Origin of the sequence: Trinickia sp. LjRoot230, assembly GCF_964253315.1 — a bacterium.
In the GTDB taxonomy this organism is placed as follows: Bacteria; Pseudomonadota; Gammaproteobacteria; order Burkholderiales; family Burkholderiaceae; genus Trinickia.
The window spans coordinates 3,590,375-3,646,066 of record NZ_CAXUQX020000001.1 but is presented as its reverse complement, the minus strand read 5'-3'; the positions used below and the strand labels follow the sequence as shown (position 1 = coordinate 3,646,066).

Annotated in this window: 54 protein-coding genes and 1 tRNA gene (1 of these 55 running past the window's edge); 27 read left to right on the top strand and 28 right to left on the bottom strand. The window is 61.1% G+C overall.

The window, feature by feature from the left end; all coding sequences use genetic code 11:
* Positions 1–23: 23 nt before the first annotated feature.
* Positions 24–1,061 (top strand): ABC transporter permease, encoded by a 1,038-nt coding sequence (locus tag ACSQ20_RS16660; protein ID WP_436021840.1) that lies wholly within the window; start codon positions 24–26, stop codon positions 1,059–1,061.
* A 3-nt stretch (positions 1,062–1,064) separates the two neighbouring features.
* Here ACSQ20_RS16660 and ACSQ20_RS16655 read toward each other — a convergent pair whose 3' ends face one another.
* Together ACSQ20_RS16655 and ACSQ20_RS16650 are read right to left on the bottom strand one after the other, a co-directional pair.
* Positions 1,065–1,793, bottom strand: coding sequence for a DeoR/GlpR family DNA-binding transcription regulator (locus tag ACSQ20_RS16655; protein ID WP_436021838.1), 729 nt, complete (start codon positions 1,791–1,793; stop codon positions 1,065–1,067).
* A 210-nt stretch (positions 1,794–2,003) separates the two neighbouring features.
* Positions 2,004–3,440 carry a sialidase family protein gene (locus ACSQ20_RS16650; RefSeq protein ID WP_436021836.1) on the bottom strand — a complete coding sequence of 479 codons (1,437 nt, stop codon included), beginning with the start codon at positions 3,438–3,440 and terminating at the stop codon, positions 2,004–2,006.
* Between the two features lie 679 nt (positions 3,441–4,119).
* Here ACSQ20_RS16650 and ACSQ20_RS16645 point away from each other — a divergent pair.
* Complete coding sequence (locus ACSQ20_RS16645) at positions 4,120–5,520, top strand: hypothetical protein (RefSeq protein ID WP_436021834.1); 1,401 nt, start codon at positions 4,120–4,122, stop codon at positions 5,518–5,520.
* 42 nt (positions 5,521–5,562) lie between these two features.
* Here ACSQ20_RS16645 and ACSQ20_RS16640 read toward each other — a convergent pair whose 3' ends face one another.
* The 3 genes from ACSQ20_RS16640 to ACSQ20_RS16630 all read right to left on the bottom strand — a co-directional run bounded on the left by ACSQ20_RS16640 (position 5,563) and on the right by ACSQ20_RS16630 (position 9,960).
* On the bottom strand, positions 5,563–7,209 hold the full coding sequence (locus tag ACSQ20_RS16640; RefSeq protein WP_436021832.1) for an L-lactate permease: 1,647 nt from the start codon (positions 7,207–7,209) through the stop codon (positions 5,563–5,565).
* Positions 7,210–7,262: 53 nt separating this feature from the next.
* A complete protein-coding gene (locus tag ACSQ20_RS16635) occupies positions 7,263–9,482 on the bottom strand; it encodes a malate synthase G (RefSeq protein ID WP_436023184.1) in 2,220 nt (739 codons plus the stop codon).
* A 67-nt stretch (positions 9,483–9,549) separates the two neighbouring features.
* Positions 9,550–9,960, bottom strand: coding sequence for a GlcG/HbpS family heme-binding protein (locus ACSQ20_RS16630; RefSeq protein ID WP_436021830.1), 411 nt, complete (start codon positions 9,958–9,960; stop codon positions 9,550–9,552).
* An 885-nt stretch (positions 9,961–10,845) separates the two neighbouring features.
* Between ACSQ20_RS16630 and ACSQ20_RS16625 the strand changes: the two genes are divergently transcribed.
* The 5 genes from ACSQ20_RS16625 (at position 10,846) to ACSQ20_RS16605 (ending at position 15,304) form a co-directional block, all read left to right on the top strand.
* Positions 10,846–11,505 (top strand): hydroxypyruvate isomerase family protein, encoded by a 660-nt coding sequence (locus ACSQ20_RS16625; RefSeq protein ID WP_436021828.1) that lies wholly within the window; start codon positions 10,846–10,848, stop codon positions 11,503–11,505.
* Positions 11,506–11,717: 212 nt separating this feature from the next.
* The gene (locus ACSQ20_RS16620) at positions 11,718–12,086 is read left to right on the top strand and encodes a response regulator (RefSeq protein WP_436023182.1); all 369 of its coding nucleotides are present in this window, start codon (positions 11,718–11,720) and stop codon (positions 12,084–12,086) included.
* Entirely contained in the window at positions 12,079–12,720 is a 642-nt protein-coding gene (locus tag ACSQ20_RS16615) for a chemotaxis protein CheC (RefSeq protein ID WP_436021826.1), read from the top strand. The genes ACSQ20_RS16620 and ACSQ20_RS16615 overlap by 8 nt, the downstream gene beginning before the upstream one ends.
* 17 nt (positions 12,721–12,737) lie before the next feature.
* Positions 12,738–13,688: a diguanylate cyclase gene (locus ACSQ20_RS16610; RefSeq protein ID WP_436021824.1), complete on the top strand. Its 951-nt coding sequence runs from the start codon at positions 12,738–12,740 to the stop codon at positions 13,686–13,688.
* A 356-nt stretch (positions 13,689–14,044) separates the two neighbouring features.
* On the top strand, positions 14,045–15,304 hold the full coding sequence (locus ACSQ20_RS16605) for a hypothetical protein (protein ID WP_436021822.1): 1,260 nt from the start codon (positions 14,045–14,047) through the stop codon (positions 15,302–15,304).
* Here ACSQ20_RS16605 and ACSQ20_RS16600 read toward each other — a convergent pair.
* The 3 genes from ACSQ20_RS16600 to ACSQ20_RS16590 are packed head-to-tail and all read right to left on the bottom strand — an operon-like array spanning position 15,285 to position 17,293.
* Positions 15,285–15,860 (bottom strand): flavin reductase family protein, encoded by a 576-nt coding sequence (locus ACSQ20_RS16600; protein WP_436021820.1) that lies wholly within the window; start codon positions 15,858–15,860, stop codon positions 15,285–15,287. The two genes, ACSQ20_RS16605 and ACSQ20_RS16600, sit on opposite strands and share 20 nt — an antisense overlap.
* Before the next feature lie 30 nt (positions 15,861–15,890).
* A complete protein-coding gene (locus ACSQ20_RS16595) occupies positions 15,891–16,754 on the bottom strand; it encodes a Kiwa anti-phage protein KwaB-like domain-containing protein (RefSeq protein ID WP_436021818.1) in 864 nt (287 codons plus the stop codon).
* Positions 16,751–17,293 carry a hypothetical protein gene (locus tag ACSQ20_RS16590; protein ID WP_436021816.1) on the bottom strand — a complete coding sequence of 181 codons (543 nt, stop codon included), beginning with the start codon at positions 17,291–17,293 and terminating at the stop codon, positions 16,751–16,753. The genes ACSQ20_RS16595 and ACSQ20_RS16590 overlap by 4 nt, the downstream gene beginning before the upstream one ends.
* Positions 17,294–17,509: 216 nt before the next feature.
* Here ACSQ20_RS16590 and ACSQ20_RS16585 point away from each other — a divergent pair, with 216 nt between their 5' ends.
* Positions 17,510–18,025, top strand: coding sequence for a thioesterase family protein (locus tag ACSQ20_RS16585; protein WP_436021814.1), 516 nt, complete (start codon positions 17,510–17,512; stop codon positions 18,023–18,025).
* A gap of 45 nt (positions 18,026–18,070) precedes the next feature.
* On the opposite strand, the gene ACSQ20_RS16580 is transcribed toward ACSQ20_RS16585, so the two are convergent.
* The 3 genes from ACSQ20_RS16580 to ACSQ20_RS16570 all read right to left on the bottom strand — a co-directional run bounded on the left by ACSQ20_RS16580 (position 18,071) and on the right by ACSQ20_RS16570 (position 20,296).
* Complete coding sequence (locus ACSQ20_RS16580) at positions 18,071–18,907, bottom strand: FTR1 family iron permease (RefSeq protein ID WP_436021812.1); 837 nt, start codon at positions 18,905–18,907, stop codon at positions 18,071–18,073.
* A gap of 33 nt (positions 18,908–18,940) precedes the next feature.
* Entirely contained in the window at positions 18,941–19,279 is a 339-nt protein-coding gene (locus ACSQ20_RS16575) for a cupredoxin domain-containing protein (protein WP_436021810.1), read from the bottom strand.
* Positions 19,280–19,441: 162 nt separating this feature from the next.
* Positions 19,442–20,296 (bottom strand): c-type cytochrome, encoded by an 855-nt coding sequence (locus ACSQ20_RS16570; protein WP_436021808.1) that lies wholly within the window; start codon positions 20,294–20,296, stop codon positions 19,442–19,444.
* 38 nt (positions 20,297–20,334) lie between these two features.
* Here ACSQ20_RS16570 and ACSQ20_RS16565 point away from each other — a divergent pair, with 38 nt between their 5' ends.
* Both ACSQ20_RS16565 and ACSQ20_RS16560 read left to right on the top strand, forming a co-directional pair.
* Positions 20,335–20,478 (top strand): hypothetical protein, encoded by a 144-nt coding sequence (locus ACSQ20_RS16565; RefSeq protein ID WP_436021806.1) that lies wholly within the window; start codon positions 20,335–20,337, stop codon positions 20,476–20,478.
* A 33-nt stretch (positions 20,479–20,511) separates the two neighbouring features.
* On the top strand, positions 20,512–21,207 hold the full coding sequence (locus ACSQ20_RS16560; RefSeq protein WP_436021804.1) for a VIT1/CCC1 transporter family protein: 696 nt from the start codon (positions 20,512–20,514) through the stop codon (positions 21,205–21,207).
* A gap of 203 nt (positions 21,208–21,410) precedes the next feature.
* Here the strand turns inward: ACSQ20_RS16560 and ACSQ20_RS16555 are convergent, their stop codons facing one another.
* From ACSQ20_RS16555 to ACSQ20_RS16545, 3 genes are read right to left on the bottom strand one after another with little or no spacing between them, the layout of a single operon-like run.
* Positions 21,411–21,914: a TPM domain-containing protein gene (locus ACSQ20_RS16555; RefSeq protein WP_436021802.1), complete on the bottom strand. Its 504-nt coding sequence runs from the start codon at positions 21,912–21,914 to the stop codon at positions 21,411–21,413.
* A gap of 2 nt (positions 21,915–21,916) precedes the next feature.
* Positions 21,917–22,774, bottom strand: coding sequence for a TPM domain-containing protein (locus tag ACSQ20_RS16550; RefSeq protein ID WP_436021800.1), 858 nt, complete (start codon positions 22,772–22,774; stop codon positions 21,917–21,919).
* Complete coding sequence (locus ACSQ20_RS16545) at positions 22,771–23,391, bottom strand: LemA family protein (RefSeq protein WP_436023180.1); 621 nt, start codon at positions 23,389–23,391, stop codon at positions 22,771–22,773. Before ACSQ20_RS16545 ends, ACSQ20_RS16550 begins: the two co-directional genes overlap by 4 nt.
* A gap of 312 nt (positions 23,392–23,703) precedes the next feature.
* On the opposite strand from ACSQ20_RS16545, the gene ACSQ20_RS16540 reads away from it, so the two are divergent.
* Positions 23,704–26,118: a heavy metal translocating P-type ATPase gene (locus ACSQ20_RS16540; protein ID WP_436021798.1), complete on the top strand. Its 2,415-nt coding sequence runs from the start codon at positions 23,704–23,706 to the stop codon at positions 26,116–26,118.
* Positions 26,119–26,172: 54 nt separating this feature from the next.
* Here the strand turns inward: ACSQ20_RS16540 and ACSQ20_RS16535 are convergent, their stop codons facing one another.
* Positions 26,173–27,648 (bottom strand): hypothetical protein, encoded by a 1,476-nt coding sequence (locus ACSQ20_RS16535; protein ID WP_436021796.1) that lies wholly within the window; start codon positions 27,646–27,648, stop codon positions 26,173–26,175.
* Positions 27,649–28,102: 454 nt separating this feature from the next.
* Between ACSQ20_RS16535 and ACSQ20_RS16530 the strand changes: the two genes are divergently transcribed.
* Positions 28,103–28,414 carry a DUF3892 domain-containing protein gene (locus ACSQ20_RS16530; protein ID WP_436021794.1) on the top strand — a complete coding sequence of 104 codons (312 nt, stop codon included), beginning with the start codon at positions 28,103–28,105 and terminating at the stop codon, positions 28,412–28,414.
* 317 nt (positions 28,415–28,731) lie between these two features.
* Here ACSQ20_RS16530 and ACSQ20_RS16525 read toward each other — a convergent pair whose 3' ends face one another.
* From ACSQ20_RS16525 to ACSQ20_RS16500, 6 genes are all read right to left on the bottom strand, one after another.
* Positions 28,732–29,262 (bottom strand): DUF4411 family protein, encoded by a 531-nt coding sequence (locus ACSQ20_RS16525; RefSeq protein ID WP_436021792.1) that lies wholly within the window; start codon positions 29,260–29,262, stop codon positions 28,732–28,734.
* Positions 29,234–30,400 (bottom strand): XRE family transcriptional regulator, encoded by a 1,167-nt coding sequence (locus ACSQ20_RS16520; protein WP_436021790.1) that lies wholly within the window; start codon positions 30,398–30,400, stop codon positions 29,234–29,236. The genes ACSQ20_RS16525 and ACSQ20_RS16520 overlap by 29 nt, the downstream gene beginning before the upstream one ends.
* A 200-nt stretch (positions 30,401–30,600) precedes the next feature.
* Positions 30,601–30,677 (bottom strand) — tRNA-Met (locus ACSQ20_RS16515).
* A gap of 48 nt (positions 30,678–30,725) precedes the next feature.
* A complete protein-coding gene (locus tag ACSQ20_RS16510; RefSeq protein ID WP_436021788.1) occupies positions 30,726–32,384 on the bottom strand; it encodes an MFS transporter in 1,659 nt (552 codons plus the stop codon).
* A 248-nt stretch (positions 32,385–32,632) separates the two neighbouring features.
* The gene (locus tag ACSQ20_RS16505; RefSeq protein WP_436021786.1) at positions 32,633–34,225 is read right to left on the bottom strand and encodes a sensor histidine kinase N-terminal domain-containing protein; all 1,593 of its coding nucleotides are present in this window, start codon (positions 34,223–34,225) and stop codon (positions 32,633–32,635) included.
* A 7-nt stretch (positions 34,226–34,232) separates the two neighbouring features.
* Entirely contained in the window at positions 34,233–35,033 is an 801-nt protein-coding gene (locus tag ACSQ20_RS16500; protein ID WP_436021784.1) for a response regulator transcription factor, read from the bottom strand.
* A gap of 286 nt (positions 35,034–35,319) precedes the next feature.
* Here ACSQ20_RS16500 and recA point away from each other — a divergent pair, with 286 nt between their 5' ends.
* The 8 genes from recA (at position 35,320) to ACSQ20_RS16460 (ending at position 43,547) form a co-directional block, all read left to right on the top strand.
* Positions 35,320–36,390: a recombinase RecA gene (gene recA / locus ACSQ20_RS16495; RefSeq protein WP_436021782.1), complete on the top strand. Its 1,071-nt coding sequence runs from the start codon at positions 35,320–35,322 to the stop codon at positions 36,388–36,390.
* A gap of 7 nt (positions 36,391–36,397) precedes the next feature.
* Positions 36,398–37,045, top strand: a complete 648-nt coding sequence (recX, locus tag ACSQ20_RS16490) for a recombination regulator RecX (RefSeq protein ID WP_436021780.1) — start codon at positions 36,398–36,400, stop codon at positions 37,043–37,045.
* Positions 37,046–37,189: 144 nt separating this feature from the next.
* Positions 37,190–37,846, top strand: coding sequence for a DUF2889 domain-containing protein (locus ACSQ20_RS16485; protein ID WP_436021778.1), 657 nt, complete (start codon positions 37,190–37,192; stop codon positions 37,844–37,846).
* A gap of 17 nt (positions 37,847–37,863) precedes the next feature.
* Positions 37,864–39,033, top strand: a complete 1,170-nt coding sequence (sucC, locus tag ACSQ20_RS16480) for an ADP-forming succinate--CoA ligase subunit beta (RefSeq protein WP_436021776.1) — start codon at positions 37,864–37,866, stop codon at positions 39,031–39,033.
* A 41-nt stretch (positions 39,034–39,074) separates the two neighbouring features.
* Positions 39,075–39,956 carry a succinate--CoA ligase subunit alpha gene (sucD, locus tag ACSQ20_RS16475; protein WP_436021774.1) on the top strand — a complete coding sequence of 294 codons (882 nt, stop codon included), beginning with the start codon at positions 39,075–39,077 and terminating at the stop codon, positions 39,954–39,956.
* Positions 39,957–40,200: 244 nt separating this feature from the next.
* Complete coding sequence (locus ACSQ20_RS16470) at positions 40,201–40,941, top strand: TerC family protein (RefSeq protein ID WP_436023178.1); 741 nt, start codon at positions 40,201–40,203, stop codon at positions 40,939–40,941.
* A 133-nt stretch (positions 40,942–41,074) separates the two neighbouring features.
* A complete protein-coding gene (locus tag ACSQ20_RS16465; protein WP_436021772.1) occupies positions 41,075–41,680 on the top strand; it encodes a pilin in 606 nt (201 codons plus the stop codon).
* Between the two features lie 88 nt (positions 41,681–41,768).
* The gene (locus ACSQ20_RS16460) at positions 41,769–43,547 is read left to right on the top strand and encodes a PglL family O-oligosaccharyltransferase (RefSeq protein WP_436021770.1); all 1,779 of its coding nucleotides are present in this window, start codon (positions 41,769–41,771) and stop codon (positions 43,545–43,547) included.
* A gap of 81 nt (positions 43,548–43,628) precedes the next feature.
* On the opposite strand, the gene moaC is transcribed toward ACSQ20_RS16460, so the two are convergent.
* From moaC to ACSQ20_RS16425, 7 genes are all read right to left on the bottom strand, one after another.
* Positions 43,629–44,108, bottom strand: coding sequence for a cyclic pyranopterin monophosphate synthase MoaC (gene moaC / locus ACSQ20_RS16455; protein ID WP_436021768.1), 480 nt, complete (start codon positions 44,106–44,108; stop codon positions 43,629–43,631).
* 39 nt (positions 44,109–44,147) lie between these two features.
* Entirely contained in the window at positions 44,148–44,768 is a 621-nt protein-coding gene (locus ACSQ20_RS16450) for a DUF2946 family protein (RefSeq protein WP_436021766.1), read from the bottom strand.
* Positions 44,761–45,813, bottom strand: a complete 1,053-nt coding sequence (locus ACSQ20_RS16445) for a YheT family hydrolase (RefSeq protein ID WP_436021764.1) — start codon at positions 45,811–45,813, stop codon at positions 44,761–44,763. Before ACSQ20_RS16445 ends, ACSQ20_RS16450 begins: the two co-directional genes overlap by 8 nt.
* Before the next feature lie 44 nt (positions 45,814–45,857).
* The gene (locus ACSQ20_RS16440) at positions 45,858–46,310 is read right to left on the bottom strand and encodes a nuclear transport factor 2 family protein (RefSeq protein ID WP_436021762.1); all 453 of its coding nucleotides are present in this window, start codon (positions 46,308–46,310) and stop codon (positions 45,858–45,860) included.
* A gap of 150 nt (positions 46,311–46,460) precedes the next feature.
* Entirely contained in the window at positions 46,461–47,495 is a 1,035-nt protein-coding gene (gene waaF / locus ACSQ20_RS16435) for a lipopolysaccharide heptosyltransferase II (RefSeq protein WP_436021760.1), read from the bottom strand.
* Between the two features lie 121 nt (positions 47,496–47,616).
* Entirely contained in the window at positions 47,617–47,811 is a 195-nt protein-coding gene (locus ACSQ20_RS16430) for a zinc-finger domain-containing protein (RefSeq protein ID WP_436021758.1), read from the bottom strand.
* A 75-nt stretch (positions 47,812–47,886) separates the two neighbouring features.
* Positions 47,887–48,810, bottom strand: a complete 924-nt coding sequence (locus tag ACSQ20_RS16425) for a branched-chain amino acid transaminase (RefSeq protein ID WP_436021756.1) — start codon at positions 48,808–48,810, stop codon at positions 47,887–47,889.
* A gap of 301 nt (positions 48,811–49,111) precedes the next feature.
* Here ACSQ20_RS16425 and ACSQ20_RS16420 point away from each other — a divergent pair, with 301 nt between their 5' ends.
* The 7 genes from ACSQ20_RS16420 to ACSQ20_RS16390 form a co-directional block, all read left to right on the top strand.
* The gene (locus ACSQ20_RS16420; protein WP_436021754.1) at positions 49,112–49,846 is read left to right on the top strand and encodes a hypothetical protein; all 735 of its coding nucleotides are present in this window, start codon (positions 49,112–49,114) and stop codon (positions 49,844–49,846) included.
* A 167-nt stretch (positions 49,847–50,013) separates the two neighbouring features.
* Positions 50,014–50,805, top strand: coding sequence for an AzlC family ABC transporter permease (locus tag ACSQ20_RS16415; protein ID WP_436021752.1), 792 nt, complete (start codon positions 50,014–50,016; stop codon positions 50,803–50,805).
* A gap of 35 nt (positions 50,806–50,840) precedes the next feature.
* Complete coding sequence (locus ACSQ20_RS16410; RefSeq protein ID WP_436023176.1) at positions 50,841–51,152, top strand: AzlD domain-containing protein; 312 nt, start codon at positions 50,841–50,843, stop codon at positions 51,150–51,152.
* 126 nt (positions 51,153–51,278) lie between these two features.
* The gene (locus ACSQ20_RS16405) at positions 51,279–52,472 is read left to right on the top strand and encodes a phosphoglycerate kinase (protein ID WP_436021750.1); all 1,194 of its coding nucleotides are present in this window, start codon (positions 51,279–51,281) and stop codon (positions 52,470–52,472) included.
* A gap of 231 nt (positions 52,473–52,703) precedes the next feature.
* Positions 52,704–54,140, top strand: a complete 1,437-nt coding sequence (gene pyk / locus ACSQ20_RS16400; RefSeq protein ID WP_436021748.1) for a pyruvate kinase — start codon at positions 52,704–52,706, stop codon at positions 54,138–54,140.
* A gap of 207 nt (positions 54,141–54,347) precedes the next feature.
* A complete protein-coding gene (gene fba / locus ACSQ20_RS16395) occupies positions 54,348–55,412 on the top strand; it encodes a class II fructose-bisphosphate aldolase (protein ID WP_436021746.1) in 1,065 nt (354 codons plus the stop codon).
* A 154-nt stretch (positions 55,413–55,566) separates the two neighbouring features.
* Positions 55,567–55,692, top strand: the beginning of a protein-coding gene (locus tag ACSQ20_RS16390; RefSeq protein WP_436021744.1) for a phosphoribosylaminoimidazolesuccinocarboxamide synthase. The gene runs 765 nt beyond the window's last position; the window shows 126 of its 891 coding nt (coding positions 1–126); the start codon lies at positions 55,567–55,569; the stop codon falls past the right edge of the window.

The window sequence follows — 55,692 nt, the reverse complement described above, 5'->3', positions numbered from 1 at the left end:
CCAAGACTTGAGCGCTGCCCACCATGAATCAAACGATGAGCACTCCTAACAAAATGGCTGTCGCGAGCGAGCGGCGCCCGATGAATTTGCGATCGAGACTCGCGCGCCATCCCGAGTGGTTCACAGCCGCGCTGATCGTGCTCACCTGTATCGTCGTGGCGATAATGAACCCGCGCTTTTTGCAGTGGGCGACAGTCTTCGACATGCTGCATTCGGCCACGACGACATCGTTATTCGCGCTCGGCACGCTCGTCGTGCTGGCCGCGGGCGGCATCGACGTCTCGTTCACTGCGATCGGCGCGCTGACGATGTACTCGATCACCAAGGCGGTATTTGCCTGGTGGCCCGACGCGCCGTTTGCGTTGATTCTGCTCACCGGGGCGGTAGGCGGTGTGTTGCTTGGGCTCATCAACGGCGTGCTCGTGTATCGCTTGAAAGCGCCGTCGCTGATCGTGACGATCGGTACGCAATATCTTTACCGCGGGCTGCTGCTGACGTTCGTCGGCACAACGTTCTTCATGAACATTCCGTACAGCATGGACCGCTTCGGCCGTATTCCGCTGATTGCCTATCGGACGGCCGATGGCCTGCATGCGGTGTTGCCGGTGTCGGTAATCGCGCTCGTTGCGGCTGCGCTCGTCACATGGTGGCTGCTGAACCGCACGATGATGGGCCGGGCCGTCTATGCGATGGGCGGCAGTCTTGCCATCGCCGAGCGGCTGGGCTACAACCTGCGCGCGGTGCATCTGTTCGTGTTCGGCTATACCGGGCTGCTTGCCGGGTTGGCGGGCATCTTGCACGTATCGAACAGCCGGATCGCGAACCCGTTCGATCTCGTGGGCTCGGAGCTCGACGTGATCGCCGCCGTGATTCTCGGCGGCGCGCGCATTACCGGCGGCAGCGGGACCGTCGTAGGCACGCTGCTGGGTGTCGTACTCGTGACGCTGATCAATAACGTGCTGATTCTCGTTGGCGTGCCGAGCACGTGGCAGAAGGTCATCATTGGTGCGTTCATTCTGATCGCCGGCACGCTGTTCGTCCTGCGTGGGCGCAACAACTAGCCACTACGCCTCGCGCTTGCGCAGCGTTTGACCTTGTTCGGTGATGATCGAATCGAAGTCGTCGAGCTGCGAAAACCGCACGGCTTTCACCATGCCGAACTTGCTCGAATCGGCGACGAGGTGCCGCTCGACGGCGCTGGCCATCGCGGCTTGCTTGAGCGCCACTTCATGAAAATTCCAGCAGGTGACGCCGCGTGCCGCGTCGATCCCGCCTGCCGATATGAACGCCTTGTTGATCCCCATGCGACGCAGCATCTCGAGGCTTTCATCGCCGGTGAACGAGTCCGACGACGGGACGTAGACGCCGCCTAGCAAGATCATTCGAACATTCGACATGTGCCGCAGGATTTCGGCGATGTTCAGCGAGTAGCACACCACCGTCACCTGCATCGTGGCCGGAATCAGTTTGGCGAGCGTGGTCAGCGTGGTGCCGCAGTCGATGAAGATCGTTTCGTGATCGGCGACAAGTTGCGCAGCGCGCGCCGAAGCTTGCGCCTTCGCTTGGGCGAAGTGGTCTTTTTCGGCGTCGAGCGAGTACCCGGCCGCGTTCGGAACCTGCACGGCGCTTACGATATAGCCGCCCAAATACGTGAAGCGATCGGGCTGCGCGGCGATATCGCGGCGCACCGTCATTTCGGAGACGCCGAGCAGCGCGGCCGCATCGCGCAGGCGCATGACGTTGTGCTTGGCGAGCGCGTCGGCCAACGAGCGCAAGCGTTCAGTCTTCAGCATGGAAACCCGGTCGAGGTCCGCCGCCTCGCCGCGCGCAAGCGGCGCCGAAACGGTGCGGCGTTATATTCGTATCGTAATCGTGCGCAGATTATAACAAGCGCGACCGCGTGTGCCGATGCCGAGGATGAGGTTTTTTTTAAAGGGCGTGGCCGCCCGGCAGGCTCGCCGGACGGCCGATGCGAGAGCTGATGTAGGAACTAGCGGGAAGGCTCAGGGCACCGCGACGACATCGGTTCTATTCGCCGTCGTTGTGTTTGTCTTCACAAAGAACGGCAGGAATGACGTTCCGCGCACGTCGAGGCCGTCGTAATCGCCGAGGAAGAACCCTTCGGCTACCGGCGCGAGCTTCAAGTCGAACGATCCGGCCAGATGCACCTCGTTGCCGAAGCTTGCGCCCCCATTCGTGGACGTCGTCTGCCAATAGTCGGTGGGCAGCGTCGTCGTATTGCCGGCAGCCAGATTGCGCAGGTCGTAATAGGTCACGGCGACGGTGCCCGCCGTGTTCACACGCACCATCGGGTTGAACGCGACGCGGCCGCTCGGCGTGTTGACGCGCGTCGGTGCGCTCCAGGTATTGCCGCCGTCGCTTGAACTCGATAGCGCGACTTCGTCGTATTGCCCGCCGTTAAACCGCGCGTCTTGCCAGACGACGTAAAGCCGACCCGTGGCCGGGTCGATTGCCGGCTCCGGAATGATGTCGCCGGTGCGTATCGGCTCGTTCGTGTTGGGGTCGACCACATCGACCGTGTTCAGATCGGCGATGATTTGCGGCTTGCTCCAGGTCGCGCCGTCGTCGGTCGATTTGATGAACGCCACGTGACTCTCGCTGGTGTTTGCAGGCGGCCGGATCAAATTGAAGAAGTCGTAGAGCGTGCCGTTGCGCGGATCGACGATGATCTGATTGCCGATGGTCTGCTGCTGCGACGGCACCTTCACGATCTCGGCAGGCGAACTCCAGGTCACACCGCCGTCGACAGTCTTCGAAAAGAGCGTTGGGCCGCGGTAGGCCCTCGCATGAAGGTTCGCGTAAGGATTGGCGTTAGGCAGCTCGAGCCGGTCCCATACCGCGTAGGCCACGCCGGCCTTCACGGGGTTGGCCGTCACGGACTCCTTATCGTTGAAGAACTGCAGCGACGGTTCGTTATCGGCAATCAGCACGCTCAGGTTGCCCCACGTTTGCCCACCGTCTTTCGATACGGCGGCCGCCACCGCATTATTGTTGTTCGACTGGTTGAACGAGATCGACACGGTGTAAGCGGTGCCGTCCGGCCCGATCGACACCCATGGGTCCGACGCGCGCTCGTAGCCGAGCCCGCCCGCGCAAGCTGTGAACGGCAAGTTCGTTTGCTTCCAGCTCTGACCGCCGTCGAACGAATAACCGGCGACCAGTCCGTGCGCGCCGCCGTTCGACCAGCGGTCCTGCTGCCATGCACCGATCACGTTCGACGGATTAGCGGGATTCACCGCTACCCACGGTTCGACTTCGGCGTTGACGTAATTAATCCCGGGCCCGCCGATCGTGCAAGATGCGAACGGACTGGGGCCCGAAACGACGACGGGCGCGGCGCTCGCGGCGGTACTGGCGAAAAGCAACGCCGCGGCCGAGGCGACAGCGAACGACGAACGAGGCTTGCAATTGAGTCGCATGGAAGACTCCTCCTCTCGATGCGGCTCGCAACAGCCAGCCAGCCGGTAGATACCCGGCGGCAAAAACGCCCGACGCGGCGAGCCCTGCACGCCGCTCGTCCGAATCCGGTCCCGACTCGTTGGGACAGTTCCACCAGCTCAGACGATCGTATCCCCGGCGTGCTTTCGCTTTTGCTTTCGCGTCATTATCGTTTTCGCTCGCCAAACACACTGCCGCTTCGACTGTCGCGGGGCCGCGGACGCTGGGAACCGCCAGCGCGTCGGACATCACTTAATGAACCCCCTTACTGCCACCAGCACGAACGAAATGCACTTTAGGTAACGTCAGCGAGGTGTGGATGAAATTATTTGTAACAGATTCGCGTTCCGTAGTCGGCCATTGGTTTCGGCCATCGGGACTGCGCTATTTTCACCAGACGTCCGCTAGCGAGCGCGACAGGGTCGATTCTCGGCTCGCTGCCAAGCGCCCACATGCCCGGCTTCGCGCCGATGGTTCGGCGCTTACACATTGCTTGCGCCCGGCGATTTGTTCGGGCGGCCGGTTCGATTGGATCGCGCGCCATCATGCGGCGTAACCATCGGCGTCATTGCGCTGCGGCATTCTCTCGTTCGCGGCGTCGATGAGCGCATGTGTTTGTCGACATAGCATCGGGCCATTCCACTTATGAGAGAGAAGCCGATGTTTGTCCCTTTAACCACGTCTCTCGTCTCGACGGCGCGTGCAAACTCCGAACAAAGGCTCGGGCGGCTAGCAGCCGATGCCAGGGCAGCCGGAGCGCGCACGCCAGGCGCTCTTTTAAGCGCACTTCCCGAGAGAAGCGCGCGGCGTCGCGCAGATCCATCGGCGCTTTCCGATCGACCGGACCCGGCGTCTGGCACGCATGGACGTATCAAGGTCGTTTCGGCGTGGCCGGCCGGCAAGGTCGGTGACGGCAGTCAGAGCACCGCGATCGCCGACGCGGCAAAACGAGCCCTGACTCAAGCAAGACTGGCCGACCCGGAAAAAATCGAAATTGAAAAGTTGGAAATCGAGGGCGAATCGTCAGCGGACAAAATCAAGCAGTTGGAGGCGGCGTGCCGGACATGGCTCGAGCGGTTGCGCGACGGGGCATACGAGCGAGTCGTATTCGTACTGTCTGGGTCGGGCGACGGTTTGGCGCCTGCGCTTGGCAACATGCCGAGCGAGCCCGGCTTCACGACCGTATTCAGCGGCCATCAATTATCCACTGACCTTGGCACTGCGCAGCGGCTGCCGGCGCTCACGGCGCTCCCCGAATCGGGGGTGACCGCAGCCGAGCAACGTGCGCTCGGTCGCAAGACGAAACTTGTGTTGGTGTCCGGCGTCGCTCATAGCCTCACCGACGATGAAATCGCACGCCATGTTACGGAGTATCAGGCGCGTGGATACAAGCCGCTCCCGAAGATCGATGCCGACACGGTGGCCGTGATACTCGGCGGCGATGCGCCCGACGAAGTTGGGCGCAACCAGTTTTTCTCGGAATCCGATGCGCGCCGCCTGGCGCGATCCATCGCGGCATTCGAATGCACCGGACGCCGCTCGTGCCTGTTCGTTGTCACGAATGGCCCGAGAACCGGGAAGTTCGATCAACACGGTGTGGAGCGTTCGCCCAATCCGCATCGCACCGGAGAAGTCGATAGCGTGACGCAGGCTTTCGTCGACGAGCTCGGCCAAGAACAGGGCGCCAAGGTCGAGCTCTTCGATTTCCAGTTCGGCCGCCTTCCGAGCGCCTACGCGCCGATGATCAACGCGTTCAGAACAGCGGGCCCGAATGCGGGGCACGTGCACGTGCCGGGCGAATCGATGTCGATGGTCACCGAGGTGACCTCTGTGCTGCCGCGATTCGCTGTCATCGACGAAGTAAGTTCGATGAGCACGGCGCACCGTCGACACGTCAGCGCGGTTGTCGACACCACGGGCGTGCCGTTGCTCAGGATGGACGGCAGTGTGTTGCGCAGCCCGCTTTCGGCGACTGCGACCCAACCTCAGGTTCCCGCCGCCGAGCAGGTCGCCGATGCGCTCGTCGCGCATCTGATCGAGCAAGCGCGGGAGGCGCGTTAGCGGGCCGCGCGGGTTCTCGATTTCTCCCGCTTCACGCGGGCGTCACTTCGGCAATGCCGGAATCATCCATGTCAGCACATGTTGCTGCAGGAACACGAGCACGCCGAGCAACAGCGTGAGGAACACGCTGTGCCAGAACGTGCGCGCGAAGACTACGCCTTCCTGCCCCTTGAGATCGGTCGTCGACACACCTGTCGCGATGTTTTGCGGCGAAATCATTTTGCCCATGACACCGCCCGACGAGTTCGTTGCCGCCATCAGCACCGGATCGAGGCCGAGTTGACGGGCGGCGACGACCTGCAGGTTGCCAAAGAGCGCGTTGCCTGATGTATCGCTGCCCGACAGGAATACGGCGATCCAACCGAGCGTGGCCGAGACCAGCGGGAACAACACGCCCGTCGATGCGACGCCCGTGCCGAGCGTGTAGCTGATACCGGAATAATTGAGCAAGTAGGCGAGGCCGACGATCATCATCACCGTCGCGATGGCGATGCGTGTTTGACGCCACGTATCGACGATGCAGGCGAAGAACGCGCCGATGGAAAGCCGCGTCCAGATGGCGGTCACGACGGCTGACAGCAGGATCGCGGTACCGGTGCCGAGCGGCTGAAAGTCCCAGATCGCGGCATACGGCTTGTGATAAAGCGTCATATAAACCGCGTTATGCAGGCCGGGCCATTTGATCTTGACGTCACCGGTCATGGCGATGTTCGCGTGCACCCAGAAGATGACGACGACCGACACGACGAGCCACGGCATCCAGCCGCCCCAGCCCACCTTGCCTTGACCCGACAGCGCAGCGTTCGCACCGGTGCGCGTAATGGCGAACTGCGGATCGGGCGCGGGTTTCCAGACCTTCAGAAAGGCAATCGTCACGGCCAGCGACGACAATGACGAGAACACATCGGTGAGTTGGTAGCCGAGATAGTTGGACGTGACGAACTGTGCGATGGCGAAGCTGCCGCCGGAAACCAGCAGGGCGGGCCACAGCTTGCCGATCGAACGCCAGCCGCCATACATGCCGACGACATAAAACGGCAGCAATAACGCGAAGAACGGCAACTGCCGCCCGACCATCGCGCCGAGTGTCTCCGGGTGCAATCCCGTGACGGCGCCGAGCACGGTAATGGGCACGCCGAGCGCGCCGAATGCCACGGGGGCCGTATTGAAGATCAGCGTGAATGTGAGTGCTTCGATCGCTGGAAAGCCAAGCGCGATCAGAAGCGCGCTCGTGATAGCAACGGGGGTGCCGAAGCCCGAGATGCCTTCGAGCAGGCAGCCGAATGAGAACGCGACGACCAGCAGCACGAGCCGCCGATCGTCGGGCAGATGATCCAGCATCCATTGTCGGAACTGATCGAAGCGGCCCGATTTGAGCGCGATGTTATAGAGCAGCAGCGCGTTGAAGACGATCCACATGACCGGGAACACGGCGAGCGCCATGCCGGCGCCGACTGCGTCGAAGGCCAGCGGTGCCGGCATGCCCCATACGCCGATGGCAATGGCGATGCCCGCGAGGAGCCCGGCGAGCGAGGCTTGCCACGCGGGGCGTCGCAAGATGCCGAGCATGACGAGCGCGACGGCGATAGGCACGACGGCAACCAGGAAGGACAGCAAGAGCGAATTTCCGACCGGCGTCAGCGGCTGGGCGAACACGGTTCCAGACGGTAGGGCCATGCTTGGATTCATTTTTTTTTGTCTCCTCAGTGGGCTTTTACTTTTTTAAAACGAACGTTTGTCTGCTAGGTTGAACGCTGTGCCTCCTTGAACTCGAGCCGGAAGCGGTGCAACAGCGGCTCGGTATACCCATTTGGCTGCTCGCGGCCGTTAAACGCCAGCGCGCATGCAGCACGAAATGCAAACGACGCTGAATAGTCCGGCGCCATCGGGCGATAGTTCGGATCGCCCGCATTTTGTTGATCGACCACGACGGCCATACGCCGGAACGTCTCGTCGACGAACGCTTGTGTGAGCACACGGTGATGAAGCCAATTCGCGATGTGCTGGCTCGAGATACGCAGCGTCGCGCGGTCTTCCATCAGACCGACGTTGTGAATATCGGGCACCTTCGAGCAGCCCACACCTTGGTCGATCCAGCGCACCACATAACCGAGAATGCCTTGCGCGTTATTTTCGACTTCATTACGAATGTCGTCATTGGACCAGCGGGCTTTATCTTCCGCGCTGACGACCGGCACCGTCAACAGCCCGCCGAGCAGTGCGTCGCGTTCGCTCGCGTAGTCGACGTCTTGCTCGAGCGATTGCTGAACGGCTTGCACATCGACTTCATGATAGTGCAACGCATGCAGCGTCGCGGCACTGGGCGAGGGCACCCAGGCGGTGTTGGCACCAGCGCGCAATTGTGCGGCTTTTTGCTCGAGCATCGCATGCATCAGATCGGGCATCGCCCACATGCCTTTGCCGATCTGTGCCCGGCCGCGCAGCCCGCACGCAATACCGACCAGCACGTTGTGCCGCTCGTAGGCACTGATCCACGCCGAGTGCTTCATATCGCCTTTGCGCAGCATCGGGCCGGCTTCCATCGACGAATGGATCTCGTCGCCGGTGCGGTCGAGAAAGCCCGTGTTGATGAACGCCACGCGGCCGCGCGCCGCCGCGATGCAGGCCGCAAGGTTCATGCTGGTGCGGCGTTCCTCGTCCATGATGCCCATCTTGATCGTGTGACGTGGCAAGGCAAAGAGATCCTCCACGCGCTCGAAGAGCGTATTGGCGAACGCAACTTCGGCGGGCCCATGCATCTTTGGCTTGACGATGTAGATCGAGCCCGTGCGCGAGTTCAATTTGCGATTGCGGTCGTGCAGCGCGCACAGCGTCGTTACCACCGCGTCGAGTATGCCTTCGGGAATCTCGTTTCCGTCGCGATCGAGCACCGCACTGTTCGTCATCAGATGGCCGACATTGCGCACGAACAGCAGCGAGCGGCCGTGCAGCGTCAGCGTTGCGCCGTCGGGCGCGCGATAGCGGCGATCGTCGTTCAGACGGCGTACGAAGGTCGAGCCGCCCTTTGCGACGGTTTCGGTCAACGTGCCTTGCATCAGGCCCAGCCAGTTGCGATACAGCAGGACCTTGTCTTCGGCGTCGACGGCAGCGACCGAGTCTTCGCAGTCGATGATCGTCGTGACGGCCGCTTCGAGCAGTACGTCTTTTACGTGGGCGACATCGGTGCGGCCGATAGGCGCATTCGCGTCGATCTGAATTTCGATATGCAGCCCGTTGTGCTTGATCAGGATGGCCGCGGGTGCGTCGGGCTCGCCTTGGAAGCCGGCGAATTGCGCCGGCGCGGCCAGTCCGGTTTCGCCGTTCGCCGTCTCGACACGCAATTGACCGCCGTGCACTGCGTAGCGTGTCGCGTCGCGGTGCGAGCCGCTCGCGAGCGGCGCCACGTGATCGAGGAACGCTCGCGCGTAATCGATCACGCGCGCGCCGCGCACCGGGTCATAGCCGCCGCCGGGTGAGGCGCCGTCGGCGTTGCCTGCGCTTTTGCCTGCGCCGTCTTCGTCGACGGGCAGCGCGTCGGTGCCGTAAAGCGCGTCATAGAGGCTGCCCCAGCGCGCATTGGCGGCGTTGAGCGCATAACGGGCATTGGACAGCGGCACGACGAGTTGCGGGCCCGCTTGTTCGGATATTTCCTGATCGACGTCGCGCGTTGTGATTTGAAAGCGAGCGGGCGGCGGCACCAGGTAGCCGATTTGCTCGAGAAACGCGCGATAAGCGGCGAGATCGCGCACTGGGCCCGGGTGCGCGCGATGCCATTCGTCAAGCGCGGCTTGCAGCCGATCGCGCTCGGCCAGCAACGCCCGGTTTTGGGGGGCCAGGTCGTGCACGAGTGCGGAAAAGCCATGCCAGAAGGTCGCTGCATCGATGCCGGTGCCGGGCATCGCTTCGTCTTCGATGAAACGGCTAAGCGCTGCGGCAACGCGCAGCCCGTGGTGGTCGGTCAGATTATTCATGATGGGTTGGCGGCGATTCGCTTTTCGTTGAGGGGGGCTCAGGTGGCTTTCGTGGCGCTCATGACGCGGACGCGACGCGTGCGGCGCCGGCTTTGGCGACGAGCGCATCCTGCTCGGATTTCACGCCCGATACGCCGAGCGCGCCCACACACTGGCCGTTGGCGACAACGGGCACACCGCCTTCGAGCGTAGCGGTGAGCGGCGCGCTGAGAAACGCGACGCGTCCGCCGTTGATCATATCCTCATAAGCTTTCGATTCGCGCCGCCCGAGTGCCGCGGTGCGCGCTTTTTCGATCGCGAGATAGGCGCTGCCGGGCGATGCGCCGTCAAGCCGGACAAAGCCGAGCGGATGGCCGCCGTCGTCAACAAGCGCAATGCTGACCGCCCAGCCGTGGCGTTGAGCCTCATTGCGCGCGGCAGCGAGGATGTCGTCGATTTCGGCCAGGCCGAGTACCGGTTTCATGTTCATGATCGTTTTCTCTCTGTCTGTATGGTTGGTGCCAAACGGGCGAAGAACACACCGTGTGTGGACAATGTATCGCGATTAGGGCCGACAAGAGGACAACGCGTGAGTACGACGATCTGCGCGCAGAAAATGCGCCAGCTTCAAATCGAGTGCAGGGCGACAAGAAGCCGAGCGGCATTGCGGCTCGTATGCCCCAGTTCGTACAGAAGAAGGGCCTTGAGATTTTCGGCTCAGGATCGATGGGCCACCCATGCCCGCATTGCTTTATAGAGCAATGCCACCGAGGATGGGTCAATTCGTTTCTGATAAGACGCCGCCTTCATCGAGCGACTTTTATATGCACGCAGGTGTCAAACCCGACGAACAAAGGCCGCTTCCACCGTTTCCGGCTTCAGCGGCCTGAACCACTTGCACAATCCAACTTGCAACTACGACTACACCCCTGTTGCCGGCGGCTGCGGGCGTGCATGGCGATCGCCCTAGCCGCTCTCTGTCCGACGACTTATGACTCATGCATACTGCCAACTTCGCAAAACTACTTCGTACTACTAACGACTTGTAACTGGTATCCACTGCGTACTGCATGCTGCTTACTGCGACCTGCATGAAACGTGCTGCGCGCTGCGTACTGCGACTGCGACTGCGTCAAGTCAAACAACTGCTTGCTTCGAGTACAACTCACCAGCCTTCAGGTACTGTCAAAACGGCCACACGAGGGGAGCGTGTGGATGGAGCCAATGTCTCGCTCCATGGAAATCAGTGTAGAGCAGGGAGTGCGAAATCAATTGGCCGAAACGCGTGCAAATTTGCGGCCAATTCGAGCAATCGAAATGATCAAGCTACGCGCACGCAGGTGTTTGTCGACGTAAGAGAGAAAAGGAACCTGCCATGCCGCGCTTTGCCGCTAACCTGACCACGATGTATAACGAGTACGCGTTTATCGAACGGTTCGCCCCGGCGGCGAAGGACGGCTTCGAGGCGGTCGAATGCCTGTTTCCCTACGAATTCGCGCGCGGTGTCGATTTGGCGCTCGAGTATGCGGCCGTGCTGGGCAACCGGAACGTGCACGTGATGGCAGGGCTCGTAGCGCCAAGCGAGAACCGCGCGCGCCATCGCGATGTCTATTTGCGCAACCTGGCGTATGCAGCGCAAGCGGCGCGTTCGGCCGGCGTCACGATTGTCATCGAGCCCATCAATACGCGCGACATGTCCGGCTATTTCCTGAACCGCCAGGACGACGCGCAGGCGATTTGCCGCGAACTCGGCGCGCCAAACCTGAAGGTGCAGTTCGACTGCTATCACTGCCAGATCGTCGAGGGCGATGTGGCGACCGAGCTCGCGCGCGATATCGCCGGCATTGGCCACATTCAGATCGCGGGCGTGCCCGAGCGGCATGAGCCGCATCTCGACGAGCTCAACTATCCCTACCTCTTTGCACTCGTCGACAAGCTGAGCTACGACGGTTGGGTCGGCTGCGAGTACCGGCCGCATGGTGCCACCTCGGCCGGGCTCGGATGGTTTGCGCCTTACACATCGCGCAACAAGTAAGGAGTAACGAATGGAAAAAGTACTGTTTTGACCTGCATCAATATCGATATCTGCGCAGCCAAATAAAAATAGGGCAGGGTAAATTCACCTATACCCAATCCTACGCAACCGTTTGCGGGCTTTTTATCGACGCTATTCGTCGGGGTTATCCAGCACTTCAGAATTTATTAATTCCAGCCGATATTGCCTGTAGTCACGAAGGAATTGCACACATGGGATTGCCTGTACTTGTGGTGGACGACTCGACCCTCGCCCGCCGGCTGCTGATCAACGCGTTGCCCGAGGAATGGGATGTGGACGTCTCCCAAGCCACCAACGGCGCGGATGCGCTCAACGCTTACCGCGCGGGGCGGGCATCGGTGATGTTTCTTGATCTGACGATGCCCGGCATGACCGGCTTCGATGTGCTCGAAGCCGTTCGCGCCGAAGGGCTCGATAGTTTCATTATTGTCGTTTCGGCCGATATTCAACCCGAAGCGCAAAAGCGCGTGAAAGAGCTCGGTGCCGTTGCATTCATTGCAAAGCCGGTGACGCACGAAAAGTTGTTGCCCGTTCTGAAAGAGTACGGACTGTATGAATGAGATTCTAAGCGAGGATCGGCGCGACGCGCTGCAGGAAATCGCGAACATCGGAATGGGGCAGGCCGGCGCGCGCCTGGCGTCTCTGCTCGGCCGGTTCATCCATCTGTCTGTGCCTCGCATCAGGATGGTCGACACCGAGTCATTGCCTTCAGCCGTGCGCGACATGCTCGACTTTACCGAGCCGGTGACGGCGTTACGGCAGAGTTTCCGGTGCGATGTCGCGGGCGAGGCCATCTCTCTGTTCGACAGCCGCAGCGCGGCGCATATGAAGTTCGTCTTTCGTTCCGACGAAGCCGAGCCCGCGCCGAGCGGCGACGACGGCGAGGCGGGTGATGCGAACGATATCGAAGCGCTGTCGGACGTCGCGAACCTGGTAGCCGGCGCATGCTTGACGGGCCTGTTCGAACAGATCGGGCAAGTGCCGACCTTCACGCCGCCGCGCGTGATGGGCGTGCATCTCGATCTCGGGGATGTGCTTCATCCCTCGAAGCTGCCATGGGACCGAGCCCTATTGCTTGAAGTCACCCTGCAGACCGAAGACGGTGTCTTCGGTTCGCATTTGTTGACGCTGATGACGGCGAGCGCCGTCGAAGCGCTCGTCGCAGCGCTCGACGGCTTCCTCGCGAACCTTTGATGTTTGTGGGGCAGTAGATGGAAACGCCGAGTACCGCCCGCTTGAGCGAGCTTGCGCTGGAACGCGTGCAGCTCGGCATCTTTGCGGTCGACAAGAATTACCGCATCGTGCTTTGGAATCGCTTCATGTCCGAGCACAGCGGGCTGGCCGCGGATGCGGTATGCGGACAAAGCGTCTTCGAATGCTTTCCTGATCTTCCCCACGCGTGGCTCAAGCGCAAGTTCGATACCGTTTTTCTGCTGCATAGCGGGTCGTTCTCGTCGTGGCAGCACCGTCCCTGGCTGCTGCCTTTCGAGCACGATTGCCCGATCACCGGATCGTTCGATCACATGCGGCAAGACTGCGCGTTCATGCCGCTGATCGAGAACGGCGAGGTCGTCGCGGTATGTGTAACGATTGCGGACGTCACCGAGCTGGCCGCTGCATGGCAAGAAAAGGAGCGGGCGCTCGACGCATTACGTGATTCATCACATCGTGATGCATTGACCGGCCTCTTCAACCGGCGCTATATCACGCAGCGGCTCGCGACCGAATACGGCGCGTGGTTGCAGCGTGGCGAACCGTTTTCGGTCCTGCTGCTGGATATCGACCACTTCAAGCACGTCAACGATACGCACGGTCATCCGGTGGGCGATGCGGTGTTGCAGAACGTGGCGAAAACCGTCGCTTCGCAACTGCGTGCAGCCGACATGCTCGGCCGCTTCGGCGGCGAGGAATTTATCGTGATTCTGCCCGGTTGCCCGATGTCGGGCGCACGTACCGTTGGCGAGAAAATTCGGCTGGCCGTCGAAAACGATTCGCTGATATTGCCGAACGCGACGCTGCGCATCACGGTGAGTGTGGGCGGTGCGACCATCTTTGAAGGGGTCGATGACGCCGATTGGTTGGTCGGCGAAGCCGATCATGCGCTTTACGACGCCAAGCGAAGTGGCCGCAACCGGGTGTGCATCACAGCCGTCCACGCGTGATTCGATTCGCTCGCGTTGTTGCCGTCGAAATGTCTGGCCAGTATTTCGCACCCGGCCTCGCTGCTTCGCGAGGCCGCGCATCGGCATGGGGCATGCTGCGTTAGCATCGGAAGATCTCAATCCTTGTTGCTATTGCCTCGAATATGGATGCTGTGAACCGGTGTCCGAGCGGCGAGCCGCCAGCCGAACAACCTCCTGTCGCGAGTCACGAGCGGTCTGCGTCGCGGGATTCGCGCCCCTCACGTCAATCGCAGGCGGGGCCACTTTCCGCGTTCGCGCGCAACGGACTTGACCCGCTTCGACCGAGCGCGGGCTCGCTCGAGCGGCGCGCTGTATTCAATTACGCGCCGGGAGAAATGCCGTGGGTCATCACCAAGCGCGGGAGCATGGCGTTGCCGTCGACGTACGCCTCATTCGCCTCGATTACCTACCCACCGCTCGAACCGACCGGCCGCAAGACCACGACCCCTCACGACTGGGCGACGTGGTTTCCGCCTCAGGGCGCTCGCGGAACGCAGTACTTGATGGATCTGTTCAATTACAAGGGCCCGGGCTTCCAGCACGACGACCGCCATTTCGCTGGCGTCGGGCGCGGGCTCGGTGCGAATGTCAGAGCGTACAACGATGAGCACGGCGCGCTGCCGGGACGACTCGCAAGCTTGAGCGACGATTTTTATTGCGCAGTGGGCTTTCGACATGACGCGCATCGCTTTCGCGACATCGCGACGCCGCCCTTTGTGCCTGCTACGTTGAACGACTACGAGCATCTGGCGCGAAGCGCGTATTTCGACGCATTCGAGTACGCGGTGGCAAAAGTATTGACCGCGGCCACTGCGCATCACCCGCTCGAGCGCGAGGGCGCCAAATGGCACGAAATGCTCGCCGAAGCCGTAGCCGAAGGACAGATCAAGCGCGACGAGGCCGCGGCAATCGTCATGCTGTGCAAAATGATGGCCGTCGTCGATCAAGCCGAAATCGTGTGCACGGCGCGCTCTTTTCTCGAGCGTTACATTCGTACCTCGCTGCTTTCCGCCGAACATGCGGAGCGCGACCGGACACCGCTCGCAGACATCGCGCCCGCTCGATCGGCCGACATGGTCGCGCCGGATTTCTATCTATCGATCGGCAATGCAGACTGGCATGCGCCATGGCTCGCACAAACGCAGTGGCTGCGCGAGCAAGGCGCGATAGATGACACTGAGTGGCCGCTCCCGAAAATCGGCGCGATTTTCGATCGCTATCCGACGCAAGGGCCCGGTCATCGCGCGATGATGGCTGGCGGCAACGCCGCTTATGAAGCGTTCGAAGCCAACAATGGCTTGACTCACCTAGCACTGGTCGAGATCGGCGCGCGTGCGGCCAGCGTGAACCTGATGGAACGCGGCAGGGCTCGGCTCGCGGACTCTGCATTAGGAGAACACGACCGTGCCGGCTTGGCGTTGTTGATCGGCGCAATGGAGCGCGGGCTTGCTGACCCGCTGACACAAGCTCACCGGCGCATGCAGGTGTCGATGGCGGCAATGATAGGCGATGAGGCGATCATGCCGATCGACTACGAAGACGACATCGCATCCCGAGCCGCCGAGGCGGCGAAGGCTAAAGCGGCGAAGCCTTGATGATGCCGGATGCTCGCACGAAATTGCCGGCGCCGAGATGATGGATCGTGTGGAGAGCGGTATTCGAGTCGTCGAACTGCCAATGCCCCTCGTTGAAGACGCGCGCATCGGCTGCGGCGCGTACGACTTCGCCGAAGCAGGTGTCGTAGGCGTCTTCGGAGTGCGGCTCGCGAATCAGCTTGCACTCCATCCATGCCACGCATGGCGCTTCGATCAGCGGCACACCGAGTGCATCACCGGCGACGGATACGATGCCGTATCGCGCGAATTTGTCGATGACTTTGCCGCTGCAATTGCCGAGGGCATAGGCGAGGTCGAGCGACGCCGCGCATGGAATGCACACACCGAAGACGCCGCTCGCGGTCATCAGTTCGCGGGTCAGCGTGTGTTTGTCGATGACGATGGCGATACGCGGCGGTGTGAACTCTACCGGCATCGACCACGCCGCGGCCATGATGTTGCGCCGCGTGCCGTCTGTGCTCGTCACGAGCACGGTGGGGCCGTGGTTGATGAGGCGGCTGGCATGGTCGAGCGCGACGGGGCGAAAGTGGGTCATTGCGATTGCTTAGGATTGCTTAGGATCGTTTCAATCGGCGCGCCGTTTTGAACTCGATACGAAGCGGGTTTTTGATAACGGCGACTCGTAGTAATCCTCATCCAGAAATTTTAAAAGTTTTCGCAAAGCGGGCTTATCCGTCGGCAATACGATGCGATCTTCGTCGTCGATGTCGATTCGCACGCCGAACTGCTGAGCAGCCTGCGCGATTTGCCCGCTGGTGTGCGCCTCGAGAATGCCGGAGTGCGCGATGAACGCAATCTTTTTGCGGATGAGCGGCCCCGCCGATGCCACGAAGTCCTGCACATTCCCAACCGCGATCTTGTCGTGCATCGCAAACGCCTCGATCTCCGCATTGGTTGCCTCTCGATAATGTTCGGAAAGGTCGAAGACGCGGCGCAGGAAATGAAAGCTTTTGAATTTCAACGTCCCGTTTTCGAGAATCGCCAAAAGCTGATTATCGAGCGTCACGCCATCGTCCCGGATGCGTTGGAACGTATCGCCGGAAAACAGTATCGAGAGCGTCTTTCTCGAGATAAGCCGGCGTTTCTCGAACCTTTGAATCAGCGCCGCGTGCCGGCCTTCGTGCTGGTGGCCGAAGAACAGTGCCTTGACGTCTTCGAGGGCGTGTCGATCGGGATCGAACCATCGCACCTGCATCGGGCGTTCGATTGCATCCATGATGCCGTCGACATCGCGAAAGTCGCGGATTTCGAGCGCCTCATCCTCCTCCGGCACATATTCGCCGTTGAATTCGAGCGTGACTTCGATGCCTGCTTCGAAGGCTCGTAGTTGGTCCGCAAAGGCGGCGGCAATTTCTTGCTGCAATTCGGCCGTCAACGGCAAATGCAGGATTTGAACGTCACGGCCGCGCGAGAGGGCGAACAGGTTCATCGGTCGCTGCCTTGTTTTTCCCTGCTTGCCTCAAGGAGGCCGAATTCGCTCAGTTGAACGACCTGGCCGATCGTCAACACGTTATTGATACGTCGTCTCGTGATCATCAGATAAGTCACGCCGCCGCCGGTATCCACTTCGTAAAAGTGAAATCCAAGCACACCGAGCACCGGATTGACCTGCATGCTTTGCGTGCCCCATAGAACGAATAGCAGCATGGCCGCCGCAAAAAGCCACGCGGTCAGATCGGGCGAAGACGCTTGCCCATGAAAGATCATTGGAAGCGCATAAGCGACAAAAAATCCGATGACCTCTTTATCGGCACTCTTGGCTTTGACGATGTCGATCTGCAGGGTTTCAAGGCGTGCGCTCGCGACACCGATGATCGTTCGCGCGAGCAGCCCCAGGCCCAGGCAGAGCGAGAAAGCGAGCACTGCCCATTCGTAGTTCCGCGACCGGGCGAATTGAAAGGCCAGCGACACCGACAACGGAGCGATGGCGGTCAGTGCGAGCAAAACGCGGACGAGCCGGCTGAGCATGGCGTTATCGCAAGTTAAGCGGACCGGTCGAGCGTAGCTTGGTGCGCGGCGCTTGTCTCGTTTTGGACAGTGCGTGCGTTTGCCGCGTTCCGTAGCCGTGCAAAAGGGGCCAAGTAGCGGCTACGGAACGCAGCGGCGCGCGTTCGACGTTCGTTGCTATGTTGTTTGGTACACGGACCGACAGCACGGTCCGTTTGCCTCATCGGGAGAGTGCGCATGAACGAACAGGGCATCAGCGAAAGTTGGTTCGACGAGCATCACACGATACCGCGGCGCGATTTTTCCGGCGAATTCGGCCTCCTGCGTGCAGCGGGCACGGGGGAGGCGCTTGCCGCAGGCTACCTCATTGCGGCTATGCAAAACGCTTGCCTGCGCGAGATGCAGCATCAGATCGACGATGCATGCGAAACAGTGATCGGCACATCTATCGATGTTCGTCGTCATGCATCGTTGCCCGTCGGCGTGCCGCTGCGCATGACGGGTTGGGTCGTGCGCATCGGCGAGCGCAAAGCGACGTTCGAGGTGCGTGTCATGGATCACGAACGCACGTTATGTGACGGTCAGATGACGTTTGAAATCAGGGCGCGTCCGCCCGTTGATATGCCGCGTGCGCGGGTGGTGGCGCTGCCCGGCTGCACGCTGCCACGGTCAGCCGATCCGAGCGGGGATGTCGACGCGAATGCGGAGGTAATGCAGCCGGCGACGCGAACGCCGAGTCTTGTGGCGACCTGACGTCGTGCCGGTGCCAGTGGTGCAGTGGCGCGTGCTGGCGCGGGGTTATGCGGTTTGGCGCGGCTGTTTCGCGATGTGCTCAGGCCGGCCGACTGCGCGCGCGAGAAACACGATGACAGCGAGGGTCGCGAGATAAGCCGCAATCTGTATGCCGGCCGGCCTCGCCGTGTAACCGATGAGCGTATGAAGCGTCTTGCCGACGACGCTCGACTCCTTGAGCAGCCACGACGTGTCCCAGACCGTGTCGCCCCATGACGGCAACAATCCGGCCGACACGAGATAGCCCACCCCCTGACTGGCCATTCCCGCGGCGAGCAGGATGATCAGCGCGTTGGTGACCGCAAAGAGACGCTTTAGCGGAATCTGCAGCAGCCCGGCGTACATCGCGGCCCCCAAGCCGACGCCGCTCAGAATGCCGAGCAGGCCGCCCATGATCATTTGCGGCGTTTGTCCCGGGTCACCTGCGGCGATGCCGTAGAGGAACAGGACCGCCTCCGAGCCTTCGCGCAGCACCGCCACGCCGACGACGACAGCAAGCCCCGTGAGCGGCGTACTGCCCGCCGCCACGGCCTTGCCCACTGCGGAAAGCTGCTGCGCCATTTCGCGGCTGTGCTTGCCCATCCAGATGCTGTGCCATGCGAGCATCACGACCGCGATGAACATCACGCAGGCATTAAAGACTTCCTGGCCCATGCCCGATGCCCACGAGGAGATGGCATCGGCAAAGACCGCAATGAGCGCCGCGCCGATCACGCCGCCGAGCAAGCCGCCGCCGACCCACCAGCCCCGATTGACGACCCCCTTGGTGGCCGCCAACACGATCGAGACGACCAATGCGGCCTCGAGTACTTCCCGGAAGACAATGAGAGCGGTGGATAGCATGATGTCGCGGGTGGTGGTGACTACTGCTTGCAGTTACTTGACGGTCAGATGCGTCTTCGATTCGGCTTCGTGATATTCGTCATGGAATTCGTATTGGCCTGCTTTCAGCGGCCCGATGAAGACGTCGACCTGCTTGCCGGCGGGAACCACCTTTTCGGCCTTGAAGTCGTCGCTCTCGAATTCGGCGGGCGTTGCATCGAGGTTCTTCACTGAGACCTTGACCTTCTTGCCAGCGGGAATGGTCAGCTCGGCGGGGGAGAACTTGTGGTCTTTCAGCGTAAGGCTGTATGACGCTTCAGCGGCGAGCGCGGTGGAGGCATGCAGGGCCACGGACGCCAACGCGCCGGCAACAAACGCACCGATTGTTTTCATTAGATGTTTGCTCAGTTGTGGGATGGATGTTAATGGAATCGATAATAAGAGCGATTCTCATTTTTAATGAGATAACCATAGCATGCGTATGGATATGCATGGGTGTGCGCACAGGGCCGCCGGTGCTGGCTCGCGGGCTTTGCGGCCGGCGAGAGGCTGGTGCTAGCGTGCGTCTTTGGGTTTGTCGCCGTTGGGCCAGTCGTTGATTCGAGCAGGGTACTCGGGACGAGGTTGCTGCGTAAAGTATGCGGCGACATCGACGGCGTCTTGCGCGGACAGCGTTCCGCCTTGGCCGAGCGGCATATTATGTTTAACGAACGCTGCCGCTGTGTACGTTCGCGCCATGCCCGCCCCCACGTTGAACGAGTCTTTGCCCCAAAGCGGCGGAAAAACATAGCCGCCTTGCGGGTTCGGCGTGCCTTGGCCCTCTGCGCCGTGGCAAGACGCGCACTGCGCTGCGTAGACCGCTTTGCCGTGCATGGCATTTGGCACTAGCGACGTATCGATCTTTTCGAATCCCCGGCCGGTGACGTTCGAACCGGTTGGCACGCCAGTGGACAGCCATTTGATGTAGGCCATGATCGCGTTCATTTCATCTGAATCGAAGGCAAGCGGCTTGCCGTTCATCGAACGGCGGAAGCAATCGTTGACACGCTCCTGAAGCGAGATCAGTTTGCCGCTGCGCGCGCGGTATTCCGGGAAGGCCGCGGTGAGCCCGACCCAAGGCGCTGCGTAGGCGGTCGTGCCGCCGCTGAGATGGCAACTCGTGCAGTTCAGGCCGTTGCCGACGTTGCGGGGTAGCTGCTTACGGGTGTCGGTCAATAGCGTTTTGCCATGTTTGATGGCGTCTCCCATCGGGCCGGTTGGAATCGACGCTTCGTTGGGCACGGGCAGTGGGACGGTTTGGGGTTGATTCAGCGATTGGCTTGGCGATTGAGATAGCGCGGGGGCGCTGGCCGCCGCTGACAATGAGACCGCTACTGTCATCGTTAGCGCGCGCAATGTGGATGCGTTCAAGCGTGTCCCCTTAGGCTACTGATTATCGGCGACATTGTATGGGCCTAGTGCGTCCGGGTGGTGAACGCGGCGGTATCCTGCTGGTCATTGCGGGTCTTGTGCTGGCGCGTGCATTCGACTGGCTCTGGATCGATCCGCTGGCGGATTCTCTTATGCCGCTGCTCCCGCGTCCATCGCCGTGAGCCGTGAATGAACATTGCAAACGCGGAGGCGTTATGCCAGGTCGACATCTGGAACAGCATCGTCTGGGCTCCATTGGCTGGTTGCGTGCCGCCGTACTGGGCGCCAATGACGGGATTGTCTCTACGGCGAGTCTCGTTGCCGGTGTCGCCTCCGCGCATACTGCTCACGGAAGTGTCGTGCTTACCGCTGTGGCCGGGCTAGCTGCGGGAGCGATGTCGATGGCGACGGGGGAATACGTGTCAGTGTCCTCACAGGCGGACACTGAGAAGGCAGCGCTGCGGCAGGAGCGGAATGAACTTGCTGCCGATTTCTCGCGCGAGCATCGAGAATTGGCAGCGATCTACATGCGGCGAGGCCTGGATTTGCCCCTAGCCAGACAGGTTGCCGAGAAGCTGATGGCGCACGACGCGCTCGGTGCTCATGCCCGCGATGAACTGGGGATCTCCGAGGCCACTGCTGCCCGTCCTCTGCAGGCTGCACTTGCTTCTGCTAGCAGCTTCGCGGCCGGCGCCGCTTTGCCGGTTGCCGTTGCTGCGCTCGCGCCTGATTCGGTACTGCTGCCGGCTATCGTAGTCTCCGCCCTTGTTTCCCTGGCTTTTTTGGGCGGCTTGGCGGCGAAAGCCGGTGGGGCGAAAGTGTGGCCGGGCGTTATTCGCGTGGTCTTCTGGAGCGCGCTGGCAATGGGCGTGTCATCGGGCGTCGGCGCTGTGTTTGGTGCGGTAGCTTGAGCGCCGGATGCTGCCAGCGTCGATATTTCGAAGAGAACCTTAACCCGGAAGCCAGCGGCAAGCGCTACATCTGCTTTTGACGATGACGTTGACGTTGACGTTGACGTTGACGTTGACGTTGACGTTGACGTTCCGGGGCGATAGTTTGCGATGGGACCGACGTTCCCGTTGCTGTATTGCGTGCTCACTGGCAGTTGACCTTTTCAGCTTCGCAGCACCGATGGCGAAGTGGGCAACTCGTCGCGCTCTGGCTGCGGCGCCGGGAAGTGCCGTGCCAGCAATGCGGTCACGCGGCGAATGCCGCTAACAGCGCCGGACTCATATTGACCGCGTCTGAACTCGGCCTCCATCTCGCGGCAGATGACTTCCCACTCGTCTGCACCGACTCGTGCATGAATGCCCCGGTCCGCCACAATTTCGACGTCGCGGTCGGCGAGCAGCAGATATATCAACACGCCATTGTTGTGCTCCGTGTCCCAGACCCGAAGCTCGGAGAACACCTCGATCGCTCGTTCTCGCGCGGATTTTCCGCTGAGCAAGGCACCGCTGTGCAGCGCGCCTTCGACGGCGAACTGAACCTGGCCGATATGTGCCTGATGACTCTCCCGAACAGCTTTTTCGATTGCGTTCAGTGCCCGTTTGGGAAACGCGGACGCTACCCGCCAGCGAGTCATGAATAGATGTCTGATGATTCGGGTCAAGTTCATGATTACCACCTGCCTGAGGCACCGCCGCCGCCAAAGCCGCCGCCGCCTCCGCGAAAGATGTCTCGACTGGAGCTGCCACCGAGGCCGCCGCGTCCTCCGCCGATGTAGCGCCCACCGACGAATGCGCCGAGACCGCTGCCCAACAGAGTGAAGATGAGCGCGATTACGCCGGCGAACATGGCGGCCAAAATTGTCCCGGACAGCAGCCACGCCAGTACACCGATGGCGCCCCCGGTCACCATGGCTCCTGGGAGCCGCCCAAGTATCGAGCGAAGAATACCCCCCGCTACGACCGTCAACAGGAAAAGCACCGGCAGTAACTGTCCGACTCCGCGATAAGCGTCGCGACGTCCGGCCGGCGGAGGCAAGGGCTCGCCGCTGACGACGCGCATCATGCTATCGACGCCTGCGGTGATACCGCCATAGAAATCACCTTGCTTGAATCTCGGGACGATCGTTTCGTTGATGATGCGGTTGCTCGTAGCATCGGTGAGCGCGCCCTCGAGTCCATATCCGACTTCGATACGAAGCGCGCGGTCGTTTTTGGCGACAATGAGCAGTGCCCCGTCGTCAACGCTCTTGCGTCCAAGCTTCCATTGTTCGACAACGCGCATTGAATATTGCTCAATGGTTTCTGGCTGGGTTGTTGGAACGACAAGCACGGAAATCTGGCTGCCCTTGCGCGCCTCGAAGTCCTTCAAGGTTTGTTCCAGGCTGGCGCGTTGTTCCGCGGTAAGTGTGTCCGTTTCGTCGATCACGCGAGCCGTCAACGGCGGAACCGGTACGTCCGCGAAGACTCCTGTTCCCCCAAAAGCGAGAATAGCGACGAATAGCGCAATCGCAGCGCGAAGGATATTCAATTGGAAACTCCGCTCGCCGACGTGGCAGGGGCCCCGAAATCAACGCGCGGCGGCTTGGAAATCTCAGCCTCGTTAGCGACTGAGAAGTTCGGCTTCTCTGGATAGCCGAAGGCTTTCGCGGTCAGGTTGTTCGGGAACGACCTGACAGTAACGTTGTACTCCTGGACTGCCTTGATGTAGCGGTTCCGGGCAACGGTAATCCGGTTTTCTGTTCCTTCGAGTTGCGCCTGCAGGTCCCGGAAGTTCGCGTCCGACTTCAACTGCGGGTAGTTTTCGGACACCACCAGCAGCCTGGACAGCGAAGAGGTGAGTTGCCCCTGAGCAGCTTCGAATTTGGCGAAGGCCTGCGGGTCCGCAAGTAGTTCAGGCGTTGCGCGAATCGAACCGACTTGTGCACGGGCTTCTGTGACGCGAGTCAGGACGTCCTTTTCCTGGTTCGCATATCCCTTCACGGTATTGACGAGGTTCGGCACGAGGTCCGCTCGCCGCTGGTACTGGTTCAGCACCTCTGACCAGCTAGCCTTGACTTGCTCATCCTGAGTTTGGATGGTGTTGTAGCCGCAGCCAGAAATACCCAGTACGACCGCCGCAATGAAGAAAGCCAGTAACCCCCGCATCCTCGTGCTCCCATTTGGAAAAGAGTGCTTCGCTTTGGCGATATGCCCAACAAACAGACAGTAAGCGGCTGACATTTAACCCCTTTGATGCAGGTCAACGACTCTCCCTGATTCTGTCATGCATGCTCTCGATGCGCGGAATCAAGCGACCCGCTATCGCCGCCATCAGATGCTCAGCAGCACTCAAACAGAGTAAATTGCCAAGCATGTCTTGTTGGTCGTTGCTATCGGTATGGCATTGAACTTGCCTTTTGGTTCAGGCCGCGTCCTCGTGCGCCGCATGTCCACTGAAAACGACAAGGAGCGTTCACGATGCCCGAGTCCCATACTCACCCTCACGATGCCAGCTGCGCCGCAGATGCGTACGCTGCTGCTCCGCACGGTGCGGCCGAAGTCATCGACCCGGTATGCGGAATGAAGGTCACGACGGACTCCTTGCATCGCCACTCGCATCAAAACAGGGTGTATTTCTTCTGTAGCAGCAAGTGTCTTGAATCTTTCCGCACGGCACCGGAAAAGTATCTCGGACTTGCGAACAGCACGGCCCCAACGGCCTCCACGGCCGTTGCTACCGGCGTCATCTATACGTGCCCGATGCATCCGCAAGTACGCTCATCGTCTCCCGGCGCTTGCCCTATCTGCGGTATGGCGCTCGAGCCTGTTACACCAGCCGCAGAGGAAGGCCGCAACGTCGAGTTGGAATCGATGACTCGACGCTTCTGGGTTGCGCTTGTGTTATCGATTCCGCTTCTTTTTATGACAATGGGGCGAATGGTATTGCCGTTCGACCTCGACGCGGGGCTCAACCATCTCTTTGCCTCGTGGACACTGCCTCACTGGATGCATGCTTCATGGTCTCAATGCGTCCAGTTGGTGCTTGCATCCCCTGTCGTACTGTGGGCAGGGTGGCCGTTCCTGGAGCGTGGGTGGAAATCGTTCGTGTCGTGGCAACTGAACATGTTCAGCCTCATTGGGTTGGGCGTGGCGGCGGCCTATGTATTCAGCGTGTTCGCTCTGTTCTTCCCCGAAGCGCTGCCGCAGGCTTTCAGGAGCGGCCATGAACTGCCGCTCTATTTTGAGGCTGCGTCGGTTATCGTCGCGCTGGTGCTGCTCGGCCAGGTATTGGAGCTTCGCGCTCGCTCGCGCACATCAAGCGCCATTCGCGATTTACTGCACCTTGCGCCTCACACGGCGGTACGCGTCAAATCAGACGGCACGGACGAGATAGTGCCACTGGAAGACGTTGCAGTCGGAGACACCCTTCGAGTCAAACCAGGCTCGAAGATACCGGTCGACGGTGTTGTCATGGAGGGGACTTCGAGCGTCGACGAGTCGATGATAACGGGCGAATCGTTGCCCGCCGAGAAGGTTGCGGGCAACACTGTGACCGGTGCAACGGTCAATCAGACCGGGACGTTCCTGATGCGGGCCGAGAAAATCGGCTCCGACACACTGCTCGCGCGAATCGTACAGATGGTGGCTGAGGCAGGGCGTTCACGAGCGCCTATTCAGAAACTCGCCGACCATGTGGCTCGCTGGTTCGTGCTTACTGTCCTCTGCATCTCGGCTGTTTCGTTTTTCGTCTGGGCGGTGGTAGGACCCGCGCCGGCTTTGGCGAACGCGCTCGTTGTTGCCATTAGCGTTCTTATCATCGCATGTCCCTGCGCGCTCGGACTCGCGACACCGGTTTCAATCATTGTTGGTGTTGGCCGTGGCGCCAAGGAAGGCGTGCTCATCAAGGACGCGGAAGCGCTCGAATTGATGGACAAAGTCGATACCGTCGTTGTCGACAAGACTGGCACGCTCACCGAAGGCAAGCCGCGTGTCCAAACGGTGGTCGCGCTGGACGGGCAATCGGAATCCGTCGTACTGGGCTTCTCGGCCAGCCTCGAGGGTGCAAGCGAGCATCCTCTCGCTCAGGCAATCCTTGCCCGCGCGAAGGAGTCAGGCGCAACGACCAGCCGGGTCGATTCCTTCGAATCGATTTCCGGAAAAGGCGTAATGGGGAAAATCGAAGGACATGCGGTGTTCTTGGGCAATACACGGTTAATGGACGACGCAGCGGTTGGTTATGCTGCGGTCGCGGTTGACTCGGACAAGTTGCGCGAGGCCGGGCAGACGGTCATGTATCTCGCACTGGACGGCAAACTTGCCGGCTACATTGGGGTTGCCGACCCGGTGAAAGGAACGACGCCTGATGCGGTCCGCCAACTGAGAGCGTCTGGCATCAAGATTGTGATGCTGACGGGTGACAATCCCGTCACGGCAAACGCGGTCGCCAAGGCGTTGGCGCTCGATGGCATCAAAGCGGGCGTCCTCCCTGAGGAGAAATATAAGCACGTTCAGGAGCTTCAGCGACAGGGCCACATCGTTGCGATGGCCGGGGACGGAGTCAACGATGCGCCTGCCCTGGCGCAGGCAAATGTCGGCATCGCGATGGGCACCGGAACGGACGTGGCAATGAATAGCGCGCGTGTTGTATTGGTGAAGGGCGACCTGCGCGGTATCGCGCGAGCACGCGCATTGAGTGTCGCCACGATGAGGAACATTCGTCAGAATTTGTTCTTCGCATTCGCGTACAACGCGGTGGGAATACCTATTGCAGCAGGGGTCCTCTATCCGTGGCTCGGCATTGTGCTCAGCCCCATTATTGCGAGCGCTGCGATGGCGTTGAGCTCTGTTTCTGTGATTGGCAATGCGCTCCGTTTGCGGACGACGCGAACTTAACGCGGCCGACTTACCGTGACGAGCGTCGGTGACGCCGTCCCGGCTGCGTCAACGTCAAGCTAGAGAAGATCGCCCACCAGGATTTGCGGTTAGCCGGTACTGCCGCAGCTTTGCCGGATCGGAAAGTACCTCATATGCTTCGGCGATTTGCGCTGCTCGGTGAGTGTTGGGTTTCGATGCGTCGAGGCCATATTTACTCGCCAAAACTGAGTAGGTGGCCTCTGCAAGCGCGCCCACGTCTTCATCTGGCGTTTCCGGATGCAGACAAAGCGCATGGAAATACCCCGCTGGATCATTTGGGGAACGCAAGAAGTCCATCGCTTTCGCTGCGGCGACCTCGACCTCATCAAGGTTGTCACCGGATCCCGTAACGGATTCGATGCGTGATTCACCACCGTTGCGATAGCTAGCGTTCTCGCCGAAAATGCGCTCTTTGAGAGGTTCGTCGAGGTTTGTCAAATTAGTCAGCGCTTTGAACGCTGATGCTCTCATTTCCGAGCCGGATTCATCGAGTCTAAGAATGCTGACTAGGGTTTGAATCGTCTCTTCCGGATATTTTGAAGAAAGCTCAATTACGCTCAGATTGAACGGGCGACTATTGCGCGCGCTTCCCGAGAATATTGATTTCACGTACTCATTTCGAAAGAAGCGAGGCGCCTGCGGCTTGGTCATTTCTTCCTCATTCGTGATAAAGCGTCGCGGAATGAGGTCGTAAATCTTTTCGGAAAATTTAACTGAAAGTCCGCTGGGGCGGGCCTCGCTCAGGGTCGTTGCGACAGCGGCAACGTTGAAGTGCTCTCTAGCGACCTCCAGTGCATGGATGCGGACAGGTGTCGGAATTTCTGTGTCTGCGCTACGCAGCACGTCCAAGCATAGATGTCCCAATATCTGATACACCAGGATTTGAGGGTCAATTGTGAGATGTTTCGTTTGCACTCCTGCAACATCGAGGATATTCCCTTTCGCAAGCAGCGCCTTTAGCCGCCCCAAAGCCTCGTCGGATCCGTTCGCCGCACGAAGATAATCGACGTATGCCAAGTTGTATTGCTTCACGAGATCCAGGTACGTCGCCCCAGCTTTGCCTCTCATCCGTGTGAGGCTTTGTATCTCATAGAGAACCTTATAGTGTACGAGGCTATAAGGCAGCCGCAAATTAAGCGGATTGTATGGCGAGATGGTATGTTTCGCACCTCCGCTCTCGTTCGGTATCGAAGGTGGAAATCGAAGGACTCTGGGTGAATAATTGCCGTCCACCGGATAAGCGGCAATTGCCTTCGCTTCGAGTTGATCAAGATAATGCGGATCGATGGTTCCAGCGGAGGCTGCCGATGTGCTCGATGGACTACTTGTCCCAGCGGTTGGCGACGCCGCCTTGAAAGTTGCTGGTGCCGGCGAACCCGAACGGGTTGGGAGCCGGTCGTCTGGGCGCCGTGCTGTTGGAGCTCCCTGATCGTCCGTAACGCCCAGTTTTTCGATTCGAAAAGGGGTTGCGCCGTCGTCGTCGCCCGTCAGACTGACGTTAGATACCATTTTGATCCTTTTATCAGAGGATGGGCTGTTTATAGCGCCGCGAGGGAAACCGAGGGCGGGAATAGCGAACTGTTTGCATCGAGCGCGAACGCAGCCGATGCATTTCCTAGGTACAGCGCTGAAGGAGGCGCAATAGCCATTGCTATTGCAACGACGAACAACGCCCCGAAGGAAGTCCGCATGGGGGGCGCCGCAATGCACTCGGCAAGGCACGTTCCCCTGATCTACAAAAATTCTTCGCGGCGCTCGTCGGTGCGCCGGATCTCGAATTTTCCAAGGGCAGCAAGAGCCTGAATAAGGAATTGATCCAATTTGCATAATTTTTTCTAGGTCAAACCAAACACCTTGGGGATCAGCCTTCTCTGATCGGTAATATGCATTGCGTCGGAACCTTTCGTTTAGGATCGCCGCGCGTGTAGGCGCAATATCGATTAAAAATTGGCGAAATTGACCTATGCTTATGAAGCCGGTGTCTATGCGGCAAATACAAAAAATGGGGGCAACAATGACGCGGCACCAAGTGACATGCATTACGCTAGCTGGTGGGCGGTTGCACGAACACATAACACACCTCGGATTTTCGAATGGCGTTCGCTGGACAAAGCAGCAAGGCGTTGACTTCCTGCGCGCGAACGGGAACTCGCTCTATGTCGCAGATCAAAGGGGAGCGGTCGACGTCAGAGTGGTAGACGGCGTCCCTCCATATCTTCGAACTCACGCCGACGGGCGTTGGACAGATAATCTGCTTGCGTTGTCCCAATGCTAAGCGGGCTGCCAGGAAGGGGAATTACCTTTGGTTACGCCTGGTCAGCATTCAGAGAAGCGATCGACCGCGCCAGCATAATGCTACCCGACGGACAGATGACCCACGCCTGGCGGCACACGTTCGCCAGTCACTTCATGATGAATGGCGGCAACATATTGGCCTTGTAAAGAATCTTGGGACATCAGAGTCATCACGATGACGACGCGATATGCGCATCTTGCTCCGGAGCATTTGCAGGGGGGCAAACGCTTAAATCCCCTACGCGAACTGGAAGAAATAGATTGTTGAGAAATATCGCTGCGCGAAGCTCATACATCTCAGTTTGCTGCAGCCCATCCAAACGAAGCCTGAAGCTGACGCAAAACATCAAACGTATCGCGGCTAGCTACGCCAAAATTTCGACATACGTTAGGAATTTTTACCTTTGTCGAGTTATCGCTGAATTGCTCGTGAGTGGCAACTCCCCATCCCATAGTTCGGGCCTTCGCGATGAGCCAAGGATCTGCTCCATCAAGGAATAGATCTTTATTCGCGCGGGTGTAGCGCGCGACAGATTCAACGTATTGAACAACCTCACCAAATGAGGCTTGGGTCGGCGCATCGGCAATGTCGATAAACCAAGCAGTACCCCGTCGGGCTTCTATCCACTGCGCAAGGTGATCGCCACGACCCGAGAGTTCATCATATACCTCGCCGATACTTGCGATAACCCCTCGCGCGTTAGCGTCATCCAGCCAATTCCAAAAGCCGGGGCAAATATCGTTTGCATAGTAACGATTTTGCGCCTCGAAAAGATGTTGGTATCCAGCAGGTACATTCTTATTGTTCCCCGTACACGCTACTCGCAAGCTTCTTCAAGTTTGCAGGGGAGACTCCGAGCAAACTGCCTGCATCACGCAGCAGCATTCGGCCCTCAAATGCTGTTTCTAGAACGGCCTTAGTCAGCAGCTTTCCGTTCCTTACCGCCGAAGTTTTATATGGACTACCGCCGCTAGATTGCCGCGCAGCAGCCGCGGCCCATGCCTCGCGTTCGGCCTGATAGAAAGCGGCGAATTCATTCCAGGGGGCGAGTCCGAGTTCCACGGCCCGTCTGCCGACAACGACGCCACTAACCTTGAAGGTACGAGCGAGGTCGCGAACTTGTGCCACGAACCCAGCTCGATCGTTCCACTGGGCTCGAAACTCCGCCGCTGGAGCCAAAAACTCTGCTGCCGTGGCGTTGCACAGCCGTTCGACGTCGCCGCCGTGCTGGTGAGCGGCATCAATTCTCTCGTTGGAGACTCCGCTTTCACCAAGCCACAAGTGTGCGATCTCGTGGATCAGCGTGAAGATCTGTGCGGCTTTCGCATCCTTGCCGTTAAGGAAGACGACCGGAGCATATTGGTCTGCGACCACGAAACCTCGAAACTCATCGACGGACAACGGGCGATGAGTATTATTTCCGACGATTCCAGATCGCATCACTAGAACCCCCGCGTCCTCGATTCGAGCGATCAACAGCCGAAGGTAGTCTTCCCAGTTAGCGCAGTTAATGCGATCCTGAGCCGTGACTTGTAGCGCGCGACCAATATCAGCTGCAACCTGAGTCGCCGTGCTGCGAACGTTAAATCGTCCGATACACGCCAATGGCTCTTGGCCCTGCAGCTGTCGATATTCTCGGAACCAAGTTTGCTTCCGCATGACCTCGTTGAAGAGGTCGCGGAAGTCAGCACTCAGCGGACGCACTGGATCGTCACCAACCGTTCGGAAATCCGCAATCGGTAGGGCTTCCTCTGGCGGCTCAGGGAGGTAGAAGTAGCCGAAGGGAATGTGAGTGATCTCGGCGATGCGCTTAGCTTGACGGAAGGTCGGCTTCCGCTCGCCAGTTTCCCAAGATTCCACGCGCGCAGTCGCTGTCCCCAATTTGTCGGCCAACGCGAGCGCATCAATGCCGGAGCGCTGGAGCGCCCATGTCAGTATCGCGGGATTGATCTGTGCCTCGGCCATGATTCGTATCTGTCGCTTCGACTCGGTCTTGTTCTCGTCTCGGGCTTGTGCGGGTCGGACGCCGCTCCGGGTCCGGTTCCAAATCATACCGGACGGCGACTACGAACGGCTTGTGCTCAAAACCCTACAGGGTGCGAATACGCCGTTGACAGAGCGCACAAATGACAAAGGGTTAGCCGAAGCTAACCCTTTGATAATGCTGGTGGCGAATCAGGGACTCGAACCCCGGACCTGCGGATTATGATTCCGTCGCTCTAACCAACTGAGCTAATTCGCCGAAAGAGGGGCAATTATGGTGACGGCCGACGGCGCTGTCAAGCCCCTTTCAATCCTGTGCATAGATGTTCGAGTCCTTCGTTTCCTTGACGAACAGCATCCCGATCACGAACGTGAACAACGCCACGCCGATCGGATACCAGAGCCCGGAATAAATATCGCCCTGCGCCGCCACAATCGCGAACGCCGTCGCCGGCAGGAAGCCGCCGAACCAGCCATTGCCTATGTGGTAGGGCAGCGACATCGACGTATAACGAATGCGCGTCGGGAACATCTCCACGAGCATCGCAGCGATCGGCCCATAAACCATCGTCACATAGATGACGAGCAACGTCAGAATGACCACTGTCATCGGCCAATTCAGCTGGGACGGGTCGGCCTTCGCTGGATAGCCCGCGCTCTTGAGCGTGGCGCTAAGCGTCTTGGAGAACGCCGCACCCTTTTCCTTCGCACCGGGAGTCTTGCCGTCATACGAGTCGATCGTCGTATCGCCGACCTTGACCTGCGCGATCGTACCGGCCGGCGCCGCGACGTTCGAATAGTTCAAGCCGGCTTTCGCCAGCGCGCTCTTCACCACGTCGCACGAACTCGTGAAGCTCGCGGTGCCAACCGGGTTGAACTGGAACGAACACTCGGCCGGATTAGCGATCACGACGATCGGCGCCTTTTGCGTCGCGGTTTCGAGCGCCGGGTTCGCGTAATGCGTGAGCGCCTTGAAGAGCGGGAAGTATGTCAGCGCGGCAATCAGGCAGCCGACCATGATGATCGGCTTGCGACCGATCCGATCTGACAGCGAGCCGAAAAACACGAAAAACGGCGAGCCGATCAGAAGCGCAATGGCAATCAGGATATTGGCGCTTGCGCCGTCAACCTTGAGCGTTTGCGTCAGGAAGAAGAGCGCATAAAACTGGCCCGTGTACCACACGACCGCTTGGCCGGCCGTCAGACCGAGCAGCGCCAGAATCACGAGCTTCAAGTTCTTCCATTGGCCGAATGCCTCGGTGAGCGGCGCCTTCGACGTCTTCCCCTCGGCCTTGATGCGCACGAAAGCGGGCGATTCGCTCAATTGCATCCGAATCCACACCGATACGCCCAGCAGAATCAGCGACGCAATGAACGGAATGCGCCAGCCCCAAGCGCCGAACGCTTCTTCGCCGATCGATGTGCGCACGCCCAGAATCACGAGCAGCGAAAGGAAGAGGCCGAGTGTGGCCGTGGTCTGAATCCACGAGGTGTAGTAGCCGCGACGGTTGGCCGGCGCATGCTCGGCGACATAGGTCGCGGCACCGCCGTACTCGCCGCCGAGCGCCAAGCCCTGCAGCAACCGCATTGCAATGAAGATGACCGGTGAGGCAAAGCCGATCGACGCATAGCCCGGCAGCAGGCCCACGACGAACGTCGATATCCCCATGATTACGATGGTGATGAGGAACGTGTACTTGCGTCCGACCAAATCACCCAAGCGGCCGAACACCAGCGCGCCGAACGGACGCACGGCAAAACCGGCCGCGAAGCCGAGCAACGTGAAAATGAAGGCCGCCGTCGGATTGACGCCGGAGAAGAAACTCTTGCTGATGAAAGCCGCGAGCGAGCCCGCCAGATAGAAGTCATACCACTCGAAAACCGTGCCGAGTGACGACGCGAAAATCACCCGTTTCTCGTCGCGTGTCATCGGCGCGTGCGAAATTTGGCCGCCTACCGTTGCCATGAGTTTGTCTCCTTGATATTTGGTCTCCGGCCAAACGGCCGCGCTGGGCCCGTTGACTGCCCGTGGTGGATTATTGGGAGGGAAACTTACGGTGGACTGACGTAGCGGATGTCTGCTGGTTTACGCCGATTTAATGGTCAGCTGTTTGGTATAATCGCGCTTCTTCTGTGAAATTGCCGTCATTTTGATGCAATAATCCCTGAAAAATGCGTCTTCTTTTGTGCGGCCACCGGCTGACGGCACGCCTGTCAGGGTAAATCCGGGGCTCCTTCGACGAGAGCGGAGGCGGGGTCGGGAGCAGGGCCGGGCGCGAGGGGCAGGCTGATGCGCACGAGCGTGCCCGCGAGCGGCGGGGAACGCTGATAAACGTTGTCGTCGAATGCGAGCGTGCCGCCGTGCATCGTGACGATCTCGCGCACGATGGAAAGACCGAGCCCGCTGCCGTCACCCTCGCGTCCGAGAATCCGGTAGAACCGTTCGATGACCTTCGGGCGCTCGGCCGGTGCAATGCCAGGCCCCGTGTCCTCGACTTCGAGGTGCGCGAGTTGTTTGTCGCGCTCGGTTTTCACCCGCACGGTGATGCGTCCGCCCGCAGGCGTGTAGCGGATGGCGTTATCGATCACGTTCGAGAGCATCTCGCGCAGCATCACGGCGTTGCCGGCTACCACGACGGGCTCGTCGGGCCCCTCGTAGCCGAGATCCATTTGCTTGGCGAGCGCTGCGCGCACCCAGTCGCGCACGGCAAGCCGTGCCAGATGCGCCACTTCGACCGGCGCGAAAATTTGACCCGACATCCGGTTTTCGGCCCGCGCCAGCGCGAGCAACTGCGTCACGAGCCGCGCGGCCTGGTCGGCGCTCGCGGCGATTTGTTCGAGCGAGAGGCGCACTTCGGGCGAGACGTCTTGCCGCAACGCCAGCTCGGCTTGCGTATGCAGGCCGGCGAGCGGGGTTTTCATCTGATGAGCGGCATCGGCGATGAAGCGCTTTTGCAGGTCGATATTCTGCTCGAGACGAGTCAGCAAATCGTTGAACGAGGTGACGAGCGGCTCGATCTCGGGCGGCGCGCGCTGTGCCTCGAGCGGCGACAGGTCATCTGGCCGGCGCGTGCGCAAGTTGGCTTGCAGCGCGGTGAGCGGCGCAAGCCCGCGCGAGAGGCCGAACCATACCAGAACGATTGCCAGCGGCAAGATCACGAACTGCGGCAGGATCACGCCCTTGATGATGTCGTTGGCAAGCGCGCTGCGTTTGCCGAGCGTCTCGCCCACCTGCACGAGCACGCTTTGCTCGCCGGACGCGGCCGGGAATTCGACGGTCGTATAGGCGATGCGGATGTCGTTGCCGTGCAGCGTGGCATCGCGGAATTCGACAAGGCCGGGCTGAGGACGGTCGTCGTCGGGCGGCAGCGGCAACTCGGACACGCCGGCTACCAGTTCGCCACGTGTGCCGAGTACCTGATAAAAGACCTTGTCGGCGTTGTCGCCGCTCAGAAAGTCGCGTGCCGCGTCAGGTAGCGACAGCTCCGCCACGCCGCCAACCGGATGGATCTGGCGTGCAAGCACATAGGCATCGGTCTCGAGCGCGCGATCGAATGGTCCATTCGCAATCGTCTTCGCGACCAGATACGTCACGGCAATGCTCATCGGCCATAGCAGCAAAAGCGGTGCGAGCATCCAATCGAGAATCTCGCCGAAAAGCGAGCGTGGGCGTCCCGCCGACGCCGTATTGGCTTCATCGGGCGGCGCGAACGGATTGGCCTCGAAGCCGCTCGCTTGCGCAGTCGGGCTTGCCGGCTGGCGAGTGCCGCTGTCGCTGTCGTCGTTGGTGGACACAGGAGAGGCCACGACGCGCCTACTTCGGCGAACGCTTCGAGTTGTCGCCGTTTGTGCCGCTGTCGCCGAGAGAAGTCGTGGCGGCTGCAACCACTGCTGCAGGGGCTGCGCTCGCGTTCCCGTTCGCGGTATCGGCGGATGCACCCTGTGGCGCGGCCGGCTTTTCGAGGCAATAGCCGAGCCCGCGCACGGTAATGATGCGCACGCCGCTTGGCTCGATCTTTTTGCGCAGCCGGTGCACGTAGACTTCGATCGCGTTATTGCTGACTTCCTCGCCCCATTCGCACAGGTGATCCACGAGCTGCTCCTTCGAGACGAGCCGTCCAATCCGCTGCAGCAGCACTTCGAGCACGCCGAGTTCGCGCGCGGAAAGATCGAGCACTTGTTCGCTCACGTAGGCGACGCGCCCAACCTGATCGAATGCAAGCGAGCCATGCCGCACGACGGTCGGGCCGCCGCCCGAGCCGCGGCGCGTGAGCGCGCGTACGCGCGCTTCCAGTTCGTTCAGATTGAACGGCTTGGCCATGTAATCGTCGGCGCCGAGATCGAGCCCCTTGACGCGTTGGTCGACGCTGTCGGCGGCCGTCAGGATCAGCACCGGCAAGCTCGAGTTGCGCGCGCGCAGGCGTCGCAGCACCTCGAGCCCCGACATATACGGCAGGCCCAAATCGAGGATCAGCAAGTCGAACGTCTGCATCGACAAGGCGGCGTCTGCTTCGCTGCCACCCTTCACGTGATCAACGGCATAGCCCGATTGGCGGAGTGATCGAACGAGGCCGTCCGCGAGTATGCTGTCGTCTTCGGCAATGAGTATTCGCATGATGCGCCGGCGCGCTGGTGAAGGCCCCGCGCCGCAGTCTCCGATGTATTTGTGTGTAATCACGGTGGCTCGGGAATGTCACTGCGCTCATTGCCGCAGCAAATCCGCAACGCGTCGGGCTTGCAAAGAACCCTGTTTTTTTATACAGTGTCTGCGTTTCGCGTGTTCGCTGGCAAAACCGAGAAAAAGCGCGAGAAAAAGCGCGAGAAAAAGCGACGTTTTTTCTCGCTGATTTTCGTGCCGGCCCCTCGCCGCAGATGCCGCTCATCATAGCAAAGGACGATTCATGGAAGAAAGCAAGAAAGGCTCGGCTGGACTGACGGCTGAAAAGAGCAAGGCGTTGGCCGCCGCGCTCGCGCAGATCGAAAAGCAGTTCGGCAAAGGGTCGGTCATGCGGCTCGGCGATGGCGAAGTGGCCGAAGATATCCAGGTTGTCTCGACTGGCTCGCTCGGCCTCGACGTCGCTCTTGGCGTGGGCGGCTTGCCGCGCGGGCGCGTGGTCGAGATCTACGGCCCGGAATCGTCGGGTAAAACCACGTTGACGCTGCAAGTGATTGCCGAGATGCAGAAGCTGGGCGGCACGGCCGCGTTTATCGACGCCGAACACGCGCTCGATATCCAATATGCGGGCAAGCTTGGTGTCAACGTCAATGATCTGCTGGTTTCGCAGCCCGATACGGGCGAACAGGCGCTTGAAATTGCCGATGCGCTCGTGCGTTCGGGGTCAATCGACATGATCGTGATCGACTCGGTGGCGGCACTCGTGCCGAAGGCCGAAATCGAAGGCGAAATGGGCGATTCCCTGCCGGGCTTGCAGGCGCGTCTGATGTCGCAGGCGTTGCGCAAGCTCACGGGTACGATCAAGCGCACGAACTGCCTCGTGATCTTCATCAACCAGATCCGTATGAAGATCGGCGTGATGTTCGGCAACCCCGAAACCACAACGGGCGGCAACGCGCTCAAGTTCTATGCATCGGTGCGGCTCGACATTCGCCGTGTGGGTTCGATCAAGAAGAATGACGAGGTCATCGGCAACGAAACGCGGGTGAAGGTGGTCAAGAACAAGGTTGCGCCGCCGTTTCGCGAAGCAATCTTCGACATCCTCTATGGCGAAGGTATTTCACGCCAAGGCGAAATTATCGATCTCGGTGTGCAGGCAAAGATCGTCGACAAGGCCGGCGCCTGGTACAGCTATAACGGCGAGCGAATCGGCCAGGGCAAGGACAACGCACGTGAATTTCTGCGCGAAAACGCCGATATGGCACGCGAGATCGAAAACCGCATTCGCGAGTCGCTTGGTGTGAATTCGATGCCGACGGTAGCCGTCAGCGCCGAAGTCGTCGACGAAAAGGAGTAAGCGCTGCGTGATACGCAAGGCTCGCTTTGGGTTGGGCGCCGGTGGGTCGGGCGCTGGTGGGTTGGGCGCCGATGCCCGCAGCCGGCGCTCGATTGACGATGCAAACCGAAACGCAAGCAAAAGCGAGCCGCCGGATAACGGCGGCGATCCGCTTGATCCTGCATCGATAGATGATTCGTCTGATGCAGGGCGACGCGGCGCCCGCGTTGGGCGTTCGCTCAAAGCGCGCGCGCTCGACTATCTTTCCAAGCGCGAGCACAGTCGCGCCGAATTGTTGCGTAAGCTGGCGCCGTTTGCCCAAGAGGGGGATTCGATCGAAACACTCGTCGATTCGCTCGAGAAGGAGGGCTGGCTGTCCGATGCACGGTTTGTCGAGAGCATCGTCCATCGGCGCGCCGCGCGCATGGGCAGCGCACGGATCGTAAGCGAGCTGCGCCAGCATGCCGTACCGGACGCGCTCGTTGCCGCAGCCGGCAACGAGCTTCGCGAGACGGAGTTCGCGCGGGCGCAAGCTGTCTGGCGTAAAAAGTATGGGCACATGCCGCAAACGCCTGCCGAGCGAGCGAAGCAAGGACGCTTTATGGCCATGCGCGGGTTTTCGCGGGCAATCATCGTCCAAGTGCTCAAAGGCGAGGACGACTGGGGCGATGACTAATCCGGGTCTCTGCCACCTTGATCCCTCCTGCATGGGTCCGCAAGCGGGCAAGAAGGGGTCATAAGCGAGCCGCGAGCGCGCCGTAAACGCCGCTTCCCACTATGCTAAAATCCCCCGGTTTCCTCTCCAGCCGTCTCCCCTCGCATGCCGCTTTCCCCGCCTGTATCCCGCCAGTTGCGCCATCGTCGCGCAATCCGAGCGGAAGCTTTCGAGCGTGGGGACGGTCTCTGGGATATCGAGGCGTGTCTGACCGATCATAAGCCTCGTGACGTCGTGCTCGCGCCCGGTGTCCGGCCCAATGGCCTGCCGATCCATGAACTTTGGCTCCGCATCACGATCGATCGCAAGCTTACTGTCGTCGATGCCGAAGCATCGTCCGACTGGGTGCCGTATCCCGGTCACTGCGAAGCCCCGAATTCTGCCTACCGTGCCCTCATCGGGCTCAACCTTCTCGATAACTTCCACCGCCGGGTGCGCCGCCTCCTCGACGCAAGAACGGGCTGTACCCACCTCACCGAGCTGTGCGCTGTATTGCCGACCGCTGCGATCCAAGCATTCGCCGGCGACGTCTGGCGCACGCGCGATTGCGGCGCTAATAGCATCGACGAGAGCGAGCCGCCATTTCAGCTCGACCGATGTCAGGCGCTGCGGTTCGACGGCGAGGCGGTCCGGCAGTTTTATCCGCGCTGGTATGGTCATGCGCCACGCAGCCATTCAGACGCCGACGGCACGCCAATGCGTGCACCGCGCGCTGCCGGCCGGAAGGAAATCAGCGATTTCGACGTTCAATCCAACTCTTAGACTGAAGGGAATCACGCATGAAGATTCACGAGTACCAGGGTAAGGAAATCCTGCGAAAATTCGGCGTCGCAGTGCCACGCGGCAAGCCGGTGTTTTCCGTGGATGACGCGGTGAAAGCCGCTGAGGAGCTGGGCGGCCCGGTTTGGGTCGTCAAGGCGCAAATTCACGCGGGCGGCCGCGGCAAGGGCGGCGGCGTGAAGGTTGCGAAGTCGATCGATCAGGTGCGCGAGTATGCGAACCAGATCCTCGGCATGCAGCTCGTCACGCACCAGACCAGCGCGGAAGGCCAGAAGGTGAACCGGCTTCTGATCGAAGAAGGCGCGGACATCAAGAAGGAACTCTATATCGGCCTCGTGATCGACCGCGTTTCGCAAAAGGTCGTCGTCATGGCGTCGAGCGAAGGCGGCATGGACATCGAGGAAGTGGCTGCAAAGACGCCTGAGGCGATCCATAAAGCTGCTGTTGACCCGGCGACGGGCCTCACGGATGCTCAGGCTGACGACCTCGCGAAGAAGATCGGCGTGCCTGACGCATCGGTGCCGCAAGCGCGAACGATCCTTCAAGGTCTTTACAAAGCGTTTTGGGAAACGGACGCGTCGCTTGCTGAAATCAACCCGCTGATTCTGACGGGCGACGGCAAGGTGATCGCGCTCGATGCGAAGTTCAACTTCGATTCGAATGCGCTGTTCCGTCACCCCGAAATCGTGGCCTACCGCGATCTGGACGAAGAAGACCCGGCCGAAGTCGAAGCCTCGAAGTTCGATCTGGCCTACATCTCGCTCGATGGCAACATTGGCTGCCTCGTCAACGGCGCCGGTCTTGCGATGGCGACGATGGACACCATCAAGCTGTTCGGCGGCGAGCCGGCGAACTTCCTCGACGTCGGCGGTGGCGCGACGACGGAGAAGGTCACCGAAGCCTTCAAGCTCATGCTGAAGAACCCTGGCCTCAAAGCCATTCTCGTCAATATCTTCGGCGGCATCATGCGCTGCGACGTGATCGCGGAAGGCGTCATTGCCGCGTCGAAGGCCGTGCACCTGCAAGTGCCGCTCGTCGTGCGCATGAAGGGTACCAACGAGGATCTCGGCAAGAAGATGCTTGCCGAGTCGGGACTGCCGATCATCGCGGCGGACAGCATGGAAGAGGCTGCGCAGAAGGTCGTCGCGGCTGCCGAGGGCGCGGCGTAAGCCGCCGCCCACGCGCCACGGATACGAACAGAGGTCAATACATGTCGATTCTGATTAATAAAGACACGAAGGTCATCACGCAGGGCATCACCGGCAAGACCGGACAGTTCCATACGCGCGCATGCCGCGAATACGCAAACGGTCGCGAAGCGTTCGTTGCCGGCGTGAACCCGAAAAAGGCTGGCGAAGATTTCGAAGGCATTCCGATCTACGCGAGCGTGAAAGAGGCAAAGGCCGAAACCGGCGCCACGGTTTCTGTCATCTATGTGCCGCCTGCGGGAGCCGCTGCCGCAATCTGGGAAGCGGTCGAAGCCGATCTCGATCTCGCCATTTGCATCACCGAAGGCATTCCGGTGCGTGACATGATCGAAATCAAAGATCGCATGCGTCGCGAAAATCGCAAGACCTTGCTGCTCGGGCCGAACTGCCCGGGTACGATCACGCCCGACGAGCTCAAGATCGGCATCATGCCGGGCCACATTCACCGCAAAGGCCGCATTGGCGTCGTCTCGCGTTCCGGCACGCTGACGTACGAAGCGGTCGGCCAACTGACGGCGCTGGGCCTCGGCCAATCGTCGGCAGTCGGCATCGGCGGCGATCCGATCAACGGGCTCAAGCACATCGACGTCATGAAGATGTTCAACGACGATCCGGAAACGGACGCCGTCATCATGATCGGCGAGATCGGCGGCCCGGACGAAGCCAACGCGGCGTACTGGATCAAAGACAATATGAAAAAGCCCGTGGTCGGCTTCATTGCCGGTGTGACGGCGCCTCCGGGCAAGCGCATGGGCCATGCTGGTGCGTTGATTTCGGGCGGTGCTGATACGGCGGAAGCCAAGCTCGAAATCATGGAGGCTTGCGGCATCAAGGTCACGAAGAACCCGTCGGAGATGGGCCGTTTGTTGAAGTCGATTCTCTAAGCGGTTATGCGCTGATCCGCCCGGCGCCGTAGCGCCGCGCGGGTCACGCATCGAAGTACGCATCGTCTCGCCGGCGTTTTTTGGTATTCTTTCGAAACGATTTCGTAAGGCCGCCGATGGCCGGCAGGAAGCGAGGAAGCACGCGCGGCTTCTTCGCTTTTTTATCGCCTGTTTTCGACGCGCCTCGTTCCGTTTGATCTTTGCCCGTGGGGCGGGAATGCCTATTGCGCCTATGTTTGCGACCATGCTCGACTTTTTTGCGACGCTCCATTGGGGAGCCGTCATCCAGATCGTCATCATCGATATCCTGCTCGGCGGCGATAACGCTGTTGTCATTGCACTTGCTTGCCGCAAGCTGCCGCCCGCACAGCGCATGCAGGGGGTGCTCTGGGGGACGGTCGGCGCGATCGTACTGCGCGTCGCGCTGATTGCGTTTGCGGTGGTGCTGCTCGATGTGCCGCTGCTCAAGTTCGCAGGGGGGTTGCTGCTGCTGTGGATCGGCGTGCGGCTCCTGGCCCCGGCGTACGAGGCGCACGGCGACATCAAGCCGGCCGACAAGCTTGTGGCTGCCATCAAGACAATCATCGTCGCGGATGCCGTTATGAGCCTCGATAATGTCATCGCCATTGCGGGTGCCGCCGAAACCGCCGACCCGCAGCACCGCGTTGCGCTCGTCGTGTTCGGGCTCGTCGTCAGCATTCCGTTGATCGTCTGGGGCAGTACGCTCGTGTTGAAGCTGCTGGACCGTTTCCCGATCATCGTCGCTGCCGGCGCCGCGTTGCTGGGCTGGATTGCAGGCGGGCTCATCATCAATGATCCCGCGGGCGACCGTTGGCCCATGCTCGATGCGCCAGCCGCCGAATTTGGCGCGCATGTGGCCGGTGCGATATTCGTCGTGGCGCTCGGGTATGTGCTCAAGCGGCGGATGCAGCGGCGCGTCTCGTCGCATGCTTCGGACTCCTCGGGTTCGTCGGACCCTCATTGAAGCACTGGGAAAATTGAGCCGCCATTGGCCAGACGGCTAGCCGTTTGGCCGACTGCTTCTCATTTCTGGTGTTGGCTACGCTTCGAACAGTTGCCCGCCGCACGAGCGGGCATTGTCTTCGAGGAGTCAGCCGATGCTTGCCGTTCGACCTGTACCACATGCGTCACTTGTCTTACCTGCGCCGCTATTCGCGGTTTTATCGCCTGCCTCGCGTACGCGCTGTTATAGAAGCGGCTTCACGCTGATCGAGCTGATGATCGTGCTGGCCATCGTCGGGGTCGTTGCCGCCTATGCGATTCCCGCTTATCAGGACTACCTCGCGCGCAGCCGGGTTGGCGAGGGGTTATCGCTTGCGTCGGCGGCGCGGCTTGCGGTGGCTGAGAACGCGGCCACCGGCAACGCGCTCGGCAGCGGCTATCTGTCGCCTCCGGCCACCCGTAACGTCGAGTCGATTCGCATCGACGACGACAGCGGTCAGATTGCAATTCGCTTTACAGCGCGCGTCGCGCCGGCGGGCAGCGACACGCTCGTATTGGTGCCCTCGGCGCCAGACGATGGAGCGACACCCACTGCGCGCGTCGCGTTGGTGAGCGGTGCGGTGCCAGGCGGCTCGGTGACGTGGGAGTGTTTTGCCGCCGGCAAGGACGCGTCCTCGCTGCCAGCGCCGGGCTCGGGCCCTGTGCCGCTCGATGGTGCGACGTTGCCTGCGGCTGTCGCACCGCCTGAATGCCGCGCGTGACATCGATTCGCGAAGATGAGGCGCGCCGGTGTCGCACAGCGAAACAATTTTTTGTATAGTGCGCCGATTGCCGATGCCCCCATTGCTCATGACCTCATCTTTTGCACGTTCCTTGTCGTTCGCGTTGTTGGCGCTTGCTGTGCTGCTTCCCTATGCGGTGACGAACCACACGTATCCAATCCCGACGTTCTACGCTGAGTTCACTGCGCTCTCGCTGTATCTGCTCGTTGGCGCGTCGGTGATCTGGCTGTCACTCAGTGCATGGCCGCGTCCCGCATTCGGCAGCCCGACGGTTGCGCTGGTGCCGCTTGTGTTCGGTGTCGTGCTCGTTGCGCAGACGTTCCTGCTGCCGCTGATGCAGCCGTCCATGAACTGGCTCGGCGCGGGCTTTTTGCTGGCGGCGTTTATGGCGACCCATACCGGTTTCGCCTTCGCGCGAGCCAATCTTGCGGAAGATGTATTGCGCTGGGCGGCGTGGGCACTCGTGGTGGGCGGGCTGTTTGCGGTTTTTTGTCAGGTCGTCCAGCTCTTTCATCTGGAAACGCGGGTGGCGCCGTTCGTGGTCGCTTACAACGTAAGTGCGGAGCGTCGGCCATTCGGCAATATGGCGCAGGCCAATCACCTTGCGACGGTGATTGCGTTTGCGCTGGCCGCAGCCATGCTCCTCGTGCAGACGCGGCGCTTGCATCCATTGCTGTGGGTCGTCGTTTCGGCGATTTGCGTGCTCGGGCAGGCGCTCACTGTTTCGCGCGGGCCGTGGTTGCAAACGGGCGTGATCGTCGTTGCCGGGTTCTGGATGGCTATTGCTATTGCACGGCGCGAAGGGCGCGGCCTCGGGCGTGCGCGCGACTGGTTGATTCCGCTCGGGCTCGTTGCGATTTTTGCCGGCGTGAACATCGCCGTGCGTTGGGCAAACGAACGCTATCACCTGAATCTGGATGTATCGGCGGCGCACCGTTTTCAGGACAAAGGGCAGATCGTCTTGCGTTTGGCGATGTGGAAGTACGGCTGGACCATGTTCCGCGGGCACCCATGGCTCGGCGTCGGCTGGGGTGAATTCCCGCGTTATCAGTTCGAACTCGTCAAGGCGCTGGGGAGTGTCGAGATCGCGAATAATGCGCACGACATTTTCATCGATCTCCTTGCGAAAACGGGCGTCGTGGGGCTTGGTGTGCTGCTCGTTGGGCTGCTTTCGTGGCTCGTTCGCGTGCTGCTTGCACCGCATACCGCGGCGCGTGTATTCGGGCTTGCGTTGATCGGCGTGCTGCTGATGCACGCGCTGGTCGAATATCCGCAACAGTACATGTTCTTCCTGCTGCCGGCGATGTTCGTGCTTGGGGTGCTCGAACCGAAGCCGCTTCGCTTCGTGCCGCCGGGCGTGTCGCTCGGGGTTCACGCATTCATTGTCGCGGCGGGGCTCGCCGCGTTGCTCCCGGTTTATCGCGAGTATGCGCGTGCCGAGGTGCTCTACTATGGCGCGCACCCGGCGGACGAATACCGCGCTGCGCCGTCGCGGCTTTTTGGTGCGTGGGGCGAGTACGGGATGGCGACGCTGCTGTCGATCGACAGCCATGATTTGCCGTTGAAGCTCGCGATGCATAAGCAGGCCATCGCCTTGCTGCCAGGCGAGACGGTGCTGCGGCGCTATGCGGTGCTGCAGGCGCTTGACGGACGCGAGGCCGATGCGTTCGATACGGTCGAACGGCTGAAGATATTTGCCGGTGTGCTGCGGGATTGGCCAGCGCAGCTTGCTGCGATCTATGAGCTTTGCGACGACGAGCCCAAGCTCAAAGCATTCAAAGCCGAACTCGTGAAGCGGTATGGGGTACCGCCCGATACGGGCGCGGATGACAGCGAGGATGATTGAGCGACGCGCGGCGGCGCTGCCTACGTTGGATGGTGGTGCGCGTTGCCTGCTGTGTCAGGAACGGTCTCAGGGCGTCGAGACCTACGCCCCCGCCACCCAATCCCCCGACTTCCCGCCGTGCTTCTCCATCACGCGCACATCGGTAATCGTCATCCCTCGATCCACGGCCTTGCACATGTCGTAGATCGTCAGCAACCCGATTTGCACTGCCGTCAGCGCTTCCATTTCCACGCCGGTGCGTCCAAGCGTTTCCACTTGAGCCGTGCAATGTACCCCTGGCAATGCGTCGTCGAATGAAAAATCGACCGCTACGCGCGTCAAGGCCAACGGATGACACAGCGGAATCAGGTCGGCAGTTCGCTTTGCCCCTTGGATGGCGGCGATGCGAGCAACGCCGAGCACATCGCCCTTTTTCGCGTTGCCTGCGCGGATCAACTCGAGCGTTGCCGCAAGCATGCGGATCGAGCCGCGAGCAAGCGCAATCCGCTTGGTTTCGTCCTTGCTGCCGACGTCAACCATATGCGCCTGGCCCGCAGCGTCGAAATGCGTGAATTCTGCCATCTGGGAGCTCCTTCGAAGGGCGCCTATGTTATCAGCCGATCAGCCGTCCGACCCCTCAGCCTTCTGCAAACGCGAAGCCGGGCTCGGCACAAACGCGAACCGCGCGGCCACATCGCCGCGTCGCACCATGTCAATCGGCAACGCGCAATCCACCCCCCATTGCATTCGACCACCACGGCCATCATCCTCGAGGAGCGTCGCGAAATCGCTGAACAAATCGAGATCGTGATCGTGTAGCAGCGCGACCCGCGGGGGATGCGGGGGATTCGAAGCTGCGACGAAAAGCACCGCACCTTCTTCATCGATCAGCACCGCAGCCGGCTCGAACGGCGCCCCGGTCTGATCGACGAGCATAAGCGCGGGCAACCCGGGCGTTCGATCCATCTGACTGAGCCGCACCGTCCACGGCGTATAGGCAAGCTCGACATACACGCGCTGCGGCCCGTTCTGAAAAAACCATTGGCCGTGCTCGTCGGCTTCGTAGTTGCGGTTGATGAAGGCGATGAGCGCCGCGTGCCGAATGAGCGTGCCAAGCTCGCCGCGCGCCTGCGTATGCTCGTCGCGCATACGCCACTGGCCACGCCGGTCCAGCAGCAGCCATCCCGTGCAATGCGGCACGTTCGGCCATTTGGTGAGCGCGGCCTTGACGATGTCATCCATGGCGAGCGAACGGTTCCAGAAACGAGAAGACGCGGCGCGGCAGCCAATTGATGCGCCCAGGGAACGGCCCGGTCATGAAGCCGACGTGGCCGCCGGCTTCGGGTTGGTCGAGCTCCACCACGGCCGACACCTCGGCGCGTGTAGGCAGCGCGGTGCTCGGCAGAAACGGGTCGTTGCGCGCATTGAGCACCAGCGTCGGCACGGCGATATTAGGCAACAGCGGCCGCGTCGTTGCGCGCGTCCAGTAATCCTCAGTGTTGCGAAAACCGTGCAGCGGCGCGGTCACGACGTTGTCGTAGTCGTACATCGTGCGGCTCGCAAGCATGGTGTCGCGATCGAAAAGGCCCGGGTACTGCTCAAGCTTGAGCAGGGCCTTCTTCTTCAGCGTCTTCAGAAAGTTCATCGTATAGACGAGCGCGAAGCCCTGCGAAAGCGCGCGGCCGCCCGCGTGCACGTCAAGCGGCGTGGAAATGGCGGCAGCGGCAGCGATGAACGTCGCGTCGCTGCCGCGTTGGCCCAGCCAGCGCAGCAAAACGTTGCCGCCAAGCGACACGCCAACGGCCACGATCGGCCCCTTGTGGACTTCGTGCAAGCGCCGCAAGATCCAATCGACTTCGTCGCTGTCCGCAAGATGATAGAAGCGCGGCGCCAAATTCAACGGACCGCTGCAACTGCGAAAGTGCGGCACGACGCCATGCCATCCGAATGCGCACGCCGTGGCCATCAGCACGCGCGCGTAGTGCGAGTCGGAATTGCCCTCCAGACCGTGAAAGACCACAAGTAGCGGTGCATCGGCCGGCGGAGCGGAGCTGCTTTGCGTCGCGTAGGCGAGCCAGTCAAGTTCGATGAAATCGCCATCGGGCGTGCTCCAGCGCTCGCGCCGGTAATCAACGGCGGGGCGCCTTGCAAAAAGTGCGGGGATGATCGTCTGCGCATGGCTCGTGGGCAGCCAGGGTGGGGGACAGTAGAGCAGGTCGATTAGCGTATCTGTGGCCGCCCGGTCCGCTGCCGGGATCGAAGTTGGCTTGTCGTGCGCCGTACTCATGACCTTCCCCAAAAACCACCCTAGCGGCCCAGATGCGGGCCCGCTCAGTGCAACGCGCCTTGTCCGTGCCTGACCTTCGCGGCGAACTCGTTCGCTGTCGCGGCAGGCATCGGGCTCGCGTGGATGTGCGCGATGCGCCATGTGCCGCGCTCGTGCACGAGCACATAGGTCGCATAAACCATCCGCGGCGACGCCTTCGGCTCGCGCAGCTGGTGTGCTTCCGCCACGGCATAGACCGCGGTGCCGAGGCTGTCGTAGACGCGCACATCGAGCGGCTCGACCGAGGTCGGCAGCTTGCCTTTGGCCGCCAACTGCGCGACGCCCGCCCGAATGCTGTCGATGCCGTGCCAATGTGCGCCGCTCGAATCGATGAAGCTTGCGAAGTCCTCGTCGATCCATAACGCCATCAGTTCGTCGATGTTGCCTTCGGCGAGTGCCTGGTAAAACGCGTTGAGCGTCTCGGCTGCAGCTTCGAAGAGTCGGGCAAAACGTGGCATCTGATAGCTCGTCGATGTCTTTGCTCGCGCGTTGCCGCGCGTCATTTGGCGGCGGGGCGATGCAGTGCATCGACGCCCGGTGGTCAAGCTTTTCTCGCCGCGGCGCTCATGCTCCAATGAACGCACGAACCGCGAAGGGGCGTCCGTGCGTCAGCGCTCGCCGAGCAGCATCCCGCGCAGATCGTCGAACACCTGTTCTGCCGAGAGTTCGCGCAGACACCGCAGATGACCGAGCGGACATTCGCGCGCAAAGCAGGGGCTGCACTCGAGATGCAGCCATTGTACCTTCGCCACGTCCGACAACGGGGGGGTGTGGCGCGGATCGCTCGAACCGAAAACGGCAACCAGCGGGCGTTTGAGCGCGGCGGCCACGTGCATCAGGCCCGAATCGTTACTGACCACCGCGCCCGCGCGCGAAATCAGCGCGCATGCCTCGCCCAGCGAGGTCTGGCCGCAAAGGTTGCGCACCAGCGGCGCGCGCTCGGCAATGGCTTCGGCGATCGGCGCGTCCTTGTTCGACCCGAGCGCGACGATTTGAGTATAAGGGAACGATTGCCCGATCATTTGCGCAAGCGCGGCGAAATGCTCGGGCGGCCAGCGTTTGGCGCTGCCGTATTCGGCGCCGGGGCAAAATGCGACGAGCGGCACGCGCGTGTCGAGGTTAAAGCGCGTCGAGACGCGGACTGCTTCGTTCAGATCGGCGTCGAGCTTCGGCGTCGGCAGGCGCTCCGATAAATCAGGCACGTTGGCGCCGGGCGCGTACGCCAGCGCGGCGTAGTGCGCCGCCATCGGGCCCCGTTCATCGCGCGGCGGGTTCGCATGGCGGACATTGAGCAGACCATAACGATGTTCGCCGGTATAACCGATACGCAGGCGAATGCCCGCGAGCCACGGGATCAATGCGGACTTGAGCGAATTCGGCAGGACGTAGGCGGCGTCGTAGCCTACGTCGCGCAGGTCGCCCGCCAGTTGCCAGCGACGTAGCAAATTCAGCTTGCCGTGGGCGAGCTCGGCCGGGTAGACATCGCGGATGTCGGGCATCCGTTCGAGCACGGGCGCGACCCATGGGGGCGCCACGGCATCGAGCACGATACGGGGGTGCAATTGCCTGAGCAGCGCGAAAAGCGGCTGCGCCATCAATGCGTCACCGATCCAATTCGGTGCGATAACCAACGCGCGACGCATCAGTGTCAATATCCAAGAGCTTGAAAAATACGGCGCGCGAGAGCCGCGTAATGGCGAGGTGGGCTGCCATACCGGCAACCCAAGTGGCCGCCGTTCTTAATGGCAGCAGTGAGTCACTGCGTTAATGGCCTTTGACGATTTCCCCGTCGCGCAGTTTGTAGCGCGTGCCGCAGTAGGGGCAGCGCGCTTCGCCGTGCGAGACGTCGATGAACACGCGCGGATGCGCGCTCCAGCGCGGCATCGACGGGTTCGGGCAATACGCGGGCAGATCTTTCGCCGACAATTCGATCAGCGGCATTTCTTTGATTACGCTCATGTGGGCAGTTTTAACTTATTGGCTTATTAGCGATATATTTCGGGCGGTGCCGCGGCACGCAGGCGCGCGTCAGCGTCAGACTTTCGTGAGCCAGTGCGCATATTGCGCGTTTTTGCCGGCGACGATATCGAAGAACGCCGTCTGCAGCCGTTCGGTAATCGGGCCTCGCGTACCGCTGCCGATCGTGCGGTTATCGAGTTCGCGGATCGGCGTGACTTCGGCGGCCGTGCCTGTGAAAAAGGCCTCGTCGGCCGTATAGACCTCGTCGCGCGTGATGCGCTTTTCGATCACTTCGATGCCGACTTCCTTGGCGAGCGTAATGATGGTGTCGCGCGTGATGCCGTCGAGGCACGATGAGAGATCGGGCGTGAAAATCTTGCCGTTGTTGACGAGAAAGAAGTTTTCGCCCGAGCCTTCGGAAACATAGCCGTCGACATCGAGCAACAGGGCTTCGTCGTACCCGTCAGTGATGGCTTCCTGATTGGCGAGGATCGAATTCACATACCAACCGGACGCTTTCGCGCGCACCATCGAAATATTCACGTGATGGCGCGTGAACGACGAGGTCTTCACGCGGATGCCCTTCGCGATGCCTTCTTCGCCCAGATACGCGCCCCACGGCCAGGCGGCAATGGCCACATGGATGGTGTTGCCGCGCGCCGAGACGCCGAGCTTTTCGGAGCCCACCCAGGCGATTGGCCGCAGGTAGGCCGACGCCAGCCCGTTTGCGCGCACGACCTCGCATTGCGCTGCACAAAGGGTTTCGCGATCGAACGGCACGTCCATCTGAAAGATCTTCGCCGAATTAAAAAGACGCTTCGTGTGCTCTTTCAGCCGAAAAATGGCCGTGTTGCCGTCGGCGGTCTGGTACGCGCGCACCCCCTCGAAGACACCCATGCCGTAATGCAGCGTATGCGTCAGCACGTGGATCTTGGCGTCGCGCCAGTCGATCAACTTGCCGTCCATCCAGATCTTGCCGTCGCGATCGGCCATTGACATACGTATCTCCTAACGGTGCCGGGGGGCTTTTGCGATAAGAGCGTCATTTTAGCGTTTTTTGAACGCAATCCGTAAGTGCGTGTACGTGTGCCTGCTCATGCCTGCGGCGCGCGCCGCCTGGCGTCGCTCGCGGTCAATAAAGACATTCCGAATTTTCGGGGGGGCCCGGCGCGAGGCGGCGGCTACGATGCGTTCATGCAAAGACGTGGGGATCGAACGCGCCGCTGATGGCGATGTTCGCTCGCGACATTCGAAACGGGGTCGCATCCACCGATGGACACTAGTGGAGGAGGGTTCGGCGATGAAAGAAGCACTCGAGCAGGCATCGAATATCTCGATTCGCGACAGGCTGTTGGCGCGTGTGCCGCTACGCCTCGTGCCCGGCGCGATCGAGCGTTGGCGCACCAACGGCGGCGTGCGCCACCTCGATATAGCGAGTGGCACGCTGACGCCCGCGAAAGGGTTTCGCGTGGTTCAGGTGAAGCGAGCGGACCAGCGCAGCAGCCTTCCCTATCCGATTACCCATGTAATGGCCGCCAGGGTGCTGCAAGGGTATGGCCGGTTGGTCGATGTGATTTTGGCCGGGGCCGCGAGCAACCTGGACGGCGACACGGTGGATAACCTCAACAAGCTCAAAACGCTGGCCACACAATATGCGCCGGAGGTCGAGCGTCCGAAGGACAATCAACGCGTTTTCGTCATGATCAACGAGACGGAAACGCTGCCCGTGCTGTACGGCTTCGCCATCTATGAGCTCGACGGACGCTTTGCGGAGCTGGAGGCGTTGATCGCGCACCCTTTTACGCAATTGCGCAATGATCGTGCGCTGGCCAGCGCGGTTGCCAACTGCGTGGCGCTTCCCAATACGTATGGGCTGCTTGCGACGCGCCATTCCAACTATCACTTGAAGGGCATCGGCGCGGTGTTGACCACACTTTCGCTGCGCAAGCTGCTCAATAAGGATCACTTGATCGGGGTCTCGGCCATCGCGATGAATTCACGCAGCGTCACGATAGGGGCCCGATTGGAGAAGTAAGGCAACCACCGAGCAGCAATCGAGCGAAAACCCGCAAATCGTGCCTATCCCACTATAATCGAGCGTTCATCTGATTCCGCCGCGGCTCCGTTGGTACGCCGCGCACGCCGGGTTTCCCTTCGTTTGTTGTTTTATCCCTTCGTCGCGACGCACGCGAGCTCTCGCCCATGCCAGCCCGTTTTTCCGCAATCGACCGCGCCGCCTACGTCCAGGGCTTGCGCGATTGCTCGCCGACCGTCATGGCGCTGCTTTCATGGGGGCTGGTAACAGGCGTCGCCATGAGCAAATCGGTGCTCACCGTGCCGCAGGCTATCGGTATGTCGCTGTTCGTCTACGCGGGCTCGTCGCAGCTCGCCGCGCTGCCGCTGCTGGCTGCCAAGCTGCCGATTTGGACGATCCTGCTCACCGCGGCGATGGTCAATCTTCGGTTTCTCATTTTCAGCGCGGGGCTCGTGCCCCATTTCGCCTATCTGCCGTTCTGGCGGCGGACGCTGCTCGGTTATTTCAACGGCGATATCGTCTATCTGCTGTTTCAGAAGCGGGCGTTTCCCGTGGGCCATGTGCCGGGCAAGGAGGCCTATTTTTGGGGGATGGCGAGCGTCACCTGGGCGTCCTGGCAGATCTCGTCGATCGCCGGCATCGTGCTGGCGAGCTTCGTCCCGGACAACTGGGGCTTGGAGCTGGCCGGCACGGTGGCGCTGGTGCCATTGATCGTCACCGCTATCGTGAACCGCTCGACGCTCGCGGCCGTCAGCGTGGCAGGCATCGTGGCGCTGCTTGCGATCGATTTGCCGTATCGCCTGGCCTTGCCGCTCGCTGTGATGGCGGCCCTTGGCGCAGGCAGCCTGGCCGATGTCATCACCGGGCGTGCGCACGCGCGCCGCGGACGCGGTGAGCCGGCATCCGCATCCGCAGCTGCTTCGAACTCGGCGCAAAGGCACGAGGAGCGGGTACGGTGATGGCGAACGCAATCGCTGCGATAGGCACGGCCGGCATGACCTGGTTCGTGATACTGGGCATGACGCTCGTGACCGCGCTGACGCGCGCGTTTTTTCTGCTCGGCGGCGAGCGCGCCGTGTTGCCCGAACGCGTCCAGCGGGCGCTGCGCTACGCGCCGGCCGCGGCGCTCGTCGCCGTCGTGGTGCCCGAAGTGCTCGATACGCCGCACGGCATTTCGCTCGCGTTGTCGAATCACGCGCTCTACGGCACGCTCGCGGGGCTCGCCTGGTTCCTTTGGCGACGGGGCATGCTGGGCACGATCGTCGTCGGCATGCTGGTGTTTACGGCGCTGCGCCTCGTGGCCTGATTGTCGATGCCGATCCTCGATGGGCTAAAATGCGCGTTTGCTGCCGTAGTGACGCGCGCCGACGGACTGGCCGCGCAAGCTGCGAAAGCGCCGCGCCGCCCATCAACCTTCGTTGCGAACTTTCCCATGAGCCAAGTACTGCGTCTTACCGATCTGATCGCGAAGGGCTTGCTGTCCGGCAAGCGCGTATTCATCCGTGCCGATCTGAACGTCCCGCTGGACGACCAGGGCAACATTACCGAAGACACGCGCGTGCGCGCTTCGGTGCCGGCCATTCAGTCGGCACTCGCCGCTGGCGCCGCCGTAATGGTCACCTCCCATCTCGGGCGTCCGACGGAGGGCGAATTCAAGCCCGAAGATTCGCTCGCGCCCGTTGCCAAGCGGCTGGCCGAACTGCTCGGGCGCGAGGTGCCGCTCGTCGCCAATTGGGTCGAGAACGGCGTGAACGTCGCGCCCGGTCAGCTCGTGCTGCTCGAAAACTGTCGGGTGAACAAGGGCGAGAAAAAGAACGACGACGCGCTGGCGCAGAAAATGGCCAAGCTGTGCGACATCTATGTCAACGATGCGTTCGGCACGGCGCACCGGGCTGAGGCCACGACGCACGGCATCGCCAAGTACGCGCCCATCGCCTGCGCGGGCCCGCTGCTCGCCGCGGAACTCGATGCGCTCGGCAAAGCGCTGGGCAACCCGAAGCGCCCGCTGGTGGCGATCGTCGCCGGCTCGAAGGTATCGACCAAGCTGACGATTCTCAAGTCGCTCGCCGAGAAGGTTGATCAGTTGATTGTCGGCGGCGGCATCGCCAACACGTTCATGCTCGCGGCGGGCTTGCCGATCGGCAAGTCGCTCGCCGAGGCCGATCTCGTCGAAGAGGCGAAAGTGATCATCGAAGCCGCGCGCGCGCGCGGCGCATCGGTCCCGATTCCGACGGACGTCGTGACGGCCAAACAGTTCGCCGCAACGGCGGCGCCTACGACCAAGCCGGTTGCGCAGATCGAAGCAGACGACATGATCCTCGATATCGGCCCGCAAACGGCGCGCGCACTGGCGTCGCAACTCGCGAGCGCGGGCACGATCGTCTGGAACGGGCCGGTGGGCGTGTTCGAGTTCGATCAGTTCGGCAACGGCACGAAGACGCTTGCCGAGGCTATCGCGCATTCGTCGGCGTTTTCGATTGCAGGCGGCGGCGATACGCTGGCCGCCATCGCGAAATACGGCATTCACGACAAGGTGAGCTATATCTCGACCGGCGGCGGCGCCTTCCTCGAATTTCTCGAGGGCAAGACGCTGCCGGCCGTCGAAGTGCTTCAAGCGCGGGCGTAACGCGTGGGCACGCGCGGCGCGCAGGCACCCAACGCACTCAAGGCTCGACGCGCCAAGCCGGGCGCCGCAGTGCCCGCTAGCGATAAAAACATCGATAAAGACAAGCGCAACGACAAAGCGACGCCGGCACGAACCGGCGCGCGACCCGGCACAGGCGCCCAAGCGGCGCCCGCGTCGACGCATCCGACTCGCAGCGGTTCAACCAGCGACTCAACTCAGACGAGGAGTTACATGCATCGCGCCACCAAGATTGTCGCCACCATCGGCCCGGCATCGAGTTCGCCAGAGATTTTGCTGCAGATGATGCAAGCGGGTCTCGACGTGGTGCGCCTCAACTTTTCGCACGGCACGGCCGACGATCACCGTCAGCGCGCCGAGCATGCGCGCGAGGCCGCGCGCAAGATCGGGCGCGAAGTCGCCATCATGGCGGATTTGCAAGGCCCGAAGATTCGCGTGGGCAAGTTCGAGAACGGCAAGGTGCTGCTGACGGTCGGCAATGCGTTCATTCTCGATGCCAACTGCGAGATGGGCAACGAAGAGCGCGTCGGGCTCGACTACCGGGATCTGCCGCGCGACTTGAAGCCCGGCGACGTGCTGCTGCTGAACGACGGCTTGATCGTCCTGACGGTTTCGCGTGTCGTCGGCGAAGAGATTCACACCGTCGTGAAAGTGGGCGGCGAGCTTTCGAACAATAAGGGCATCAACCGCCAGGGCGGTGGGTTGACCGCCCCGGCGCTGACGGCCAAGGACATGGAGGATATCCGCACCGCCATGTCGCTCGGCGTCGACTATATCGCCGTGTCGTTTCCGAAAAACGCGACCGACATGGAAATGGCGCGCCAGCTCGCGAACATCGCCGGCATGCCCTACGGCATCAAGCCCAAGATGATCGCGAAGATCGAGCGCGCCGAGGCTATTCCGGCCCTGCAAGGCATTCTCGATGCGTCGGACGGCATCATGGTCGCGCGTGGCGACCTCGCAGTCGAAGTCGGCAACGCCGCCGTGCCCGCGCTGCAAAAGCGGATGATCCGCATGGCGCGTGAGTCGAACAAGCTCGTCATTACCGCGACGCAGATGATGGAGTCGATGATCCATGCGCCGGTGCCCACGCGCGCGGAGGTCTCCGACGTCGCGAACGCGGTGCTCGACGGCACCGACGCGGTGATGCTCTCGGCCGAGACGGCGTCGGGCAAGTATCCGGTGCAGACGATCGAGACGATGGCGGCCATTTGTGTCGAAGCGGAGAAGTCCGAGCACGTCGAGCTCGATCGCGACTTCCTCGACCGCACGTTTACGCGCATCGATCAGTCGATTGCGATGGGCGCGCTGTTCACGGCTTATCACCTCGGCGCGAAAGCAATCGTCGCGCTGACCGAATCTGGCGCCACGGCGCTGTGGCTGTCGCGGCATTGGTCGCATGTGCCGATCTTCGCGCTGACCTCGCGCGTGACGAGCGAGCGGGGCATGGCGCTCTTTCGCAATGTCACGCCGATCGGCATCGAGCCGAACAGCGACCGCGATCAAGCGCTCAAGCTGGCGGTGGAAGCGGTTGTCTCGAAAGGCTTCGCGGCGCGCGGCGATATGGTCGTGCTGACCGTGGGCGAGCCGATGGGCCAGGCGGGCGGCACGAATACGCTCAAGATCGTGCGTGTCGGCGACCCGGGCTGACGTTGCCCGGGGCCGTGCTGGGCGCGCTGCGCGGATATGCGAAGCGCGCTGGCACGGCACGTATGGCAACCGCCTTTCGCTCAGCGTGTGCGGACATGATCCCGCCGCAAAACGCGGGATGGCCCGCGCTTCGCGATAAAATTGCGCACATTCGCACAAAAAAGTGCCGCCTCGAGCACCCGGTTTCCATCGTAAGGAGTACTTAGCATGCCTCTCGTATCAATGCGTCAATTGCTGGACCATGCGGCCGAGCATGGCTACGGCCTGCCCGCGTTCAACGTGAACAACCTGGAGCAGGTTCAGGCAATCATGGCCGCGGCGGACCAGGTGGGCGCACCCGTGATCATGCAGGCATCGGCCGGTGCCCGCAAATACGCTGGCGAAGCGTTCTTGCGCCATCTGATCGAAGCAGCCATCGAATCGTATCCGCACATTCCGGTTGTCATGCACCAGGATCACGGCCAATCGCCGGCGGTCTGCATGGCGGCGATCCGCAGCGGCTTCACGAGCGTGATGATGGACGGTTCGCTGCAAGCCGATGGCAAGACGGTTGCATCGTACGAATACAACGTGGAGGTCTCGCGCAAGGTCGTCGAAATGGCGCATTCGATCGGCGTCACCGTCGAAGCCGAACTGGGCGTGTTGGGCTCACTCGAGACGATGAAAGGCGACAAGGAAGATGGCCACGGCGCGGAAGGCACGATGACGCGCGAGCAGTTGCTGACGGACGTCGAACAAGCCGCGGATTTCGTGCGCGCGACGCAGTGCGACGCACTTGCCATCGCGATCGGTACCTCGCATGGCGCGTACAAGTTCACGAAGAAGCCGACCGGCGATATCCTCGCGATCGATCGCATCAAGGAGATCCACGCGCGCATTCCGAACACGCATCTCGTCATGCATGGTTCTTCTTCGGTGCCGCAAGATCTGCTGGCCGAGATCCGCGAGTTCGGCGGCGACATGAAGGAAACGTACGGCGTGCCGGTGGAAGAAATTCAGGAAGGCATCAAGCACGGCGTACGCAAGATCAACATCGATACCGATTTGCGCCTCGCGATCACTGCCGCGATTCGCCGTTATTTGTTCCAGAATCCGGGCAAGTTCGATCCGCGTGATTATCTGAAGCCGGCACGGGAAGCGGCGATGAAAATTTGCGTCGATCGCTATCGCGCTTTTGGTTGCGAGGGGCAGGCGGCCAAGATCAAACCGTTGCCGCTCGATAAAATGGCCGAGAAGTACAAATCCGGCGAGCTCGCACAGGTCGTGCGTTAAAGCGGCTCGCCGCAAGTATCGCTGGTTCGCCGTTCCCGCAGTATCGATGGGAACGGCGTTTGCATTTTGTTTTTTGGGCGGCGTCCGAACGCCGTTGTTTGCACCCGTTTCCCTCTATTGACACTACTGACGGTCCACGACGATGTCTACCCCGATGTCCACCCTTTACGAATCCTCGCTCCACTCGCTGCCGTTGCTCGGCCGCGGCAAGGTTCGCGACAACTATGCGCTGGGCACCGAGCGCCTGCTGATCGTGACGTCCGACCGGCTGTCGGCCTTC

What these genes read in the sequence shown, in the direction of transcription:
- ACSQ20_RS16660 (WP_436021840.1), top strand. Translation starts at nt 24, where the DNA reads ATGAATCAAACGATGAGCACTCCTAACAAAATGGCTGTCGCGAGCGAG.
- ACSQ20_RS16655 (WP_436021838.1), bottom strand. Translation starts at nt 1,793, where the DNA reads ATGCTGAAGACTGAACGCTTGCGCTCGTTGGCCGACGCGCTCGCCAAG.
- ACSQ20_RS16650 (WP_436021836.1), bottom strand. Translation starts at nt 3,440, where the DNA reads ATGCGACTCAATTGCAAGCCTCGTTCGTCGTTCGCTGTCGCCTCGGCC.
- ACSQ20_RS16645 (WP_436021834.1), top strand. Translation starts at nt 4,120, where the DNA reads ATGTTTGTCCCTTTAACCACGTCTCTCGTCTCGACGGCGCGTGCAAAC.
- ACSQ20_RS16640 (WP_436021832.1), bottom strand. Translation starts at nt 7,209, where the DNA reads ATGAATCCAAGCATGGCCCTACCGTCTGGAACCGTGTTCGCCCAGCCG.
- ACSQ20_RS16630 (WP_436021830.1), bottom strand. Translation starts at nt 9,960, where the DNA reads ATGAACATGAAACCGGTACTCGGCCTGGCCGAAATCGACGACATCCTC.
- ACSQ20_RS16625 (WP_436021828.1), top strand. Translation starts at nt 10,846, where the DNA reads ATGCCGCGCTTTGCCGCTAACCTGACCACGATGTATAACGAGTACGCG.
- ACSQ20_RS16620 (WP_436023182.1), top strand. Translation starts at nt 11,718, where the DNA reads ATGGGATTGCCTGTACTTGTGGTGGACGACTCGACCCTCGCCCGCCGG.
- ACSQ20_RS16615 (WP_436021826.1), top strand. Translation starts at nt 12,079, where the DNA reads ATGAATGAGATTCTAAGCGAGGATCGGCGCGACGCGCTGCAGGAAATC.
- ACSQ20_RS16610 (WP_436021824.1), top strand. Translation starts at nt 12,738, where the DNA reads ATGGAAACGCCGAGTACCGCCCGCTTGAGCGAGCTTGCGCTGGAACGC.
- ACSQ20_RS16605 (WP_436021822.1), top strand. Translation starts at nt 14,045, where the DNA reads ATGCCGTGGGTCATCACCAAGCGCGGGAGCATGGCGTTGCCGTCGACG.
- ACSQ20_RS16600 (WP_436021820.1), bottom strand. Translation starts at nt 15,860, where the DNA reads ATGACCCACTTTCGCCCCGTCGCGCTCGACCATGCCAGCCGCCTCATC.
- ACSQ20_RS16595 (WP_436021818.1), bottom strand. Translation starts at nt 16,754, where the DNA reads ATGAACCTGTTCGCCCTCTCGCGCGGCCGTGACGTTCAAATCCTGCAT.
- ACSQ20_RS16590 (WP_436021816.1), bottom strand. Translation starts at nt 17,293, where the DNA reads ATGCTCAGCCGGCTCGTCCGCGTTTTGCTCGCACTGACCGCCATCGCT.
- ACSQ20_RS16585 (WP_436021814.1), top strand. Translation starts at nt 17,510, where the DNA reads ATGAACGAACAGGGCATCAGCGAAAGTTGGTTCGACGAGCATCACACG.
- ACSQ20_RS16580 (WP_436021812.1), bottom strand. Translation starts at nt 18,907, where the DNA reads ATGCTATCCACCGCTCTCATTGTCTTCCGGGAAGTACTCGAGGCCGCA.
- ACSQ20_RS16575 (WP_436021810.1), bottom strand. Translation starts at nt 19,279, where the DNA reads ATGAAAACAATCGGTGCGTTTGTTGCCGGCGCGTTGGCGTCCGTGGCC.
- ACSQ20_RS16565 (WP_436021806.1), top strand. Translation starts at nt 20,335, where the DNA reads ATGGGCCTAGTGCGTCCGGGTGGTGAACGCGGCGGTATCCTGCTGGTC.
- ACSQ20_RS16560 (WP_436021804.1), top strand. Translation starts at nt 20,512, where the DNA reads ATGCCAGGTCGACATCTGGAACAGCATCGTCTGGGCTCCATTGGCTGG.
- ACSQ20_RS16555 (WP_436021802.1), bottom strand. Translation starts at nt 21,914, where the DNA reads ATGAACTTGACCCGAATCATCAGACATCTATTCATGACTCGCTGGCGG.
- ACSQ20_RS16545 (WP_436023180.1), bottom strand. Translation starts at nt 23,391, where the DNA reads ATGCGGGGGTTACTGGCTTTCTTCATTGCGGCGGTCGTACTGGGTATT.
- ACSQ20_RS16540 (WP_436021798.1), top strand. Translation starts at nt 23,704, where the DNA reads ATGCCCGAGTCCCATACTCACCCTCACGATGCCAGCTGCGCCGCAGAT.
- ACSQ20_RS16535 (WP_436021796.1), bottom strand. Translation starts at nt 27,648, where the DNA reads ATGGTATCTAACGTCAGTCTGACGGGCGACGACGACGGCGCAACCCCT.
- ACSQ20_RS16530 (WP_436021794.1), top strand. Translation starts at nt 28,103, where the DNA reads ATGCTTATGAAGCCGGTGTCTATGCGGCAAATACAAAAAATGGGGGCA.
- ACSQ20_RS16520 (WP_436021790.1), bottom strand. Translation starts at nt 30,400, where the DNA reads ATGGCCGAGGCACAGATCAATCCCGCGATACTGACATGGGCGCTCCAG.
- ACSQ20_RS16510 (WP_436021788.1), bottom strand. Translation starts at nt 32,384, where the DNA reads ATGGCAACGGTAGGCGGCCAAATTTCGCACGCGCCGATGACACGCGAC.
- ACSQ20_RS16500 (WP_436021784.1), bottom strand. Translation starts at nt 35,033, where the DNA reads ATGCGAATACTCATTGCCGAAGACGACAGCATACTCGCGGACGGCCTC.
- recA (WP_436021782.1), top strand. Translation starts at nt 35,320, where the DNA reads ATGGAAGAAAGCAAGAAAGGCTCGGCTGGACTGACGGCTGAAAAGAGC.
- ACSQ20_RS16485 (WP_436021778.1), top strand. Translation starts at nt 37,190, where the DNA reads ATGCCGCTTTCCCCGCCTGTATCCCGCCAGTTGCGCCATCGTCGCGCA.
- sucC (WP_436021776.1), top strand. Translation starts at nt 37,864, where the DNA reads ATGAAGATTCACGAGTACCAGGGTAAGGAAATCCTGCGAAAATTCGGC.
- sucD (WP_436021774.1), top strand. Translation starts at nt 39,075, where the DNA reads ATGTCGATTCTGATTAATAAAGACACGAAGGTCATCACGCAGGGCATC.
- ACSQ20_RS16470 (WP_436023178.1), top strand. Translation starts at nt 40,201, where the DNA reads ATGCTCGACTTTTTTGCGACGCTCCATTGGGGAGCCGTCATCCAGATC.
- ACSQ20_RS16465 (WP_436021772.1), top strand. Translation starts at nt 41,075, where the DNA reads ATGCTTGCCGTTCGACCTGTACCACATGCGTCACTTGTCTTACCTGCG.
- ACSQ20_RS16460 (WP_436021770.1), top strand. Translation starts at nt 41,769, where the DNA reads ATGACCTCATCTTTTGCACGTTCCTTGTCGTTCGCGTTGTTGGCGCTT.
- moaC (WP_436021768.1), bottom strand. Translation starts at nt 44,108, where the DNA reads ATGGCAGAATTCACGCATTTCGACGCTGCGGGCCAGGCGCATATGGTT.
- ACSQ20_RS16450 (WP_436021766.1), bottom strand. Translation starts at nt 44,768, where the DNA reads ATGGATGACATCGTCAAGGCCGCGCTCACCAAATGGCCGAACGTGCCG.
- ACSQ20_RS16445 (WP_436021764.1), bottom strand. Translation starts at nt 45,813, where the DNA reads ATGAGTACGGCGCACGACAAGCCAACTTCGATCCCGGCAGCGGACCGG.
- ACSQ20_RS16440 (WP_436021762.1), bottom strand. Translation starts at nt 46,310, where the DNA reads ATGCCACGTTTTGCCCGACTCTTCGAAGCTGCAGCCGAGACGCTCAAC.
- waaF (WP_436021760.1), bottom strand. Translation starts at nt 47,495, where the DNA reads ATGCGTCGCGCGTTGGTTATCGCACCGAATTGGATCGGTGACGCATTG.
- ACSQ20_RS16430 (WP_436021758.1), bottom strand. Translation starts at nt 47,811, where the DNA reads ATGAGCGTAATCAAAGAAATGCCGCTGATCGAATTGTCGGCGAAAGAT.
- ACSQ20_RS16425 (WP_436021756.1), bottom strand. Translation starts at nt 48,810, where the DNA reads ATGTCAATGGCCGATCGCGACGGCAAGATCTGGATGGACGGCAAGTTG.
- ACSQ20_RS16420 (WP_436021754.1), top strand. Translation starts at nt 49,112, where the DNA reads ATGAAAGAAGCACTCGAGCAGGCATCGAATATCTCGATTCGCGACAGG.
- ACSQ20_RS16415 (WP_436021752.1), top strand. Translation starts at nt 50,014, where the DNA reads ATGCCAGCCCGTTTTTCCGCAATCGACCGCGCCGCCTACGTCCAGGGC.
- ACSQ20_RS16410 (WP_436023176.1), top strand. Translation starts at nt 50,841, where the DNA reads ATGACCTGGTTCGTGATACTGGGCATGACGCTCGTGACCGCGCTGACG.
- ACSQ20_RS16405 (WP_436021750.1), top strand. Translation starts at nt 51,279, where the DNA reads ATGAGCCAAGTACTGCGTCTTACCGATCTGATCGCGAAGGGCTTGCTG.
- pyk (WP_436021748.1), top strand. Translation starts at nt 52,704, where the DNA reads ATGCATCGCGCCACCAAGATTGTCGCCACCATCGGCCCGGCATCGAGT.
- fba (WP_436021746.1), top strand. Translation starts at nt 54,348, where the DNA reads ATGCCTCTCGTATCAATGCGTCAATTGCTGGACCATGCGGCCGAGCAT.